The following is a 57,209-nucleotide window of genomic DNA, read 5'->3' as shown; positions in this document are numbered from 1 at the left end:
GCACCGCGCCGGTGCCCTTGGGGGCGATCTTGCGGCCCAGGTCGTACCAGGGTGAGGTGGGCAGCCCCGCATAGTTCACCGACGTCACATCGGGATGCCCGGCGAGGAACTCGGCCACCTGCACGGCGTTGGACACATGCCGTTCAACGCGCAGGCTCAGCGTTTCCAATCCCTGCGCGATGAGGAACGCGTTGAAGGGCGACAGCGCGCTGCCCAGATCGCGCAGCAGCTGTACCCGGGCCTTGAGGGCGTAGGCGGGCGCGCCGAGGTCGGCGAACACGACACCGTGGTAGCTCGGGTCCGGTTCGGTGAAACCGGGATGGCGACCCTGGGTCCAGTCGAACGTGCCTCCGTCGACGATGACGCCGGCGATCGCCGAACCGTGTCCGCCCAGGTACTTGGTGGCCGAGTGCACGACGATGTCGGCGCCGTGCGCGATGGGCTGGATCAGATAGGGGGTGGCGATGGTGTTGTCGACGATCAGGGGCACACCGTTGTCATGCGCCACCGCGGAGACGCCGGGAATGTCGAGCACATCGATCTGGGGGTTGGAGATGGTCTCGGCGAAGAAGGCCTTGGTGTTCGGCCGCACGGCCGCCCGCCAGGACTCCAGATCGTCCGGATCGGCCACGAAGCTGACTTCGATGCCCAGCTTGGGCAGCGTGTAGTGGAAGAGGTTGTACGTGCCGCCGTAGAGCCTGGGGGAGGACACGACGTGATCTCCCGCGCCGGCGAGATTCAGGATGGCGAAGGTCTCGGCTGCCTGCCCGGAGGACAGGAACAGCGCCGCGACGCCGCCTTCCAGCGCTGCCACCCGCTGCTCGATGACGTCGGTGGTCGGGTTGCCGATCCGGGTGTAGATGTTGCCGGGCTCGGCAAGCCCGAACAGCGCGGCGGCGTGGTCGGTGCTGTCGAAGGTGTAGGACGTGGTCTGGTAGATCGGCAGCGCACGTGCGTTGGTGGCGGCATCGGGCGACTGGCCGGCGTGCACCTGCTTGGTCTCGAACGACCAGGTGGCGGTGATGTCTTCGGGGTTGATCTCGAGTTCGGTCATGAGCGGTTCTCCTGTGCGAAAGAGTGGAAGGGGTGTCCGGTGGGTGACGTCATGGAAGACGGCGGTAACCCGCGAGGGGCTTACCGACTGGATTCACGGACAACAGCACATGGTTTACCTCCATCAGGTCTCCCTACCTCAGGGGCCCGATAGAACGGACCCGCGCTTGCCTTGCGGTCGTTCGGAAACATCCCGACGACTGCTCAACCTGGTCTTCACCCGGAGCACCCCACCGCGGTTGGAGGGTTGCCGGCCAGCAAGCCGGGGCTTGATGCTGGCACTCATGACCGATACAAAGCCTAACTCACCACCTCGGGCGTCGGCCACCGGGTTTGTCGACGGGGTGTGGTAAGCGTGTCGCAGGGCCGGCCCGCGCACATGGGGCAAACACCCCACCTTCGGCCCGGCCACAAGCTACTGGCCAGTAGCCAAGGTTGGCCCCTCATGGCTGCCTGGCCCCTTGTAGTGTTGCCGTCGAGACCTGCCAGAACCTGGAAGGTCCCAGAAGAACAGTGACACGCCAAAGGAAAAGGCGCCCAACACCAAGGGGCACGTCGCTTTTGGGGTCCGTGTCGCACGCCGTATATCTGATACAGACAGTGAGGCCGGAAGAACAACCATGAGCGCCCAGCAGCCGACAATCATCTACACGCTGACCGACGAAGCGCCGCTTCTTGCCACCTACGGTTTCCTTCCGGTGATCCGCACCTTCGCCGACGCCGCCGGTATCGACGTGGCGACGAGCGACATCTCCGTGGCGGCGCGCATCCTGGCCGAGTTCGGTGACTACCTCACCGACGAACAGAAGGTGCCCGACAACCTGGCCGCCCTCGGCGAGCTGACCCAGGATCCCAACGCGAACATCATCAAGCTGCCGAACATCAGCGCCTCGGTGCCGCAGCTGATGGCCGCGATCAAGGAATTGCAGGGCAAGGGCTACGCCCTGCCGGATTACCCGGGCGACCCGAAGACCGACGAAGAAAAGGCGCTCAAGGACCGCTACTCCAAGATCCTGGGCAGCGCGGTGAACCCGGTGCTGCGCGAGGGAAACTCCGATCGCCGCGCCCCCAAGGCGGTCAAGGAGTACGCCCGCAAGCACCCCCACAGCATGGGCGCGTGGTCGCAGGCCTCCCGGACCCACGTCGCGACCATGAAGCACGGCGACTTCTACCACGGCGAGAAATCGCTGACGCTGGACAAGGCGCGCAACGTCAAGATGGTCCTCACCACGAAGAGCGGTGCCACCGTCGTGCTCAAGCCCGAGGTCAAGCTCGACGCCGGCGACATCATCGACAGCATGTTCATGAGCAAGAAGGCGCTGTGCGACTTCTACGAGGAGCAGATCGAGGACGCCTACAAGACGGGCGTGATGTTCTCGCTGCACGTCAAGGCCACCATGATGAAGGTCAGCCACCCCATCGTCTTCGGGTACGCGGTGAAGATCTTCTACAAGGACGCCTTCGCCAAGCATCAGGCGCTGTTCGACGAGCTGGGCGTCAACGTCAACAACGGTCTTTCCGACCTCTACAGCAAGATCGAGTCACTGCCGGCGTCGCAGCGTGAGGAGATCATCGAGGATCTGCATCGCTGCCACGAGCACCGGCCGGAGCTCGCGATGGTCGACTCGGCCAAGGGCATCTCGAACTTCCACTCGCCGTCCGACGTGATCGTGGACGCCTCGATGCCCGCGATGATCCGCCTCGGCGGCAAGATGTACGGCGCAGACGGGCGCACCAAGGACACCAAGGCCGTCAACCCGGAGTCGACCTTCTCCCGGATGTACCAGGAGATGATCAACTTCTGTAAGACCAACGGACAGTTCGATCCGACCACCATGGGCACTGTCCCCAACGTGGGCCTGATGGCACAGCAGGCCGAGGAATACGGCAGCCACGACAAGACTTTCGAGATCTCCGAGGACGGCGTCGCCGACATCGTCGATATCGAGACCGGCGAGGTTCTGCTCTCGCAGAACGTCGAAAAGGGTGACATCTGGCGGATGCCGGTCGTCAAGGACGCCGCCATCCGGGACTGGGTCAAGCTGGCCGTCAACCGGGCCCGGCTGTCCGGTATGACCACGGTGTTCTGGCTGGACGACGAACGTCCGCACGAGAACGAACTGCGTAAGAAGGTCAAGGCCTACCTCAAGGACGAGGACACCGAGGGCCTCGACATCACGATCCTGCCGCAGGTCTGGGCCATGCGGTACACCCTGGAGCGGGTCATCCGCGGGCTCGACACCATCGCCGCGACGGGCAACATCCTGCGCGACTACCTGACCGACCTGTTCCCGATCCTGGAGCTGGGCACCAGCGCCAAGATGCTGTCGGTGGTGCCGCTGATGGCCGGCGGCGGACTGTACGAGACCGGTGCCGGTGGTTCGGCGCCCAAGCACGTCAGCCAGCTGGTCGAAGAGAATCACCTGCGCTGGGATTCGCTCGGCGAGTTCCTCGCGATCGGTGCCAGCCTGGAGGATCTGGGCAACAAGACCGGCAACGCCAAGGCCAAGGTGCTGGCCGACACGCTGGACAGTGCCGTCGGAAAGCTGTTGGACGAGAACAAGAATCCGTCCCGCAAGGCCGGCGAGTTGGACAACCGGGGCAGCCAGTTCTACCTTGCGCTGTTCTGGGCGCAGGCGCTGGCTGACCAGACCGAGGACGCCGAACTGGCCGCGCATTTCGCTCCGCTGGCCAAGTCCCTGGCCGACAGCGAGGACGCCATCGTCACCGAGCTCAACGAGGTCCAGGGTGGGCACGCCGACATCGGCGGGTACTACTTCCCGGATCCGGAGAAGACGGCGGCCGTGATGCGTCCGAGCAAGACGTTCAACGCCGCCTTGGAGGCCGTCAAGAGCTGAGGCTGCCGGTCAGCCCGCCGGCGGCGCCGCGCGCTCGGGTTCGGTGTGGGCGTCGACGAAGTCGGCGATCAGCTCGGTGACGTGGCCGGGCGCTTCGAGCATCGGGATGTGGCCGTAGCCCGGCAGTCTGGTCACGCGGGTGTCGCGGGGCAGATTGTCGAGGAAATAGCGGTGCCCACGCGGTGTCGGGAAGACCCGGTCCTTCTCGCACAGCACCAGGTGCGTCGGCACGCCGACATCGGCCAACTCCAGCAGGCCGGGCAGCCGCAGGGTCTTGAGCAGCAGCTGGAAGTACGCCGTGCAGTGCGTGGCGTCCTCGAGGAGCGCGACCATATCGGGACGGCTGGGCCCGTCGGCGGGCCCGCTGACGGGCAGGGTGGCGATCCGCTGGACGAACGGCAGCTCCAGGATGCGAGGGCCGAGTAGGCGCGCGGCGAGCAGGGCCGGCCCGCCGAGGATGAATTTCAGCACCGTCTCGTACTTGCTGGGCGAATGCTGACTCCACCCGCCGGCCGGGGCGATCGCGGTCAGGGTGCGTGACCGGCCCCGGCGCTCCAGTTCGAAGGCCACCCAGCCGCCCAGTGAGTTGCCGACGATATGCGCGGTGCGCCAGCCGATTTCGTCCATGCGCCGCTCGATATCGTCGACCAGGGCGACGGTGTCGAGCAGCCAGCTCTGTGCGCGGCGACCGCCACGGTGGCCGACCATGGTGGGCGCCAGCACCTCGAAACGGCCGGTGTCGGCGAGTCGGGTGGCCACCGTCCGCCAGACGTTCTGGGAGCACAGGAACGGGTGCAGCATCAGAATGGGCTCACCCGATCCGAGGTGGATCGGTGTGCGTTCGGTCATAGCGCCCGACCCTAAGGTGATACCGGCGGTACCGCAAGATTCTGGGGGTGCGGGGGCCGCCCGGCTGCGGGGGAGGGGCACGGCTGTCGGTGGCCTCCACTAGGGTGCTGGCGTGATCGTCACCACCGTCAACGTCAACGGCATCCGCGCGGCCGTCAAGCAACGATCCAGTGCGAACCTCGGTCTGCTGCCCTGGTTGAAGGAATCCCGCGCCGACATCGTCTGTCTGCAGGAGACCCGCGCCGACGACGAGCAGCTGCGCGACGCGCTGGCGTCGGCCCTGGCAGACGGCTGGCATCTGGCCTCGGCGGAGCCGCATGTCAAGGGCCGCAACGGTGTTGCCGTCCTGTCGCGGACCCCGTTCACCGGCGTGCGAGTGCTGCAGTCCGAGGAGTTCGCCGCGCACGGCCGCTATATCGAGGTGGACACCGAGGGCGCCACCGTCGCCAGCGTCTACCTGCCCACCGGGGAGGCCGAGACCGACCGGCAGCTGGAGAAGGAACGGTTCATGGCCACCATCGAGGCCCGGATGGCGGAACTTCTGGGCGGCAACCGCGACACCGTGCTGTGCGGTGACTGGAACATCGCCCACACCGAGAACGACATCAAGGCCTGGAAGGCCAACGTCAAGAAAGCCGGCTTCCTGCCCAGCGAACGGCGGTGGCTGACCGAGCTGATGGCCACCGGGTGGGTCGACGTGGTGCGCAGGCTGCACCCCGACATCGCCGGTCCCTACAGCTGGTGGTCATGGCGCGGTAAGGCTTTCGACAACGACGCCGGCTGGCGCATCGACTATCACCTGGCCGATCCGCGGCTGGCCGAACGGGCGGTGTCCGCCCATGTCGAGCGTGCCGAGCTGTATGCGCTGCGGTGGTCGGATCACGCGCCGGTGACGGTCGAATTCAGCTGACCGGGCAGTGCGGGTCGCCGGGTGCGCTCAGCGCACTGTCGGCGCCGTCGATGGCCGCGCGCACCGCATCCAGAACCCGTGGATCCCAGGTGAGTCCCGTCTGCCAGGGCAGCCCGGCGAGATCGGACACGAAGATGCTGTGGGTGTCGTCGAAGGTGAGGCAGCGCCGGTGCGGCAGTACCCGGTTGCTGATATCGGTGGCCAGCGCACTCGACAGCGCGACGAGGCCGTCGTTGGGCCACACGGTGGGATTCACCGGACCCGCGCCCGCCGGTGCGGCGAAGCGGTTGCCGCCGATCAGCGTCACCGGGATCTTGTCCAGCACCCCGGCCTGGTAGTCGTTCCAGCCGTCGGGGCCCATCAGGTAGGCCTGGTTGACCTCGCGTCCCGAACCGGCCATCAGCCGTTCCACCTCGGCCTTCATATTGTCCATGGCGGTCTCGCAGAAGGTGTCCCCGAGGCAGTCCGACCTCGGGGTGATCCCGTTGGCGTAATCGGACAGATAGGACCCCTGCCACGGGGTCCCGAGGGTCGTCAGCGACCGGATCCGGATGGGTGATCCCAGGCTCTGCAGGACCCGGATGGCCGACCGGGAATACAGCCCGCCCATCGAGTGGCCGACGATGTCGATCTCGTCGACGCCGTAGTGGTCGTGCAGGTGGCCGAAGAATCGGGCCAGATGCTCACCGGCGGTGTCGATGCTGGCGGTCGAGTTGACGGTCATGTTCTCCGGGAGCGTGATCGGGCAGTCCCCGAAGGCGCCGAAACCGCCCTGGTCGACGACGGGGCCGCGACCGGCCATCGCCGGCGAGGTGAACACGGTGTAGCCCTGCCCGAGCAGGTAGTGGCGCAGTTCGGTATCGGTGTTTCCGGCCGCCAGTCCCGACGCACAGGCCTGGTCGGGCGTGGTGAACGGACTCGTGGCGTCGCCGCCGGACACGATGACGACGGCGCGGCCCGCGGATCGCGGTGCGGCGTGGGTGATTCCGATACTGAACGCGGTGGCGACGGCGAAGACCAACAGTCCGACCAAGAAGCGGTACACGACCCTCCCAAGTAATTGACGGTGGCGCAAATAGTAGTCGGTGCGGCCCGAAATCCGCGCATGACAAAATCAACACATCATGAGTGATTACAGCAGCTCCGCTCGCCAGGTCGTCTTCTCCGGCGCGCAGCCCACATCGGACTCCCTGCACCTCGGTAACGCGCTCGGGGCGGTCAACCAGTGGGTGAGCCTGCAGCACGACTACGACGCCTACTTCTGTGTCGTGAACCTGCACGCCCTCACCGTCGCGCAGGATCCCGAGGTGCTGCGCACGCGCACGCTGGCCACCGCGGCGCAGTATCTGGCCCTCGGGGTGGATCCCGCCAAGGCGACGGTGTTCGTGCAGAGTCACGTGCCCGCGCACGCCGAACTCGCGTGGGTGTTGGGGTGTTTCACCGGATTCGGCCAGGCCTCCCGGATGACGCAGTTCAAGGACAAGTCGCAGAAGCAGGGCGCCGACTCGACCACCGTCGGTCTGTTCACCTACCCGGTGTTGATGGCCGCCGACGTGTTGCTCTACGACACGGCCGTGGTGCCGGTGGGGGAGGATCAGCGTCAGCATCTGGAGCTCGCGCGCGATGTCGCCGCGCGGGTCAACGGCCGGTTCCCCGGCACCTTCGTGGTGCCGGAGGCGATGATCCCCAAGGCCACCGCCAAGATCTATGACCTGCAGGACCCGACCGCGAAGATGAGCAAGTCGGCGTCCACCGATGCCGGGTTGATCAGCCTGCTCGACGATCCGAAGAAGACCGCCAAGAAGATCCGCTCGGCGGTCACCGACAGTGAGCGCGAGATCCGGTTCGATCCGGAGAACAAGCCGGGTGTGTCCAACCTGCTGACCATCCAGTCCGCGGTGACCGGTACCGACGTCGACAAGCTCGTCGAGGGCTATGCGGGGCGCGGCTACGGCGACCTGAAGTCCGAAACAGCGGATGCCGTAGTCGAATTCGTCACCCCGATCAAGAACCGGGTCGACGACCTGCTGGCCGATCCGGCCGAGCTCCAGGCGGTGCTCGCCGCCGGCGCCGAGCGCGCCGGCGAGGTCGCTGAAAAGACGCTGCGGCGGGTATATGACAGGGTGGGCTTCCTGCCGCCCACGCGCTGACACCCGGGGAGAAACCGCCATGGCTGAGCCGGACGACAAACCGGGTGTGCTGGACCGACTGCGTACCCGGTTCCCGTGGTTCGACCGCATCATGCGGGCCCAGGAACGCTACGACGACCGCAAGGGCGATTTCTACGCCGCGGGTGTCACCTACTTCACGGTGTTCGCGCTGTTTCCGTTGTTGATGGTGGGCTTCGCGGCCGCCGGCTTCGTGCTGGCCAGCCGGCCACAGTTGATGGCCGATATCGAACTGCGGATCAAGGAGACGGTGTCGGGTGACCTCGGCACCCAACTGGTGCAGCTGATGGACTCGGCGATCTCCTCCCGCGGCACGGTGGGTGTCATCGGCCTGGCCACCGCCGCCTGGGCCGGCTTGGGCTGGATGTCGAACCTGCGCGAGGCGCTCAGTCAGATGTGGGAGCAGCGCACCGAGAAAGACGGATTCCTGCGCACCAAGCTGTCGGATCTGGCGGCTCTGCTTTCGGTGTTCGTCGCCATGGTGCTCACCATCGCGCTGACCGCGCTGGCCAACAAGTCGGTGATGACGCGGGTGCTGGATTGGGTGGGGCTGCACGACATCACGACGCTGGGCCGGCTGCTCGGCGCGGTGTCCTGGTTGCTCTCGGCGCTGGTGTCCTGGCTGCTGTTCACCTGGATGATCGCCCGGCTGCCGCGTGAGCCGGTCGCCTTCGGCGGCTCGGTGCAGGGCGGGCTGCTGGCTGCGGTGGGGTTCGAGATCTTCAAACAGGTCGGGTCGCTCTATCTGGGCTCGGTCATGCACGGCCCGGCCGGCGCCACCTTCGGTCCGGTGCTCGGCCTGATGGTGTTCGCCTACGTGACCGCCCGGCTCATTCTGTTCGCCACCGCGTGGGCGGCGACATCGGCGGAGAGCATGTTGCTGGTGCCCGTAGTGCCGCCCGGTCCGGCGGCGATTGCCCCTCGCGTGCAGGTGCGCGAGGGAGTCGGAGTCCGCGGTGCGGTGGCCGCGTTCGCGGCGGGAGCGATCGGGGCGTTCGGCCTTTCGCGATGGCGCCGCCGCTCGCGATGACACCGGCCCAGGCATGGTGCGAGGCCATGGGGATCGCGGTGCCGATCGTGAACGCCCCGATGGGCGGCGCGGCCGGCGGGCGGTTGGCCGCCGCGGTGTCGAGAGCCGGCGGGTTGGGGATGATCGGCATGGGCAGCGCGGCCACCCCGGGTGCGTTGCGCCGGGAGCTTGCCGAACTGGGCGACCACGGCGGCCCGTTCGGTATCGGGCTGGTGCACTGGGTGATGTCCGAGCAGCCCGAGCTGTTCGAGATCGCGGTGGCGGCGCGGCCCACGCTGCTCGCGGTGAGTTTCGGAGATGACTGGTCCTGGGTGGCCGACGCGCACGCCGCGGGTATCCCGGTGTGCGCCCAAGTGGCGCATCGGGGCGCCGCCGAGCGCGCGGTGGCCGCCGGCGTGGATGTCCTGGTGGCCCGCGGCGCCGAGGGTGGGGGCCACGGCGAACCGGTGTCGGCGACTCGGGTGGTACTCGCCGACGTCCTCGACGCCGTCGATGTCCCGGTGCTGGCCGCCGGGGGTATCGGCTCGGCCGCCGCGGTGTCCGCCGCACTGGCCGCCGGGGCGGCCGGGGTGTGGGTGGGGACGGCTTTCACGGTGTGCCACGAGGCGCTGACGCCGCCGCGGGCCCGTGTCGAACTGCTGGCGGGCGCTGAGACCGAACTCACCCGGGAATTCGATATCGCCGCCGGATATCGTTGGCCGGCAGCCATTCCCGAGCGCGTGCTGCGCGGTTCGGCGGTCAACGCCGGTCAGGGCGTCGGCGAGCTGCGGGAGGAACTCGGGGCGGCGGAGGTGGTGGCCCGGCTGGCGGGTCAGGCCTGAGGCCGGCGGTTCATCGACCGGGCGGCCATGATCAGCGCGAAGACGATGATCGCGCCGACCAGACCGACACCCACCCGCACCGGCACGGCGTCGACGGGCGGTAGCGCGGTGGCCGCCACGGCGGTGGGATCCGGCGTGTCCTGCTTGGCCTTGGCCAGCAGGGAGGGATCGGGCTCGATCAGCTTGCCGACCTTGGTGCCCGGTGCCGTGGCGAAGCCGTAGTCGAGAAGGTGCGCGGCCTGCTCCCAGGGCGCGATGGGTTCGCGGGTGCCGCGCAACAGCACCGCGACCAGGCGGCGGCCGTCCCGGTTGGCGGCTCCGACGAAGGTCTGGCCGGCGTCGTCGGTGTAGCCGGTCTTGCCGCCGAGGGCGCCCGGGTAGTTGTAGAGCAGTTTGACGTCGTTCTCCAGGTCGTAACCGGGATGGTCGTGGTCCTCGCCCGGGCGGGCCGGGTGCCCGGGGAACGGGTACTTCTCGGTGGCCACGACGCGTGCGAAGGTGTCGTTCTGCCAGGCGTAGCGGTAGAACAGGGCGATGTCGTAGGCCGAGGTGCTCATACCCGGTCCGTCCAGGCCCGACGGTGTGGCGGCGCGGGTGTCCCGGCCGCCGAGCTTGTTGGCCAGCGTGTTGATCTTCTGCAGGGCGGTGTCCATGCCGCCGACCTGCACTGCCAGCGCGTGCGCGGCGTCGTTGCCGGAATGCATCAGCAGGCCGTGCAGCAGGTCGTTGACGCTGTATCGCCCGCCCTCGTCGACGCCGACCCGGGTGCCCTCGGCGGCCGCGTCGTCGGAGGTACCGACGACCTGACGGTTCAGTGGGAGCTCGTTGATCGCCTGCATCGCGATCAGCACCTTGATGATGCTGGCGGGCCGGTGCCGGCCGTGCGGGTCCTTGGCGGCGATGACATCGCCGGTATCGAGATCGGCGACCACCCAGGCCTCGGCCGAGATGTCGTTGGGCAGGGGCGGGGTGTCGGGTGCCACGACGACTCCGCAGTTGCCCATGGCGTCCCCGCCCAGCGGGGTGGCGGGCACGGGCAGCGGGGCGGGCGGGTCGCCCGCCTTGGGCACCTCGGATGAGTCCACGGCGGGTGGGGTCGTCACCCGGAATGGGCAGGGATCGGGCGGGCCGGGCTCGGCGTGTGCCAGGGCCGGTCCGACGGCCAGGAAAAGCGCTGCAGCCAGGGCTGCAGCGCGGTGGAGCGGGGTTTTCGTGGTCGCCATCGTGTCAGCAGATTAGGTGACGACGGCGCCGATCTCGAGGAGCCGCGCTGTGACTGGTGGGGTTTAAGTTACAAAGGTGACTACTTCGGCAGGGCGCAATGCGCGAGCGCAGCCGAGCCGATGGTGCTCAACCACAGCCGGCCGTCCCGCTCGATCAATCCGGTGACCTGACCGAAGCGCGGGTGGCGACCGTGGATGCCGGCCACCGGGGTGCCCGAGTCCGGGTCGAAGGCCACCGCCCACACTTCCGAGGGCATCTGGGGCTGAAGGGCCGCGGGCAGTTTCCACACCACCCTGCGCAGCACCGGCGGCCGGGCGGCCAGCCAATCGGCGGGCTTGTTGACCGGGCAGACCAGCGCCACCCAGATCCGGCCGTCGGCGCCGGTGCAGATGTTGTCCGGCATGCCTGGCAGGTGCTGTGCCAGCGGGGTGACGGTGCCCGACTGCGGACCGGTCAGCCAGTACTTCGACAGTCTGCGGGCCTGCGTCTCGGCGAACACCAGCGCCGAACCGTCGGCGGTGACCGTGAGGCCGTTGGCGAAATAGAGTCCGCCGGCCAGGGTGTCGACGGTGCCGTCGTTGTTCAGCCGGTACAGGCCGCCGGTGCCGCGCGCGTCCATGATCGCGGCCCTGAACCACTCGTAGTGGTAGTCGCTGGTGGACTCGGTGAAATAGATTGTGCCGTCGTCTGTTTCGGTGACGTTGGAACAGAACCGCAGAGGTCGGCCGCGCGGCGCGGAGCCTGCGGAGCCGACGCCATCGGCTGGGACCGTCCGGGTGAGCGTGGTCAGCTCGCCGGTGCCGGGGTCCAAGGCCAGCAGCCCGCGGTGGCTGTCGCAGACCAGGATCCGGCCGTCGCGGGCGACGTGCATGCCCAGTGGCCGCCCGCCGGTGTCGGCGACGACGGTGGCGGCCCCGTCGGGATCCAGGCGCACGATGCGGCCGTCGACCAGACCGGTCCACAGCCTGCCCTGAGCATCGGTCACCACATCCTCGGGTCCGGGTCCGGGTACCGGCACGAGGGTGAGCTCGGGGAGCGGGTAGTCGGGCAGCGGGTCCACCGGCGGCGGCTGCCAGCGGACGGGATGGATGGCGGGTTTCTCGACAGCGGCCGACACCTCACCGACGGTAGTCCGCAGACGGCGACGGCCGGGCGGTTTCCCGCCCGGCCGTCCCGACGTCGGTGATCTAGAGCAGGCGACCGGCCTCGCTCAGCACCCCGTGCAGGATGTCGTAGATCGCGTCGAACTCCTTCTGCCCGCTGATCAGCGGGGGAGCCAACTGCACCACCGGGTCGCCACGGTCGTCGGCACGGCAGTACAGGCCCGCCTCCCACAGCGCGGGGGTCAGGAAGCCGCGCAGCAACCGCTCGGACTCTTCGTCGTTGAACGTCTCCTTGGTGGTCTTGTCCTTGACGAGTTCGATGCCGTAGAAGAAACCCTCACCGCGGACATCGCCGACGATGGGCAGGTCGTAGAGCTTCTCCAGGGTGGCCTTGAACGCCGGGGCCTGCTGCTTGACGTGGGCGTTGATGCCCTCGCGCTCGAAGATGTCGAGGTTGGCCAGCGCCACCGCCGATGAGACCGGATGCCCGCCGAAGGTGTAGCCGTGCCCGAACACCGTCTTGCCGTCGTTGAACGGCTCGAACAGCCGGTCGCTGGCGATCATCGCGCCGATCGGTGAGTATCCCGACGTCAAACCCTTTGCGCTGGTAATGATGTCGGGAACGTAACCGAGATCGTCGCAGGCGAACATGGAACCGATGCGGCCGTAGGCGCAGATCACCTCATCGGACACCAGCAGCACGTCGTACTCGTCGCAGATCTCGCGGACCCGTTCGAAGTATCCCGGCGGCGGCGGGAAGCAACCTCCGGCGTTCTGCACCGGCTCCAGGAACACCGCGCACACCGTGTCCGGTCCCTCGAACTCGATGGCCTCGGCGATCCGGTCGGCGCAATACCGCCCGAACGCCTTCTCGTCGTGCGCGTAGGCCTCCGGCGCCCGGTAGAAGTTCGTGTTCGGTGCACGGAAGCCACCCGGGGTGAGCGGTTCGAACGGCTCCTTGAAGGCGGGAATGCCGGTGATCGCCAGCGCGCCCTGCGGGGTGCCGTGGTAGGCGATCGCCCGCGAAACCACCTTGTGCTTACCGGGTTTGCCGGTGAGCTTGAAGTACTGCTTGGCCAGTTTCCAGGCGCTCTCCACCGCTTCGCCACCACCGGTGGTGAAGAAGACCCGGTTCAGGTCACCCGGCGCGTAGTGCGCCAGCCGTTCGGCCAGCTCGATGGCCGTCGGGGTGGCATAGGACCACAGCGGGAAGAAGGCCAGCTGCTCGGCCTGCTTTGCGGCGGCCTCGGCCAGTTCGGTGCGCCCGTGCCCGACCTGGACCACGAACAGGCCCGAGAGCCCGTCGATATAACGGCGGCCCTGGTCGTCGAAGATGTGGACGCCCTCACCGCGGGTGATGATGGGCGGGGTGATATCGGCACCGTGCCGGGCGAAATGCCCCCACAGGTGGCGCTTGGCCTTGGCGGCCAGATCGGTTGAAAGGGATTGTGCTACATCGGTTGTTGTCATCGCGTGCCCCAGTTGTATTGCTGTTTGACAAGTTTGAGATAGACAAGAGTCTCGGTTGATATCACCCCTGGAACGGCACGGATCTTGGTGTTGAGCAGGTCGAGTAGATCGCCGTCGTCCTCGCAGACCACCTCGACGATGGCGTCGAAGGTTCCGGCGGTGAGCACCACGTAGTCCACGGACTCGATGGCTGACAGCTTTTCGGCGACCTTGGTGGTGTCGCCCGTGCAGCGGATGCCGATCATGGCCTGGCGCGCGAAGCCCAGCTGCATGGGGTCGGTCACGGCGACGATCTGCATGACGCCGGCGTCGACCATCCGCTGGACGCGCTGGCGCACCGCGGCCTCCGACAGGCCCACGGCCTTGCCGATGCCCGCGTACGAACGTCGGCCATCCTGCTGCAGCTTCTCGATGATCGACTTGGACAGCTCGTCGAGCTGGAATGCCGCGCCTGGCCGGGAGTGGTTGATTCGCAGGGAGACGGCGGAGGCGCCGGGCTGTGAATCTGGGTTCGACATGCTGACGATTGTGCACGGAATCCGTAGTTTGAGGCAACCATTTCGATTAAATCGCGCGTTTCTGGTGTCCTCGACCGGTGGAATGCGCAGCAGACCTCGGGTAGCGTGATGCTCCGTGGCCCTCACTGAAACCTCTGTTGTCGCTGGTAGCTGGATCAACGGCGAGGCGGTGAAGACCGGCGGTCAGCCCTTCGCGGTGATCAGTCCGGCCACCGGCGAGGTGGTGTCGACGTATGCGCTGGCCACTCCCGCGGATGTGGACGCCGCCGTTGCCGCCGCGCGCGCCGCGCAACCGGGCTGGGCCAAGGCAGCGCCCGTCGAGCGGGCCGGCGTGCTGGCCAAGCTCGCCGAACTGATGGAGGCCAACGCGGCGACGTTCATCGCCGAGGAAGTGGCCCAGTGCGGCAAGCCGGTACGGCTGGCGACCGAGTTCGACGTCCCGGGCAGTGTCGACAACGTGGCGTTCTTCGCCGGTGCGGCGCGGCACCTGGAAGGCAAAGCCAGTGCCGAGTATTCGGCCGACCACACCTCCAGCATTCGCCGCGAGGCCGTCGGCGTGGTGGCCACCATCACGCCGTGGAACTATCCGCTGCAGATGGCGGTGTGGAAGGTCATTCCGGCGCTCGCCGCGGGCTGCGCCGTCGTCATCAAACCCGCCGAGATCACCCCGTTGACCACCCTCACGTTGGCCCGTATCGCCGCAGAGGCCGGCCTGCCCGCCGGCGTGCTCAACGTCGTCACCGGGTCGGGCGCCGATGTGGGCACGGCGTTGGCCGGGCACCGTGACGTCGACGTCGTGACGTTCACCGGGTCGACGGCCGTGGGCCGCAAGGTGATGACCGCCGCGGCCGCGCACGGACACCGCACCCAGTTGGAACTCGGTGGCAAGGCGCCGTTCGTCGTATTCGACGACGCCGATCTCGATGCCGCGATCCAGGGCGCGGTCGCCGGGGCGCTGATCAACACCGGCCAGGACTGCACGGCGGCCACCCGCGCGATCGTGGCCCGCGACCTCTACGACGACTTCGTCGCCGGGGTGGCCGAGGTGATGAGCAAGATCGTGGTCGGCGACCCGCACGATCCCGACACCGATCTGGGCCCGCTGATCACCACCGCACACCGGGACAAGGTGGCCGGTATGGTCTCGCGGGCGCCCGCCCAGGGCGGCCGCGTCGTCACCGGCGGCGTCATCCCCGATCTGCCCGGCTCGTTCTACCGCCCGACGCTGATCGCCGATGTCGCAGAGGATTCCGAGATCTACCGGGATGAGATCTTCGGGCCCGTGCTGACGGTGCGCGCCTTCACCGATGACGACGACGCGCTGCGCCAGGCCAATGACACCGACTACGGACTGGCCGCCTCGGCGTGGACCCGCGACGTCTACCGCGCCCAGCGCGCGTCGCGTGAGATCGACGCCGGCTGCGTGTGGATCAACGACCACATCCCGATCATCTCGGAGATGCCGCACGGCGGCGTCGGGGCGTCCGGGTTCGGTAAGGATATGAGCGACTACTCCTTCGAGGAATACCTCACCATCAAGCACGTGATGAGCGATATCACCGGTGTGGCCGAAAAGGGCTGGCACCGGACCATTTTCACGAAGCGCTGACCCGCGATTTGTGCACGTTTACCGGCGCTCGGCGCCGGTAAACGTGCACAAATCACTCGAGATCAGCCGATGCGAATCAGCTTCTTGTTGACGAACTCATCGATTCCGAAGCGGCCCAGTTCGCGGCCGAAGCCGGACCGCTTGACCCCGCCGAACGGCAGCTCGACGCCTTCGGCGCCAACCGCGTTGACGAACACCATGCCGGCCTCGATCTTGTCGGCGACCCGGGCGGCCTGCGCGTCGTCGGTGGTGTAGACGTACGAGCCGAGGCCGAACGGCGTGTCATTGGCCAGTTCGACCGCCGCGTCCTCGTCGGCGACCTTGTACACCGACGCCACCGGACCGAAGAGTTCCTCGCGGTAGTCGGCGGGCACGTTGGTGAGCACACCCGGTGGGTAGAACGCTCCCTTGCGGCTGCCGTTGGTCGTCAGCTCGGCGCCGGCCTCGACGGCCCGGCTCACCTGCTCTTCCAGTCGCTCGGCCGCGGCCACCGACGAAAGTGGGGCCAGCCCTTCGGATTTCGCCAGAACCTTCGCGGTGAACTTGTCGAGGAAGGCGTCGTACACCGATTCGGCGACGATGATGCGCTTGGCGGCGTTGCAAGCCTGGCCGGTGTTCTCGAAACGGCCGTCGACCGCGGCCTCCACCGTGGCGTCGAGGTCGTCCGAGCTCAGCACGATGAACGGATCCGAGCCGCCGAGTTCGAGCACCACCTTCTTGAGGTTGCGTCCGGCGATCTCGGCCACCGCCGCGCCGGCCCGTTCGGAGCCGGTCAGCGACACCCCTTGGATGCGCGGGTCGGCGATGATCCCGGCGATCTGTTCGTTGGTGGCGTAGATGTTGACGTAGGCGCCTTCGGGATAGCCGGCGTCGGTGAAGATCTGCTGCAACGCCGCGGCGGACTCGGGGCACTGCGGGGCGTGCTTGAGCACGATCGTGTTGCCCAGGGTCAGGTTCGGTCCGGCGAACCGGGCCACCTGGTAGTACGGATAGTTCCAGGGCATGATGCCCAGCAACACGCCCACCGAGCTACGGCGGATCAGCGCCGACCCATCGCCGTCGAGCAGCGTGATCGGCTCGTCGGCGAGAAACTTCTCGGCGTTGTCCGCGTAGTACTCGTAGATCGATGCGCTGAACTCGACCTCGCCCACCGACTGGTCCAGGGGCTTGCCCATCTCGCGCTGAATGATGCGCGCCAGCTCGTCTTTTCGCTCGACGTGCAGTTCGGCCACCCGGCGGATCAGCGCGGCGCGGTCGGCGACGGTGCTGGTGCGTGACCATTCGCGGTGGGCTTTGGCCGCGGCGGCCACGGCCGCCTCGATCTGGGCATCGGTGGCGGTCGGGTATTCCTTCACCAACTCGCCGGTCGAGGGGTCGACGACCGCGTACAGCGTCGTGCTCATTGCTGGTGGACTCCTTCCAACGGGCAGCTCTGCCCGGTTCAGTGGTTCGGTATCAATACTGCACGAGAGGACAAGTGCGGGTTGGGGAACTCATCGCTCCCGGGTGAACTCCTCGCCCGTCTCGGGGTTGATCGCGGTTTCCCCGGGCGGAAGGTTCGACAGGTCGGGTGCGATGACGGTCGGCATGTCGCCGGAGTCCGGCAGGCCGAACCGCGCTTCGACGGCGGCCTGGTCTGCGGCGGTCTCCAGGACGAGGTCGTGGCTGCGCCGGGGCAGGGTGAGCCCCTTGAAGAAACCGGGCGCCATGATGCGCCACACCAGCATGAGGATCAGGCCGAGCACCAAGGCGCCGATCCCGACGACGGCGACCGCGCCGTACCCGAAGATGGTGACGTTGTTGCCGTCGTCGTCGGTCAGCCAGTCCGGCTTGGCGTACTGCACGAGGCCGTAGCCGAACATCACCAGCAGGATGACGCCGCCGAGCAACGGCACCACGCCGCGCATCACGAAGTCGCGAAGGTTGCCGGTGAGCGTCTTGCGGTAGAACCACACGCAGGCGAAGCCGGTCAGTCCGTAGTAGAACGCGATCATCAGGCCCACCGAGCCGATCAGCGCGGTCAGCAGATTGGTGCTGATGACGGTGAACAGCACGTAGAAGACGGCACTGACGATGCCCATCGCGATGGTCGATGTGGTGGGGGTCAGGTAGGTGCGGTGGATCTTGGCGAAGGAATCCGGCAGGGCCTTGTACACGCCCATGGACAGGGTGGTGCGGGCCGTCGGCAGGATGGTGGTCTGGGTGGAGGCCGAGGCCGAGGTCAGAATGGACGCCGACAGCAGCAGCATGCCGATGTGGCCAAGTGTGCTGTCGCCGAACAGGTCCGGGCCGATCGCGGCGAACACGTCGGCGGAGTTCTCCGGATTGCCCAGCCCGATACCGTCGGTGCCGACGCCGGCGAACGCGACCGCCGCGACGCTCACCAGGGCGTAGGTGGCCAGCAGCAGGAAGGTCGAGATCACCGCGGCCCGGCCGGGGGTGCGGCCCGGGTCATCGGACTCCTCGTTGCACGCCACCGCGGTGTCCCAGCCCCAATAGATGAAGATGGTGGTCAGAATCGCCGGCGCGATGACAGTGCCGAAATCCAGTCCGCCGGGCCAGAACCAGGACAGCGACGGTATCAGCGAGTAGTCCTCGGCGGTGTGGGTGTACACCTTGACCAGGGCCACCACCGACAGCACGATCAGCACCACGACCTCGATGCCCAGCAGTCCGTACTGCAGTCGGGCGGACACCTCGATACCGCGGTAACAGATGTAGGTCATCACCGCGATCCAGATGACGCCGGCCACCGTGGACCACAGGGTGCTGCTGGCCAGCGTGGCCGCCGAATGCCAGCCCAGGTCGCCGGCGAAGGTGAACGAGTAGGCCCCGGCGATCTGGGCCAGGTTGGCCATCACGATGACGTCGGCGGCGATGATGCCCCAGCCGCCCAGCCAGCCCACCACCGGGCCGAAGGAGCGCGACGCCCAGGTGAAGGTGGTGCCGCAGTCCGGCTCGGCTTTGTTCAGCTCCTGGTAGGCCACCGCGATCAGGTACATCGGGATGAACGAGATGAGCACGATGGCAGGTGCTTTGGTGCCCGAGAGCAGCCCGGTGCTGCTGGCGACGATGAGCCCCAGGGTCGCCGCGAGGCTGTAGGCGGGCGCCGTGGAGGCCATCCCGACGACGATGCTCGACACCAGGCCCAGGGCGCCGCCCTTGAGTCCTTTGCTCTCGACCCCGGAACCGCTGGGCTCGAGGGTGAGTTCGCCTTTACTCATCGCATCTCCCTGCTGATTACTGACATATCGAGAATGTAGAATACGGTTTCAGTTGTCAGAGCGCGCGTCAACAACGAAATTAGTTTTTCTGGTGTCCTTCGGCGGCGGCCCCGCGCGCTATGGTCGGACTGTGACCACCGCGCAGCGGGCGGACGAATTCGAAGCGCTGCGGCCGCACCTGCTGGCCGTGGCTTACCGGCTGACCGGCACATATGCCGACGCCGAGGACATCGTGCAGGATTGCTGGCTGCGCTGGCACAGTTCGGTCGACGAGATCGCCGATCTGCGGGCCTGGCTGACCACCGTGGTGAGCCGCCTCGGGCTGGACCGCCTGCGCTCGGCCGCGCACCGGCGGGAGACCTATGTCGGCGAATGGCTGCCCGAGCCCGTGGTGACGCGCTTCGACGATGCCGCCGATCCGCTGGCCGCCGTGGTGGCGGCCGAGGACGCGCGGTTTGCGGCCATGGTGGTCCTGGAGCGGCTGACCCCGGATCAGCGGGTCGCCTTCGTCCTGCACGACGGATTCGCCGTACCGTTCGACGAGGTCGCCGACATCCTGGGGATCGGCGCTGCCGCCGCCCGGCAGCTGGCCTCCCGCGCGCGCCGTGCGGTCGCGTCGGCGCCGCCGCCCGACCCGGCGCACTCGGAGATCGTCGGCAATCTGATGGCGGCCATGGCCGCCGGCGATATGGCCGCCGTCGTCGCGCTGCTGCATCCCGACATCACCTTCACCGGCGATGCCAACCGGCGCGCGCCCACCGCGGCCCGGGTCATCGTCGGTCCCGACAAGGTCGCGCGGTTCCTCTTCGGGCTGGCCAAACGCTATGGGCCGAACTGGCTCTCGGTCACCGAGCTGGCTCTGGTCAACGGGGACCTGGGCAGTTACACGCCGGGCCGTCCCGCGTCCGACGGTTACCCGGAGCTGTCACCGCGCATCACGGTGATGACGGTCCGTGACGGATTGGTCTGCGCGGTATGGGATATCGCGAATCCGGACAAGTTCACCGCGTCCCCGCTCGGCGGGTAGGAGCGAAGCGACCGGGGGATCTAAACCCCTCCATCGGCCCACGGAATCCGGCACGCATCGCCGGAGTTGAAGCCCTGCTCGGTGATGCCCAGTGCCGCGTACATCCGTGCCCGCATGTTCTCGACGCCGATCTGGTAGGTCAGCTCGATCACCCCCGCATCGCCGAACCGGGCGCGCAGGTCGGCCACCTGCTCGTCGGTGACCGTGTGCGGGTCGGTGGTCATGGCATCGGCGTAGGCGATGGCGGCGCGTTCGTCGTCGTCGAACGCCGGCGAGGTGGCGTAGTCGTCGATGGATGTGAGGCGGTCCACGTCCAGGTTGTCCAAGCGCATCAGCATGGAGCCGAAGTCCACGCACCAGGAGCAGCCGACGGTGCGCGCGGTCCAGAGCACCGCGAGCTCACGGACACTGGCCGGCAGTTTCTTCGACCCGCTCTGCAGCAGCGTCTCGTGCACGGCGTTGGCGACCAGCAGGCGGGGATGGTGTGCGGTCATGGTGAACGGTTCGGGCACCTCGCCGAACTGTCGCTTGGCGTATCGGTACATCAACCGGGTGAACAGGCCGGCTTGGTTCGGGGGCAAGGGAGCGATTCTCGTCGTCATATCGGGTAGACGAGACAGCGCTGCGATGTGTGACAGCCCTACCCGCGCGCCGGGGAGCCGGTAGGCAGCGGCGGGGCGATCGACCACATGACTTCGCTCTCGCCGGTGTCGGCGTTGTCCCAGGCGTGCGGTGACTGCGCGGAGAAGGTGTAGCAGTCTCCGGTGTCGAGCAGCTGTTCCTGACCGTCGACCACCAGGCGCAGCTTGCCGCGGATGACGACGACGACGATCGTCTTGGAATCCAGCGTGTAGGCGCCGCCGGATCCGCCGCCGGGTTGGAGGATGGTGCGCATCACCTGGACGTTCTGTTCGGTGGCCGGAGTGAGCAGATACTCGCGAATGCCACTGCCGCCCATCTCCAGTGGCGCGCCCCGCCCATTGCGCACCATCGCCGAATCGGGGAAGTCGAACAGCGAGCCCACCGACGCGCCGAGGATGTCGCAGATCCGCAGCAGATTGGGTACCGAGATCGCGGTCTGGCCCCGCTCGACGAGGCTGAGGAAGCCCTTGGTCAGGTCGGCTTCGGTGGCCACCGCGTCGAGGGTCAGTCCCCGCTCGGTGCGCAAGGCCCGCAGCTTCGGCCCGAGCCGGTTCATCATCGAGTCGACGTCGGCGGTGCGTGCCGCGCCCGCAGATCGACTTCGCGGCATCAGCTTCCCTCCCGGCTGTGACAGCTCTTGCCGTTCGGAGTTTAGCGGTATATAACTTCGAAAAAGTTTTGTGTCATTAAACAAGCGAGGAGCTGTCTGTGAGTCAGACTCACCAGCACGGCGCACGGACCGTGCGCGCAGCGGTGTTCACCGAGCCCGGGACGGCGGTGCAGACCGTGGACGTCGAGCTGGCTGCGCCCGGCCCGGGCGAGGTCGAGGTGGCGATCGCCGGTGCCGGCGTGTGCCATTCGGACCTGCACGTCACCAAGGGGGAGTGGGATGTCCCGGCTCCGGTGGTGTTGGGCCACGAAGGTTCCGGCGTCGTGACCGCCGTGGGCGACGGCGTGACCAGCCTGGACGTCGGCGACCATGTCGTGCTGTCCTGGGTCCCGGGCTGCGGCTCGTGCCGGCAGTGCGAGCTTGCGCGGCCGTGGCAGTGCGAGGTCGCGGCCAACGTCGTCGCGGCCGGTGGCGTGCTGTTCGACGGCACCAGTCGGTGGAGCCGGGACGGCGCGACCCTGCACCACTATCTCGGCGTGTCCTCGTTCGCCGAGCGGGTGGTGGTGCCTGCCGCCGGTGCGGTGCGGATCCGCAAGGACGCCCCGCTGGACGTCGTCGCACTCGTCGGCTGCGCGGTGGCCACCGGCGTCGGGGCGGTGCGCAACACCGCCGGGGTCGAAGAGGGCGCCACCGTCGCGGTGATCGGCTGTGGCGGTGTCGGGCTGTGCTGTATCCAGGGCGCGCGGCTGGCCAAGGCCGGACGCATCATCGCCGTCGACATCGACGCCGGCAAGCTGGAACACGCCCGCCGCCTCGGTGCCACCGACACCATCGACTCCGCGGCGACCGATGCCGTTGCCGCGCTCAAAGAACTTGTGCCGGAAGGGCTGGACTACATCTTCGACGCCATCGGCAAGATCGTCACCACCGAACAGGCCATCGCCGCGCTCGGTCTCGGCGGTGCCGCCGTCATCGTCGGTCTGCCACCGACCGGCTCGACGGCGCGCTTCGACCCGCTGGTGCTGGCCGAGGCCAACCAGCGCATCCTCGGCTCCAACTATGGTTCGGTCGACCCGCAGCGCGATATCCCCGGCCTGGTCGACCTCTACATGGACGGCGAACTGGATCTCGATTCCATGGTGTCGGGCCGTCGTCCGCTGGAGGATGCGCAGCACGCCCTGGATGATCTGGCCGGCGGAGGCGCGCTGCGCACCCTGCTGGTGCCGTCGATGGGTGCGCAGGCATGAGCGCCAACGACACGGTTCTCGCCGGAGACGGGCTGGCCCGGCGCAGTGTGAGCACCTTCGAGGTCGGCGCGCAGAGCGTCGCCAATGTCGCACCGAGCGCGGTCATCGCCTTCGCCCCGGCCGCGATGGCCGCCTCCGCCGGCAACGGCGCGTGGCTGTCCTTCGCCATCGCGTTGGTCGGGGTGATGGCCATCGGCTACTGCGTCTGTGTGTTCGCCCGCAGACGGGCCGGTGCCACGTCGCTGTACGCGTTCTCCCGATTGTCGCTGGGTCCGGGCGGGGCGTTCGTCACCGGCTGGGCGCTGCTCATCGGTGCGGTGTGCATTGCCGCCGGCTCGTTGGCCGGCGCCGGCTACTACACCAGCCGGGTACTGGAAACGGTCGGGGTGCACGCCTTTGCCGGGCCCGCCGGCCAGGTTTTCCTCGACATCGTGCTGGTGCTGATCGCCGCGTGGCTGACCATTGTCGGCGTGCGACTGGCGGCCCGGGTGTCCTCCGCCCTGGAGGTGCTCTCGATCGTGCTCATCGTGCTGGTGCTGATCGCCGTGTTGATCACACACGGTGAGGTCTTCGATCTCGACCAGATCACCCTGAAGGGCTTCGACGCCGCCGGCATCGTCTTCGCCGTCGTGCTGGCGGTCCTGGGCTTCGTCGGCTTCGAGGGCGCGGCGTCACTCGGTGCCGAAGCGGCCGAACCGTATCGCGCCATCCCGCGTGCGGTGATGGGCAGCGCGGTGCTGGCCGGGGCGCTCTATATCTTCGCCACCTACGCGCAGGTGGTCGGCGCGGGCGGCCCCGAAGCGCTGGCCGCCAGTGCGGACCCGATGGAGGACCTGGCCCGCGGCAGCGGTCTGGACTTCCTGGGCCCGTTCCTGGACATCGGTTTTGCCGCATCGTTTCTGGCCGTGGTGATGGCCTGTATCACCGTGGCCGCACGTCTGCTGTTCGGCATGGGCAAGGAAGGCGTGCTGCCGGCCTGGCTGGCCCGCACCCACCCCCGGCACCGCACCCCGACGTCGGGCATCGTGACGGTGACACCCGTGGTGGCGGTGGCGACCTGCGCCGTGGTGGGGGCCGGCACCGAGCCGCTGCTGGCAACCACCTACATCGACACCGTCGGCACCTTCGGCTACATGCTCAGCTACATCCTGATCTGCGTGGGCGCACCGCTGTTCATCCGCCGGCTCGGGGCCGCCAAGCTGGCGGTGACCGTGTTGTGCGGCGTGGTCGGCACGGTGGTGATGGCGTATGTGTTCTACCGCAACATCTTTCCGGTCCCGGCCGCCCCGATGAACCTGTTGCCGTATGTCTTCGTGGCCGTGCTGGTACTGGGTATCGCCGGATTCGCGGCCCTGCGATTCCGAGATCCGGAGGCGGCGCAGCGCGCGGGGACGTACGCCGAAGACGCCTGACGATGTACCGAGTGTGAAGCCTCTGCGGGATCGATGCCGATTCCCCGCAGAGGCTTCACATTCGCGTGTTTTTCCGGCTGCAGAGCGAAGAACTACCGCGCGAACATCAGGGCGCGCTTGACCTCTTGGATCGCCTGGGTCACCTGGATGCCACGGGGGCAGGCGTCGGTGCAGTTGAAGGTGGTGCGGCAGCGCCACACCCCGTCGACGTCGTTGAGGATGTCCAGACGCTCGGCGGCACCCTCGTCACGGCTGTCGAAGATGAACCGATGCGCATTGACGATCGCGGCCGGGCCGAAGTACGAGCCTTCGTTCCAGAACACCGGGCAGCTGGTGGTGCAGCAGGCACACAGGATGCACTTGGTGGTGTCGTCATAGCGTGCGCGGTCGGTCTGGCTCTGGATACGCTCGCGCGTCGGCGCATTTCCCGACGTCATCAGGAACGGCTTGACCGCGCGGAACGCGTCGAAGAACGGCTCCATGTCGACGACCAGGTCCTTCTCCACGGGCAGGCCGCGGATGGGCTCGATGGTGATCGTCAGCTGCTTGGACGCCTTCTTGGGCAGCAGGTCACGCATCAACACCTTGCACGCCAGCCGGTTCACGCCGTTGATGCGCATGGCGTCGGACCCGCACACCCCGTGGGCGCAGGACCGGCGGAACGTCAACGTGCCGTCCAGGTACCACTTCACGTAGTGCAGCAGGTTCAGCAGCCGGTCGCTGGGCAGGCACGGCACGCGGAAGCTCTGGAAGCCGGCCGCGTCCGGGTCCTCCGGGTTGAACCGGGCGATCTTCAGCGTGACCATCACCGCGCCGTCAGGCACGGGCGGCAGGTCGGGGCCCTTGGTCTCGGGTTCGGCAACTGTAGTCATGATTCCTCGCGCAAGCGCTCGTCAGCCGTCATCGTCAGTACTTCCGTTCCATCGGCTCGTACCGGGTCTGGACCACGGGCTTGTAATCCAGCCGGATGTCGGAAAGTAGGTCGGTGCCCTCTTTGTAGGCCATGGTGTGGCGCATGTAATTGGTGTCGTCGCGGTTGGGGTAGTCCTCGCGGGCATGCCCGCCGCGGGATTCCTTGCGGTTCAACGCACCGACGACGGTCACCTCGGCCAGCTCCAGCAGGAAGCCCAGCTCGATGGCCTCCAACAGGTCGCTGTTGTAACGCTTGCCCTTGTCCTGCACCGTGATTCGCGAGTAACGCTCCTTCAGGGCGTGGATGTCGGTGAGCGCCTGCTTCAGCGTCTCCTCGGTGCGGAACACCGCGGCGTTGTTGTCCATCGACTGCTGCAGGGCGGTGCGGATATCGGCGACGCGCTCGTTGCCGTGCTCGGAGAGGATGTCACCCACCCAGCCGACCACCATCTCGGCCGGCTTCTCCGGCAGGTCGACATGGTTGTGGTTGTTGGCGTATTCCGCGGCGGCGATACCGGCGCGGCGACCGAACACGTTGATGTCCAGCAGCGAGTTGGTGCCCAGCCGGTTGGAACCGTGCACCGACACGCACGCGCACTCGCCGGCGGCGTACAGGCCCGGCACGACGGTGTTGTTGTCGCGCAGCACCTGGCCGTGCACGTTGGTGGGGATACCGCCCATCACGTAGTGGCAGGTCGGGTACACCGGAACCAGTTCGGTGACCGGATCCACCCCCAGGTAGGTCCGGGCGAACTCGGTGATATCGGGCAGCTTGGCTTCCAGGACGTCCGCGCCGAGGTGGCGCACGTCGATGTAGACGTAGTCCTTGTTCGGCCCGGCGCCGCGGCCTTCGAGTACCTCGAGCACCATCGAGCGGGCCACGATGTCACGCGGGGCCAGGTCGACGATCGTGGGCGCGTAGCGCTCCATGAAGCGCTCGCCCTCGCCGTTGAGCAGACGCCCGCCCTCACCACGCACGGCTTCGGAGATCAGGATGCCCAGCCCGGCCAGGCCGGTCGGGTGGAACTGGTGGAACTCCATGTCCTCCAAGGGAAGTCCCTTGCGGAAGATGATGCCCAGACCGTCGCCGGTCAGGGTGTGCGCATTGGAGGTGGTCTTGTACATCCGGCCCGACCCGCCGGTGGCGAAGACGATCGCCTTGGCGTGGAAGACGTGGATGTCACCGGTGGCCAGCTCGTAGGCGATGACACCGGTGGCGACCGGGCCGCCGGGGGTCTCGGTGAGCGAGATGTCCAGTGCGTAGAACTCGTTGAAGAACTCGACATCGTGCTTGACGCAGTTTTGGTACAGCGTCTGCAGGATCATGTGTCCGGTGCGGTCGGCCGCGTAGCAGGCCCGGCGCACGGGCGCCTTGCCGTGATCGCGGGTGTGCCCGCCGAAGCGGCGCTGGTCGATACGGCCCTCGGGGGTGCGGTTGAACGGCATCCCCATGTTCTCCAGGTCGTAGACCGCGTCGATGGCCTCTTTGCACATGATCTCGACGGCGTCCTGGTCGGCGAGGTAGTCGCCACCCTTGACGGTGTCGAAGGTGTGCCACTCCCAGTTGTCCTCTTCGACGTTGGCCAGCGCGGCGCACATACCGCCCTGGGCGGCGCCGGTGTGGCTGCGGGTCGGGTACAGCTTGGTCAGCACGGCGGTGCGGGCGCGCGGGCCGGCTTCGACGGCGGCGCGCATCCCGGCGCCGCCTGCGCCGACGATGACGACGTCGTAGCGGTGTTCAACAATCATTTTTCGCAGCTCCCGATCAAGAGATGTTCGCGTCGAACGTCAGCAGCACGTAGGTGCCCAGCACCAACGTGAACAGGATCGACAGTGCGAGCAGGGTGTTCAGCCAGAACTTCGTGGAATCCTTGCGGGCGTAGTCGGCGATGATGGTGCGCATCCCGTTGCCGCCGTGCAGCTGAGCCAGCCACAGCAGCAGCAGATCCCAGGTCTGCCAGAACGGCGAGGCCCAGCGCTGTGCGACGTAGTTGAAGTCGATCCGGTACACGCCGTTCTGCCACATCAACATGATGAACAGATGGCCCAGCGCCAGGAACACCAGAACGATGCCGGAAAAGCGCATGAACAGCCAGGCGTACTTCTCGAAGTTGGGCATACCGCCGGGGCGGCGCGGGGAGCGCGGATTGTCCAGACCGGCGGGCCGGTCGTAGCTGCGCTGCATGACCGGGGCCGGCCCGCCGCGCTCGCTCAGGTGGTCGTAAGGATTCTCGCCGCTCATAGAAAACGCTCCGCCATGTGCATGCCGAGGACGCCCAGGGAGGGAATCATCACGGCCAACCAGATTCCGGCAATGACCCACAGCATCAGCCGCTGGTAGCGCGGACCGTGCTGCCAGAAGTCGATGAGGATGACGCGGATGCCGTTGAGGGCGTGGTAGAGCACCGCCGCGACCAGCCCCACCTCCATGAGGCCGACAATCGGGGTCTTGTAGGTCTCGATCACTTCGTTGTAGGCCTGCGGGCTGACCCGCACCAGCGCGGTGTCGAGCACGTGGACGAACAAGAAGAAGAAAATCGTGGCACCCGTGATGCGGTGCAGTACCCAGGACCACATGCCTGGGTCGCCGCGATACAGGGTGCGGCGACGTGCCGGTTTGGAACGCGGTGCCGGTGTTTCGGAATCCGCAGCCGTCTGGGTCATATTCGCGGTCTCATTTCGGACATCTCCAACGCCATCGGTGGACGTTCGGGGACAAGGCTGTAATTCGTCCCCAAACCTCGGGGCGACTCTAAACCCAAATGGAGCCCACTTAGAACTAGCGTGGAGCCCAAAGGGGCCGTTCTACCACAAAGTTAGGGTTACCTACATTGGTTGCCGCCTTCGGGAGTGGAGTCTTCGGAATGCATTCAGATAATGTTCAGCGGAGCGTGTGGTGAGTATCAGAATTGACTGGAAGGTATTGCGGGACAACGCAATCGAGGCCTCCAAGGTTGCGTATGCGCCCTATTCGGGTTTCCCGGTCGGGGCGGCCGCACTGGTCGACGACGGCCGAGTCATCCGCGGATGCAATGTGGAGAATGTCTCATATGGCCTAGGTCTCTGTGCGGAGTGCGCTGTGGTCTGCGTCCTGTTTTCCGGTGGCGGCGGACGGCTGGTCGCGCTCAGCTGCGTGGCCGCAGACGGGGCCCCGCTGATGCCGTGCGGGCGGTGTCGCCAGGTGCTCTTCGAACACGGCGGACCCGACCTGCTGATCGACCACCCCGACGGTCCGCGCCGGCTTGCCGAGCTGTTACCCGACGCTTTCGGGCCTGCCGATTTGGAGCGTCATGCCTGACGCACGCCATCACGGGTCGCATCTCGATGCGCTTCATCACGGGTCGCATCTCGATGCTCCGTCCGTCATCCGGACGAAACGCGATGGCGGAATCCTCACCGACGCGGCCATCGACTGGGTGATCGACGGCTATACCCGCGGTCTGGTCGCCGACGAGCAGATGTCGGCCCTGCTGATGGCGATCTTCCTGCGCGGCATGACACCGGGTGAGATCACCCGGTGGACGGCTGCCATGGTCGCCTCGGGAGAGCGCTTCGACTTCACCGACCTGGGCCTGCCGCTGGTGGACAAGCATTCGACCGGTGGGGTGGGCGACAAGATCACCATTCCACTGGTACCGGTGGTACTGGCTTGTGGCGCAGCGGTTCCGCAGGCCGCCGGCCGCGGCCTCGGTCACACCGGCGGCACACTCGACAAATTGGAGTCCATCGCCGGATTCACCCCCGAGCTGTCCAAAACCCAGATCCGCCAGCAGCTTTCCGATATCGGCGCGGCCATCTTCGCCGCCGGGGATCTCGCCCCGGCCGACCGCAAGATCTACGCCCTGCGCGATATCACCGCCACCACCGAATCGTTGCCGCTGATCGCCAGTTCGGTGATGAGCAAGAAACTGGCCGAAGGTGCGCAATCGCTGGTGCTCGACGTCAAATCCGGCCGCGGCGCGTTCCTCAAGACCGAGGCCGAGTCGCGAGAACTCGCCGCGACGATGGTGGCGCTGGGCAATTCCTACGGGGTGCCGACCCGGGCGCTGCTCACCGATATGAACCGTCCACTGGGCTACACGGTGGGCAATTCGGTGGAGGTCGCCGAGTCGCTGGAGGTACTCGCCGGCGGCGGGCCGGCCGACGTGGTGGAGCTGACGCTCGCCCTGGCCGCCGAGATGCTCGACGCTGCCGGGGTCGATGGCGTGGACCCCGCGCAGACGCTGCGTGACGGCACGGCGATGGATCGGTTCCGCCGCCTGATCGCGGCCCAAGGCGGTGACCTCAGCAGGCCGCTGCCCCTCGGGGCGCACAACGAGACCGTCACCGCTGCCACCGGCGGGGTGATGGGTGACATCGACGCGATGGCGGTGGCGATGGCGGCGTGGCGGCTCGGGGCCGGCCGTGCCGCGCCCGGGCACCCGGTGCAACTGGGCGCCGGGGTGCGTCTTCACCGCCGGCCCGGCGAGCCCGTCGCTGCCGGCGAGACGTTGTTCACGCTCTACACCGACACCCCGGAGCGGTTGCCCGCGGCGCTGAGTGAACTCGAGGGCGGTTGGTCGGTCGGCGCCGCGGCGCCCGACCTGGGCCCGTTGATCATCGATCACCTCGGGTAGCTCGCCACAGCGCCACCGAAGGCCGGGCCAGCCACAGGCACAGCACGAGGTTGTACAGCGCCAGACCCCCGTAGAGCGCGGTGTCGCGCGGATCGAACCCGAGGACCCCGGGGACGTGCCGGGTCACTTCGACCGCGCAGATCACGGTGAGCACCGTCCAGCCTGCGGTCGCTACCACGGTGAAGGCGATCGTGGACCGGCGCCCGAGACAGGCGAGAACGGCGAGCGCCCCTACGGTCAGCAGCAGGCCACCGTGCAAGGGGGTGACCAGCAGCCCGGCCAGCGGGGTGCCCTCCGGGCCCAACCGCAGGCTGTCCTTCGACCAGGCCAGCCCGACACCGCCCAGCACGCCGATGGCCAGCCCCTGGCACACCAGCGCCACATGCGCGACCTTGAAGCGGGTGATCGCATGGTCGGGCGCGGGCACCACCGAGTGGCGGATGGCGTTCCTCTGCTCGAGCACACCGAACAGTCTGCCGCCGGGAGCCCCACCACGGTTGGCGCGCAAGCTGATTGGCAGACGATCCGGTCATGGCTCACAGCGAATTCACTGAAACGGGATGCCGCCGGCGCGGCACTGCACGGCGGTAGTCTCACTGCTGATGAACCGGCGAGTGCGGCACGTGTTCGCGGTGGGCACCGCGACGGTACTGCTGGCGACCGGTTGCGATGCGCCGCCGCCCCCCACCACGCCGATCACGGTGTACGCGGCATCGTCGCTGATCGGGAGCTTCACCGCGATCGGCAAGGAGTTCGAGGCGCAGAACCCCGGGTACTCGGTGGACTTCATCTTCGCGGGCTCGGCGGACCTCGTCGGCGCGATCACCGACGGCGCCACCGCCGATGTCTTCGCCTCCGGCGACCGGGCCGACATCACCGCGCTGGCGGAGGCGGGAACTGCGCCGGTGCCCTTCGCCGCCAACGATCTGGTCATCGCCACCGCGGCGGGCAACCCCAGGAACATCACCACCCTGGCCGATCTCGCCCGGCCCGGCCTGCGGGTGGCGGTGTGCGCCGAACGCAGCGCGTGCGGGACGGCACTCGGCGCCGCGGAAGCTCGGGACAAGGTCCGGCTGCAGCCGCGCAGCGCCGACGACACACCCGGAAATATCCTCAAAGCCGTCGCGAGCGGACAGGTGGACGCGGGCGTCGTCTTGCGGACGAACGCGCTGGGCGCCGGGGACGGCGTGTCGTGGTTCGCGTTGCCCGGCGCCGCCGTCACATCGTGGGTCACCGTGATCAAGGGCACCGACCGCGCACATGAGGCGGTGCAGTTCGTCGCGGCGCTCACGGGTGAGGGCGGCAGGAAGATCCTGGCCGCGAACGGTTTCGTACCGCCGGTCACGCGCGCTGCGGGCTGAGCGGACAGCTTGCCGTCAACCGAACATTTGGGGACGGCACGGGCGATCGGCGCGCCTGGGCCGCCATCGGCGAGCAAAATGGACAGATGAATACGCCGCTGACCCTCGATCTGATCAAGCAGGCTCCCAAGGCGTTGTTGCACGACCACCTCGACGGCGGTCTGCGACCGGGAACGGTGGTGGAGCTCGCCGGCCAGTTCGGCTACGACGACCTGCCCGCCACCGACGTCGACGAGCTCGCCACGTTCTTCCGTACCGCGGCGCACAGCGGCTCGCTCGTCCGCTACCTGGAACCGTTCGCCCACACCGTCGGCGTCATGCAGACCCCGGAGGCGTTGCACAGGGTCGCCTATGAGGCCGTCGAGGATCTCGCCGAGGACAACGTCGTGTACGCCGAGGTCCGCTTCGCCCCCGAACTGCACATCGACCGTGGGCTGTCCCTAGACGCCGTCGTCGAGGCGGTGCTCGACGGGTTCGCCGACGGCGAGAAGGCCGCCGCCAGCGCAGGCCGGACCATCGTGGTGCGCTGCCTGGTGACCGCGATGCGACATGCCGCCCGGTCCCGCGAGATCGCCGAACTCGCCATCCGGTTCCGCGATCGCGGTGTCGTCGGCTTCGACATCGCCGGTGCCGAGGCCGGGTACCCGCCCAGCCGCCACCTCGACGCCTTCGAGTACATGCGAAGCAACAACGCGCGGTTCACCATTCACGCCGGCGAGGCCTTCGGGCTGCCGTCCATCCACGAGGCCCTCGCATTCTGCGGGGCCGACCGGCTGGGCCACGGGGTGCGCATCGTCGACGACATCACGGTGGGGCCGGACGACACCGCGAGGCTGGGTCGGTTGGCGGCGCTCCTGCGGGACAAGCGAATTCCGCTGGAGCTGTGTCCCAGCTCCAATGTGCAGACCGGTGCGGTGGACAGCATCGCCGAGCACCCGTTCGACCTGCTGGCCCGATTGCGCTTCCGGGTCACGGTGAACACCGACAATCGCCTGATGAGCGATACCACCATGAGCCAGGAGATGCTGAGGCTTGTCGAGGCGTTCGGTTACGGCTGGAGCGACCTGGAGCGGTTCACCATCAACGCGATGAAGTCCTCGTTCCTGCCGTTCGACGAGCGGCTGGCGCTGATCGACGGGGTGATCAAACCGCGGTATGCGGTGCTGATCGGCTGAGCGCTGCCCGCAAGGTGGTGGCGAATTCGCCTGGTACGCCGATGAACCCACCGTGATCACCCGGGAACATGACCGGCTGTGTCCCGAGTAGCTCGGCGAGTCTGCGGGTGGTGGCGTTGGTGAGCAGGTGGCCCGACTCCGCGCCGAGTCCGACGACGATCCGCGTCGGCCCGGCGGTCAGGGCCGCGATATCGGGGACATATCGCGTCGTGTGACGCAGCTCGTGGTCGAAGAACCGAGCCGACTCGGCCAGCTGGGTGGCGAGCTCCTCGGGTGTGGGCTCCGGGCCGGGCGGTGGCCCGGCGTTCGGGTCGCTCACGTCGAAACCGGCGTTGGCCATGAAGGCCATCCACGCCGCCTGCACCCCGTCACGATGGAAGGTCGCGACGATCTCGTCGGTGGCGGCGCGCTGCTCGTCGGCGTCGGGCAGCAGTTCCAGCAGCGGCGGCTCGTGCGCGACCAGCGTGCGCACCCGGCCGGGGTGCCGGGTGAGCAGGGCCAGCCCGGTGACGGCGCCGCCGCTGGAACCGAAGACAGCCGCGGACTCGGCGCCCAGCGCGTCGAGGATGGCGGCCACGTCGTCGGCGCGCAGGTCCGGTGTCGCGTCCTGGTCGGGATCGTCCAGCCGGCTCCGGCCGTAGCCGCGCGGGTCATAGGTGACCACGGTGTGGTCGCCGGCCATGGCGTGCGCCAGTGGCAGGAAATCGGCAGCGCCCATCGGGGAACCGAGGACCAGGAGCAGCGGTCCGGTCCCGCGCACCTCGTAGTGCAGGCGGGCGCCGGGGACATCGAGCGAGCGGCAGACTAGTTCCTCAGTGGTCATGCCGGTATGGACCGGATGCCGCCGCGAAACTCATCGTCGTCATTCCTGGCGCAGTCGCGATTCGACGAAGCTCTCCAGCTCTTCCCACTGTTCGACGGCCTTGGCGTACGGTCCCGCGGGCTTGGGCACACTGCCCGGTTCGATCAGGTAGGAGACCAGGGCGCCGAGCGGCTCCTTGCTGTCCAGCCGCTTGCTGACAATGGATTCCTCGGCGTAATCGCCGACGTCTCTGAGGAATTCGACGGCGAGGTCGAGCTGGTCGCGGTCCACCGCGTCGGGGCCGTCGGCGATGTCGTCGGCCAGCCCGGACAGGACGTAGATGTTGTCGTCGGTGACGTCGACGCGCAGCGAGCCGTCGGTGGCCGCGGTCCGGATGATCTCGTAGGAGCTGTAGCTGGACAGGTCGCTCTCGTGCTCGTCGGCCAGGTAACGAGCCAGCGCACGTTCTGAGTTGAAGACACTGATCCGGCCGTTGCGACCGAGGAACTTCGGCTCGTCGCCGACGTAGCAGCGCAGCGTGTACAGGGTGCCGCTGCTGGTCATGATGCGCACCGGATCGATGCCGACCTCGGTCCAGAAGTCCTCGTCGCTGCCGAGCACCTGGCGCTGGGCTTCGGCCTCCAGGGCGTCGCTCTCCTCGTCGGTGTCGACTTCGCCTTCGATGACGAGGTCGTCCTCGTCGTCGACAGCGAGGGCGTCCTCGTCCAGTTCGGGGGCGGGTTCGTCGAGCTCTTTCTGTGCCTTCGCGGCGGCCGCCTCGTCGACGTCCGGTGTGGTGACCAGTTCGTCGATGGTGTCGATGACCGACTGCCAGGACCGTCCGATGGCGGCCTCGATCTCGGTCCAGCGCTTGCGGCCGGCGCGACCGGCGAAGGCGTCCATGCCGCCGCCGATGGTGCCGAGCACGGGGTTGCCGTTGAACATCTTGGTGATGACCGGCAGGTCGCACACCGATCCGATGGCGGACACGATCGCCAAGGCCCGGTGCACGGACTCGACGGAGTCCTCGTTGGGCTTCTCGGCGACCAGTCCGGGCACCTCGATGAGGTCGTAGAGGTGATCCTCATCCGGGCTCAGCCGGTGCGCGTTGGCCTTGGTGAGCTTCTCCCAGGCCGGATGGTCGGTGAGATCGTTGTCCGAGTTGGTGCGCACGAAGGCGACCAGATCTGCCACCGATTCGAACGCGAAGAGGTCCTCGTCCTTGCCGAGGAGCGCCTCCCATTCGTCACCGGCATCGCGCCAGCGCGGTGCCCACAGGGTGTACAGGTCGCCATTGGTCAGTCCGAGCCGGACCGGCACGATGTCAGCCGCCATGGCGCACAGCGTAACGATGCCGGCTGGGGAGCCCGTTGGCACACCCGCTGCTCACCCGGTGGGCCGCCAGAATCCCTGGAATCCCTGCCCGGCGTTGGTGGTCCGGATCGCGGACAACTGGACCGGGTCTCCCGCCTCGATCATCTGGTCACCGGACACGATCATCGCGACGTGACCATCCCATACCGCGAGGTCACCAGGCCGAAGCGAGCCGGCGTCGACGGGCCGGCCGATGTCTTGTTCCTGCGCAAGCCGAGGGATGTCCAGGCCCGCTTCGCGGTAGGCCCACTGGGTCAGCCCACTGCAGTCCAGTCCGGCGCCGGGAGTGGTACCGCCCCACTGATACGGCACGCCCAGCTGTGTCAGCGCATGGCGTACGGCACTGGCCGCGACCGGATTCGGCGCGGCCGCGGTGCTGCCGTCGGGGAGCCGGACCGCCACGCCGGAACCGAAATCGGCCGGATTGCCGACAGCTGCGGCGCGGTGCCGGGCCACCGGTCGGGCTGCGGACAGCGCGCCGGTCAGTGCCGTCCCCAGTCCGGCGCCCACCGGTGCCACCCCGGCGCCGGTCGGGATCGGTGCAGGGAAGCCCGAGCCTGCCGGTATCGGCCCGGCGACCCCCGCCGGCGGTGATGTCACCGCGGGCCGCGGAATGCCGTTGATCGTCGAGGTGTGCGTGTCCAGCTCCGCACGCAGGGCGTCGACCACTGCGGTGGCCTCCTGCACTGCTTGCCCCGCCTCGGCGCTCAGTTCGCCCGCGACCCCGGGAGCATCGAGGTGCGGCTCCAGTGCGGACGCACGAGCCTCGAACTCGGCGATGATGTCCCGCAGTCGGGCGCGGGCCCGCGCGATGGCGTCGGCGACCGTGCCGATGTCGTCGGACAGCGCGCCGACCCGGTCGGCCAGGGCGCGCACGGTGCCGGCGGCCTCCGCGGTGTACCGCGCCGCGGCCGCGCCGCCGTCGCCCGCCCAGATGTCACCGTCCCACGCCCGCGTGGTGGCGCCGGCCAAGGCGATCAACTGATCGCGCATCTCGGCGAGCATCGTCGACGGATGCGCCGCCGCGGACCAGCCCGGCCCGACCTGTGCCGCCAGCTCGTGCAGCGGCGCGGCCAGCGCGGTGACGAGTGCACTCGGCATCGTCAACCGCCGAAAGAGGACAGCGATTGCCCGACATGATGTTCGGAGTCGCGATAGGCCACCGCGGCGTGACCGGCCGTGGCGCCGGCGACCGCGAGATGATCGCCGAGCTGAGCAACCGCGTGCGTGGTATCGGCCACCGCTTCGCGCAGCGCGGTGACCAGAGCGTCGGCGATGGGTCCGAACAAGGCGGGCGCCGAGTCGGCCACGGCAGGGAGCGCGGCGGCCAGCCCGGTGAGTTCGACGGCAGTGCCGGCCAGCGTCCGGCCGGCGTGTGCGATCGCTGCGGTGTCGGCGTGCATGTGGGTTATGACGCAGGCCGGAGCGGTTCGGTTCCACTAATGTTCGCCGCATGGATGTCCGCGTCGTTGACCACCCCTTGGCCGCCAGCCGGTTGACCACGCTGCGCGACGAGCGCACCGAGAATGCCGGCTTCCGGTCCGCATTGCGGGATCTCACCTTGATGCTGGTCTACGAGGCGACCAGGGATGCGAGCGCCGAACAGATCCGGGTTCGTACTCCGATGGCCGAAACCACCGGGTCCCGCCTGGCCAACCCGCCGCTGCTGGTGCCGGTGCTGCGGGCCGGGCTGGGCATGGTGGATCAGGCGCACGCACTGATCCCGGAGGCCCAGGTCGGCTTCGTCGGGGTGGCGCGGGACGAAGAGACGCATCAGCCCACGCCCTACCTGGCGTCGCTGCCCGAGGATCTGAGCACCCGTTCGGTGTTCGTTCTCGACCCGATGCTGGCCACCGGTGGCTCGATGGTGCACACGCTGGCCCTGCTGCAGGATCGCGGTGCCACCGACATCACCGCGATCTGTGTGGTGTGCGCCCCCGAAGGAATCGCCGCTCTGGAGAAGGCCACCCCGGGTATCCGGCTGGTGACCGCCGCCATCGACGACGGACTCAACGAGATCGCCTATATCGTGCCCGGGCTCGGCGATGCCGGTGATCGGCAGTTCGGGCCGCGCTGACCCGTCCGGGTCACCACTGCTGCGCGGCGGTGACCAGTTCGCCGACCAGGGCCCGAGCGTGACTTCTCGACGCGCTCAGGTCGTCGGTCGGGGCGCGGTGAACCTCGATGTAGGACTTGAGTTTCGGCTCGGTACCCGACGGACGCACCACCACCCGGATGTCCGCTCCGGTCAACACCAGGGCGTCGGTGCGCTGCTGGCCCCGGCGGTCCGACAGGTCCTCGACGGTCACCGGGATACCGGCAAGGGTGGCCGGCGGATTCGCCCGTAGGGCGGCCATCGCCGCACCCGAGTCGTCGACACGGCGGGTCACCGCTGTGGTCATGTGCACACCGTGGCGGCGGGCCAGATCGTCGAGGGCGTCGTGCACCGTGCGGCCCTGCGCACGCAGGGCGGCGACCAGATCGCACACCAGCACCGCCGCGCTGATACCGTCCTTGTCCCGCACCGCCTCCGGGTCGACACAATGCCCGATGGCCTCCTCGTACGCGTATATCAGTGCTGCGCCGGGCGCCGAAGCGCGGGCCAGCCATTTGAAACCGGTGAGCGTCTCGGCGTGCCGGGCGCCGCGGGACGCCGCGATGGCCGCCAGCATGCGTGAGGACACCACGGTGCTGGCGACCAGGGCGCGTGCGGGGTGGGCGTGCCCGGACAAGAGGTAATCGCCCAGCAGCCAACCTGTTTCGTCGCCGGTGAGCATGCGCCAGCCGGCTTCATCCGGTATGCCGACCGCACACCGGTCGGCGTCGGGGTCCAGGGCGATGGCCACCTCGGCGCCGATATCGGCGGCCAGGGTCAACAGCAGGTCGGTGGCGCCCGGTTCCTCCGGGTTGGGAAACGCCACGGTGGGGAAGTCGGGATCAGGAGCGAATTGCGCATCGACCACGTGTACGTCGTCGAACCCGGCCAAAGCCAAGGCATCCAGGGCGAATTCACCACCCACGCCGTGCATGGGCGTCAGTGCCACCCGCGCCGTGCCCGATGCGTGCCGCACCGACGCGGCCCGTTCCAGGTAGGCGCGGAACAGCTCCCGGCCGGACGGTTCGACCGGCAGGCGAGGGATCTCGGCGGCGTCCGGGGCGCGGGCGATCGCCGCCTCGATCTCCCGGTCGGTCGGCGAGATGATCTGCAGGCCGCCGTCGAGGTACACCTTGTAGCCGTTGTCGCCGGCTGGATTGTGCGATGCGGTGATCTGCACCCCGGCCGCGGCACCCAGGTGCCGCACCGCGAACGCCACCACCGGGGTGGGGGCGGGCACCGTCAGGGCGACCACCGTGAACCCCTGGGCGGCAAGCACTTCCGCTGTTGCCGTGGCGAATTCGTCGGAGTGGTGCCGGGCGTCGCGGCCGACCACCACGGTGGATCCGCCCAGGCAACGATCCTTGAGGACCTGCGCCAGCGCCCATGTCGCGCGGGTGACGGTGCCGACATTCATCGCATCGGCGCCGTCGCGCATCGGGCCGCGCAGCCCGGCCGTGCCGAAGGCCAGTGTCTTTTCGGCTGGGCGCTTCTCCGTCATGCGCTGATTGTGCCCGTCGCGCGAGCGTCGGCGTCGGCGAGCTTGCGCAGTACGGGGGCCACCAGCATGAGCAGATCGAACTCGAGCTCGCTGAGGGTGTCGCGCATGGTGGCCTGCAGCCAGGCGTCGCGTTCGGCTCGGTCGGCGTCCAGCAGCGCCGAGCCGGCCGGCGTGAGCTCGATCAGCTGGCGCCGTCGGTCGTGGTCGTCGGCACGACGGGACGCCAGTCCGCGGCTCACCAGGTCGTTGATGCCGTCGGTCAGCGATTGCACCCGCACGTGCAGCCGGGCGCCCAATTCGGCGGGGGTGGTGGAACCGGCGCGGCTGACCTCGCCGAGCAGTTCCAGCTGGCTGCGGGTGAGGCCGTGATCGGGCCGGTGTCGGCGCATCTGCCGGGTGACCGCCATCATCGATTCCCGCAGCTCGGTCGCGGCGGACGTGTCATTCGGACCCATTTGACAAGTCTAACCTTGGTATTTGAACGCTGTCACTCAAGTTGAATGTCAGGAAAGGCAAGTTCATACTTGATATAGAGATGAAGAGATTCGGTAGGTGGGTGTTGTTGCTGGCGGCCAGTGCGGCCGTCACGGTCCCACTCACCCTGGCCGGAGTACCGTCGGCGGCCCTGTTCGCCGCACTGGTGGTCGGCATCGCCTTGGCCCTGTGTTCGTTCGCGCCGGCAGGCGTACCGCGCCGCGCCGGTATGGCGGCCCAAGGTGTGCTCGGCGTCTACATCGGCACCATGGTGTCCGAGGATGCCGTCGGCACGCTCGGGCCGCACTGGTTGCCGGTGCTGGGTGTCGCGGTGGCCACGCTGATGCTCTCGGTGCTCGCCGGTGCCTTGCTCGGTGTGCACCGTGACGTCACCCCGTTGACCGGATCGCTGGCGTTGGTCGCCGGCGGCGCGTCCGGTCTGGTGGCCATCGCCCGCGAACTCGGCGGTGACGATCGAGTGGTGTCGGTGGTGCAGTACCTGCGGGTGGCGCTGGTGACGGCGTCGATGCCGGTGGTGGTCACGCTGGTCTACCACGCCGACAAGTCCCACGCCCGTTCCGGTGTGGTCGGCGAATCACCATCGGCACCTTGGTATCTCAGCGTCGGCCTGCTCATCGTGCTGATCGTCGTCGGTGCCACCGTGGGCAAGCTGGTGCGCTTGCCCGGCGCGGGATTGCTCGGGCCGCTGGCACTCACGGTGGCATGGCAGCTCAGCGGTCTGTCGTTCGGCCTCGCCGTGCCCGATCTGCTGGTCCAGGTCGCGTATCTGGTGATCGGCTGGCAGGCGGGTCTGGCGTTCACGCGGGAATCCCTGCGCGCGGTCGCCCGCATCCTGCCGTGGGCGCTGGCGCTGATCGTGGCGCTCGGCGTCGCCACCGCCGGTCTCGGTGTCGCGCTGGCTCATTTCTCCGGGCTGACCCCGCTGGAGGGCTACCTGGCCACCAGCCCGGGCGGGGTGTACGCCGTCCTGGCCACGGCCGTCGAGACCGGCTCCAACGTCACGTTCATCATCGCCGCGCAAGTGGTGCGCATCCTGCTGATGCTGTTCGCCGCACCCCTGCTGGCCCGGCTACTGGCCCGGCTCACCACCAGGCGGCCGGAGCCGCTGGAAGCCGCAACAGCCGGCTAGAGACGCGCGATCACCGCGGCCAGCAGCGCGCCCATCCGCGTCGCCGACTGACGGCCGGCTTCGAGCACCTCCGCGTGGGACAACGGCTGGCCCGTCATCCCCGCGGCCAGGTTCGTCACCAGCGATACGCCCAGCACCTGCGCGCCCGCCGCGCGCGCCGCGATCGTCTCGTGCACCGTGGACATCCCGACCAGGTCGGCACCGAGGGTGCGCAGCATCCGGATCTCCGCCGGAGTCTCGTAATGCGGGCCGGGCAGCCCGGCGTAGACGCCCTCGGTCAGGGTCGGGTCGATCTCCCGGGCGATGGCCCGCAGCCGCGGCGCATAGGCATCCACCAGATCGACGAACTGCGCCCCGATCAGCGGTGACCGTGCCGTCAGGTTCAGATGATCGCTGATCAGCACCGGTTCCCCGACGTGGTGGTCGGCACGCAGCCCGCCCGCGGCATTGGTGAGCACGACGGTGCGCACCCCGGCCGCGCATGCGGTGCGCACCGGGTGCACGACGTGCTGCAGGTCGTGGCCCTCGTACGCGTGGATGCGGCCCACCAGCACCAGGACGTGGTGCGTGCCGACGCGCAGCGACAACACCTGGCCGCCGTGTCCGGCCGCGGTCGGCGGGGTGAAGCCGGGCAGGTCGGCCATCGCGATGGTGGCGTCGGGCGTCCCGAGTTGCCCGACGGCCGGCGCCCAGCCGGACCCCAGCACCACGGCGACGTCGTACGCGTCGACACCGGTGCGGTCCCGGATCACTTCGGCGGCGGCATCGGCTGAGCGCTGCGGATCGGTCACGAATGAGATACTGCCAGGATGCCCACGGTCGCCGCGTTGTCGAGTGTCGAGGATGTCGTCAACCGGCGTCGCGGGGATCTGATCGAGCTTTCCCACGCGATCCACTCCGAGCCCGAGCTGGCGTTCGAGGAACATCGCAGCTGCGCCAAGACCCAGGCGCTGGCCGCGGAACGCGGGTTCACGGTGACGGCGGCGCCCGCCGGATTGCCGACCGCGTTTCGCGCCGAGTACGGCAGCGGGCCGCTGGTCATCGGGATCTGCGCCGAATACGACGCGCTGCCGGGGATCGGGCACGCGTGCGGGCACAACATCATCGCCGCCTCCGCCGTCGGCACCGCACTGGCGCTGGCCGAGGTGGCCGACGAGCTCGGGCTGACCGTCGTCCTGCTGGGCACCCCCGCCGAGGAGACAGGTGGTGGAAAAGCCCTGTTGCTCAAGGCCGGAACCTTCGACGACATCGCGGCGACGGTGATGTTGCATCCAGGTCCGGTCGATATCGCCGCCGCCCGCTCCCTGGCCCTGTCGGAGGTGGCCGTCGAGTACACCGGCCGCGAATCGCACGCCGCGGTCGCGCCGTACCTGGGGATCAACGCCGCCGACGCGCTCACCGTCGCGCAGGTGGCGATCGGGCTGTTGCGCCAGCAGTTGGCCCCCGGTCAGATGGTGCACGGACTGGTCACCGAGGGCGGCCAGGCCAGCAACATCATTCCCGCGCACACCGAACTGCGGTACACCATGCGCGCGACCACCATGCAATCGCTGCACGAACTGGAGGAACGGATGGCCGGGTGTTTCGCCGCCGGCGCGGTGGCCACCGGCTGTGGGCACACCGTCGCCGAGACCGCCCCGCCCTACGACGCGCTGGCGCCGGATGCGTTCCTGTCCGAGGTGTTCCGCGCCGAGATGCTGCGGTTCGGGCGCACCCCGGTGACCAAGGAGCTGGAGGTGGCGTTGCCGCTGGGCAGTACCGATATGGGCAACGTCACGCAGGTGATGCCGGGCATCCATCCGGTGGTGGGGGTGGACGCCGGCGGTGCGTCGATCCACCAACCCGAGTTCACGGTGGCCGCGGCGGGCCCGTCTGCCGACAAGGCTGTCACCGAAGGCGCAATCATGTTGGCCCGCACCGTGGTTGCGCTGGCGCAGGATGCCGGCGAACGTGACCGGGTGCTGGCCGCCCAGGCCCGGCGGAGGGCGTCATGACGCTGCGCGAGCACACCGAAGCGTGGCTGACCGCCCACCACGAGGACCTGGTGGCCTGGCGCCGCCACATCCATACCCACCCCGAACTCGGCCGGCAGGAATTCGCCACCACCGAGTTCGTCGCCAACCTGTTGGCCGATGCCGGGCTCAACCCCAAGGTGCTGCCCGGCGGCACCGGACTGACGTGTGACTTCGGTCCCGACGACGGACCCCGGGTGGCGTTGCGCGCGGATATGGACGCGCTGCCGATGGCCGAACGCACGGGTCTGCCGTTCTCGTCGGCGGTCCCCGGGGTGGCGCACGCGTGTGGGCACGACGCGCACACCGCGGTACTGCTCGGCGCGGCGCTGGCGCTGGCGTCGGCGCCCGAGCTTCCGACCGGCGTGCGGTTGATCTTCCAGCCGGCCGAGGAGCTGATGCCCGGCGGCGCGATCGATGCCGTGGCCGCCGGTGCGGTGTCCGGGGTTTCGCGGATCTTCGCGCTGCACTGCGATCCGCGACTGGAGGTCGGCAAGGTGGCCACCCGCCCCGGACCGATCACCTCAGCCGCCGATTCGATCGAGATCACCCTGCACTCGCCGGGTGGACACACCTCGCGACCGCACCTGACCGGTGATCTGGTGTACGCGCTGGGCATGCTGATCACCGGGGTACCGGGTGTGCTGTCGCGACGCATCGATCCGCGGCTGAGCACCGTCATGGTGTGGGGCGCGGTCAACGCGGGGGTGGCGGCCAACGCCATCCCGCAGACCGGGACATTGGCGGGCACCATCCGCACCGCCAGCCGGGAGACCTGGCTGACACTGGAATCTCTTGTCCAAGAAGCGGTTTCGTCGATCTTGGGACCGCTGAAGGTCGAGCATGCGGTGAACTACCGGCGCGGCGTGCCGCCGGTGGTCAACGAGGAGACCTCCACCCGCATCCTCACCCATGCCATCGAGGCGCTGGGCCCGGACGCGCTGGCCGACACGCACCAGTCCGGCGGCGGCGAGGACTTCTCCTGGTATCTGGAAGAGGTGCCCGGTGCGATGGCCCGCCTCGGGGTCTGGTCGGGCCGCGGGCCGCAGCTGGATCTGCACCAGCCCACGTTCGACCTCGACGAGCGGGCGCTGGCGGTCGGGGTGCGGGTGATGGTGAACCTGGTGCAGTACTCGGCCTAGCTCTCCTGCTGCGCGAGCGTGCGTGTCTGCACACCGACGCGCCGCAACTCCTGGCAGTCAGCGCACGCTCGCCGGCGGTGAAGGTGCGCGGTCGCACGGTTATCCACAGAGTGCGATCTGGGTCTGGCCGAGGGGTGCGTCCGGCGTCGACGATCGTGGGCATGAATCCGGAGTTGATCAGCCTGCTGGAGCGCCAAGGTGGGGTCGCCACCAGCGCGCAGCTGCTCGCCCATATGCCGAGGCGCGCCTTCGAAGCAGCCGTCCGCAACGGTGAATTCGACCGGCTGTGGCAGGGCATCTACGGAAAGGGCCAAGCCACCGAGGAGGTGCGCTTGCGTGGGCTGGACCTGGCGACCGGTGCTTCGGTGCCGGTGTGTCTGGGTACGGCGGCCGCGCGCTACGGCTTCGACACGGAGGGCACAGCGGACCTGCACGTCCTCAATCCACCACGGGGCCAACTCAGATCGACCGACGGCTTGGTGGTGCACCGGCGCGACGGCGCACCGCTGGCCTACGCCGCCGGTCGGCTCGCCACCGCTGCGCACTGGACGGCGGTGGAGGTGGCCCGGTCGCTGCGCCGTCCGCGTGCGCTGGCGACGCTGGACGCCGCACTGCGCAGCGGGGCGTGCAGCCGCACCGATATGTGGCGGGCGGCGCAGGCACAGGCAGGGCGGCGCGGCATCGTCGCGGTCCGGCATCTGCTCCCGCTGGCTGACGGGCGCGCGGAATCACCCATGGAGAGCGAGGCGCGGCTGGTGATGATCGACGGTGGCCTGCCGATACCGCAGTTGCAGTACGAGATCATCGACGGGAACGGCGAACTGCGTCGGTTCGACTTCGGCTGGCCGCAGATGCGGGTGGCCGCCGAGTACGAAGGTGTCGACTGGCACAGCGGGCCCGAGGAGATGCGACGCGACCGCCGGAGGTTGGCTGCCGTCCAGGACGCCGGCTGGACCGTGGTGCCGATCCTCTTCGCCGACGTGCGGTATCGACAAGTGGAGTTGGTGGCGCGGATCGATCGGCAGTTGCGTCGCGCTCAGGCGGCGTGAGCGTGCGCTGACTGCCAGGAATTGCGGCGTGTCGGTGTGCAGACACGCACACTCGCGGGCCCGGGGGCTAGGTGCCGGGGCCGACGTTCGCGGCCGGCCGGGTGCGCAGATCGTGCACATAGGAGGCGGGTGCGCCGGCGATCTCGGCGGCGTCGGCCATCACGCCGAGGTAGCGCGCCGACGGCAGGCCGCCTTCCCAGGCGTCGACCACGTACAGCCAGGCCAACACCGGATCGGTGGTGGTGTCCGAGGACAGCCGGTCCACCCGGCACCGGATCTTCTTGTGGAAGCCGAGCTCGGAGCCCTCCCAGCGATCCAGGTTGCCCTCGTCCTCTTTGGTCATGTCGTAGAGCACCACGAAGACCTTTTCGTCGGGATCCTCGACCAGGGTGGCCAGGGCGCCCTCCCAGCCGAAGTCCTCGCCACCGAACGTCAGGCGCCATCCGTGCAACCAACCGGTGCCGGCCACCGGAGAATGCGGGGCGCGCTGGAGCATCTGCTCCGGATGCATGTTCGATCCGTAAGCGGCGTAGAGCGGCACGGGCCAACTTTAGGCGCTCCGGCGGGCAGGAGCGAAGCGACCCGGGGGATCGGCCGTGTGGGCGGGAGCGAAGCGACCCACTACGTTTATCACCGTGCCCACCCGCATCGTGATCATCGGCGGCGGTCCCGCCGGCTACGAGGCCGCATTGGTCGCCGCGTCCCGCGGCCCGGACGCCGTTCAGGTCACCGTCGTCGACAGCGACGGTATCGGTGGCGCCTGCGTGCTGTTCGACTGCGTGCCGTCCAAGACCTTCATCGCTTCGACGGGGGTGCGCACCGAGCTGCGTCGCGCCAACGGTCTGGGCTTCGACATCGCCATCGACGACGCCAAGATCTCCCTCGAGCAGATCCACAACCGGGTCAAGACGCTGGCCAGATCGCAGTCCGCCGATATCGGTGCCACCCTGCTCAACGCGGGGGTCAACGTGGTCAAGGGCCGCGGTGAGCTGGTCGACAGCGTGCCGGGGATGGCCCATCACCGAGTCAAGGTCTCCACCCCGGACGGCAAGGTCGGGGTGCTCAAGGCCGATGTGGTGCTGATCGCCACCGGCGCCACTCCACGGGTGCTGCCCAACGCGGTCCCGGACGGCGAACGCGTGCTGAACTGGCGCCAGCTCTACGACCTCACCGAGCTGCCCGAGCATCTGGTGATCGTCGGCTCGGGTGTGACCGGTGCGGAGTTCTGCAGCGCGTACACCGAGCTCGGTGTGAAGGTCACCGTGGTGGCCAGCCGCGACCAGATCCTGCCGCACGAGGACTCCGACGCCGCCGCCGTGCTGGAGGAGGCCTTCTCCGAGCGCGGCGTGTCGCTGGTGAAGAACGCCAGGGCCGACTCGGTGGTCCGTACCGACAACGGGATCAAGGTCACACTGGCCGACGGTCGCGTGGTCGAGGGCAGTCACGCCCTGATGACCGTCGGTTCGGTGCCCAACACCAGCGGCCTCGGTCTGGACCGGGCCGGGATCGAACTCGGCCCGGGTAACTACCTGACCGTGGACCGGGTATCGCGCACGAAAGCGCCCGGCATCTACGCGGCGGGGGACTGCACCGGACTGTTGCCGCTGGCCTCGGTCGCCGCCATGCAGGGCCGCATCGCGATGTATCACGCGCTGGGTGAAGGGGTGAATCCCATCCGCTTGCGCACCGTCGCGTCGGCCACGTTCACCCGGCCCGAGATCGCCGCGGTCGGCGTCCCGCAGACCAAGATCGATGACGGCACCGTGCCCGCCCGGACCCTGATGCTTCCGCTGACGACGAACGCCAGGGCCAAGATGTCGCTGCTGCGGTTCGGCTTCGTCAAGATCTTCTGCCGGCCGGCCACCGGTGTGGTGATCGGCGGTGTGGTGGTCGCGCCGATCGCCTCCGAGCTGATCCTGCCCATCGCCCTGGCGGTGCAGAACCGGATCTCGGTGGGTGACCTGGCCCAGACGCTGTCGGTGTACCCGTCGCTGTCCGGCTCGATCGTCGAGGCGGCGCGACGTCTGATGGCACATGATGACCTGGACTAAAGGTCAGTTCGACGCGCTGGACCCACAAAGGGTCGCCTGCGCGACGTAGGCTCGGAACGGCAACGCCTACCCACGAGTAACCACGAGGAGCCTCCGGCGTGACTGACCCGATCTCAGGCAAGGGACAAGCTCAGCTCGGACCCGAGCACCGTGCGGCGGCCTGGCAGCGCCTCGGCAGCGAACAGTTCGATGTCGTGGTCATCGGCGGCGGGGTGGTCGGCGCGGGTGCGGCCCTGGACGCGGCGACCCGCGGGCTGAGGGTCGCGCTGGTCGAAGCCCGGGACTTCGCGTCCGGCACGTCGAGTCGGAGCAGCAAGATGTTCCACGGTGGCCTGCGCTACCTCGAACAACTGGAGTTCGGCCTGGTCCGCGAGGCGCTGCACGAACGCGAGCTGTCGCTGACGACACTGGCCCCGCATCTGGTGAAACCGCTGCCGTTCCTGTTCCCGCTGACCAAACGGTGGTGGGAACGGCCCTATGTGGCCGCGGGCATCTTCCTCTACGACCAGCTGGGCGGCGCGAAATCCGTTCCGGCGCAGAAGCATCTACTCAAGGCCGGGGCGCTGCGGCTGGCGCCGGGGCTCAAGCGCAGCTCGCTCATCGGCGGTATCCGCTACTACGACACCGTCGTCGACGATGCCCGCCACACCATGACGGTGGCCCGCACCGCCGCACACTACGGCGCCGTGGTGCGGACCTCCACGCAGGTGGTGGCGCTGCTGCGCGAGGGCGACCGGGTCACCGGGGTGAAGGTGCGCGACTCGGAGAACGGCGCCGTCACCGAGGTGCGCGGGCACGTGGTCGTCAACGCGACGGGCGTGTGGACCGACGAGATCCAGGCGCTGTCGAAGGAGCGCGGCCGGTTCCGGGTGCGGGCCTCCAAGGGCGTGCACATCGTGGTGCCCCGCGACCGCGTCGTCAGTGAGGTCGCGATCATTCTGCGCACCGAGAAGTCGGTGCTCTTCGTCATTCCTTGGGGCACGCACTGGATCATCGGCACCACCGACACCGACTGGAACCTCGACCTGGCGCACCCGGCCGCCACCAAGGCCGATATCGACTACATCCTCGGCCACGTCAACACGGTGCTGGCCACCCCGCTGACCCATGACGATATCGACGGTGTCTATGCCGGGCTGCGGCCGCTGCTGGCGGGGGAGAGCGAGTCCACGTCGAAGCTGTCCCGCGAACATGCCGTGGCGGTGCCGTCGCCGGGGTTGGTGGCCATCGCCGGCGGCAAGTACACCACCTATCGGGTGATGGGTCAGGACGCGATCGACGCCGCGGCCGAATTCGTGCCGACCCGGGTGGCGCCGTCGATCACCGAGAAGGTGCCGCTGATGGGGGCCGACGGTTACTTCGCCCTGGTCAACCAGACCGAGCATGTCGGTGCCCATTACGGCCTGCATCCGTACCGGGTACGCCACCTGCTGGACCGTTACGGCTCGCTGATCGGTGAGGTACTGGCCATGGCTGACGGCAATCCGCAACTGCTGGAACCGATCACCGATGCCCCGGTGTACCTCAAGGTCGAGGCGGTGTACGCGGTGGCCGCCGAGGGCGCACTGCATCTGGAGGACATCCTCGCCCGGCGGATGCGGATCTCCATCGAGTACCCGCACCGCGGTGTGAACTGCGCGCGTGAGGTTGCCGAAGTCGTTGCGCCCGTTCTTGGTTGGAGTCCCGCGGATGTCGACCGCGAGGTGTCGACATACCTGGCGCGGGTGGAGGCCGAGGTGCAATCGCAGACGCAGCCGGATGACGAAAGCGCTGATGCGCTGCGGGCCGCGGCGCCGGAGGCACGCGCCGAGATCCTGGAACCGGTGCCGCTGAATTGATACGCCGGTGAAACGGCCCCTGCCGGATCGCGACGGTGTCGGGCCGGCACGTGTCAGGTTGCGCGGCGGCTCGGTGTTGGTGGAGCTCGCCGACCGGTTCGGCGAGCCCGCAGCTACGAAAGTCCTTGCCGGAGAGGTGTATCTACCCAACGGCGGCGTGGTGGCCGCCGATACGGTGCTGCCGCCGAACTCCTATGTCTACCTGTACCGCGATCTGCCCGACGAGATTCCGGTGCCCTTCGAGATGCCGATCCTGTACCGCGACCGCGACATCCTCGTCGTGGACAAGCCGCATTTCCTGGCCACCACGCCGCGCGGCGGTCACGTCGTGCAGACGGCCTTGGTGCGGCTGCGGCGCGAACTGGAACTGCCCGAACTCAGCCCCGCGCACCGGCTGGACCGGCTCACCGCCGGTGTGCTGCTGTTCACGGTGCGCCGCGAGGTCCGGGGTGCCTACCAGACGATGTTCGCCGAAGGGCGGGCACGCAAGACGTATCTGGCCCGGGCCGCCGGGACCCCCACCGTCGCACTGCCGGCACTGCTGACCAGCCGGATCATCAAGCAGCGCAGCCGGTTACAGGCCTTCGAGGAACCCGGTGAGCCGAACGCGCAGACCCACGTCGACCTTCTCGACGACGGGCTCTACCGTCTGACCCCGCACACCGGACGCACCCATCAACTGCGGGTGCACATGGCGTCCCTCGGTGTGCCGATCGACAACGACCCGCTCTACCCGGACGTCATCGACGTGGCGCCCGGTGACTTTTCGGCTCCGCTGCAGCTGCTGGCCCAGCGGCTCGCGTTCGACGACCCACTCAGTGGTATGCCCCGCGATTTCGTCAGCGGTCGGGTTCTCTAGACCGCTCTGCGGGTGAACTGGGCGATCGGACCGTAGTCCTGGTAATCGTGCGTCTCGGCCAGTGGATTCCGGTCGAAGGTGTACTCGACGTAGAGCTTCTTGATCTTTCGCGCCAGCTCGACCGGAATGTTCTCGATGACGGCCGCTTCCAGCCCTTCGATATCGATCTTGAGGATGTCGATCTTGCCGTGCTTTTCGATCGCCTCTTCGAGCACGCTGCGGGAGTTCACCAACGGGACGGTCAGGGTGTTGCCGTGCCCGGCCCCGACGCCGCCGTACCGGCCGGACTCCTCCCATGCGAACTCCACCTCGCCGTCGCTGGTGCCGACAGCGGCCTGGTGCACTTCGAAGCGACCTTCGAACTGGCGCAGGTTGTCCTTGAGCTTCGCGACGTTGGAGGGCAGTGGTTCGAACAGATACGTGTATGCGGCCGCGTTGCGGGTCAGGAAGTAAGCGGCGGAGATGCCGATATTGGAGCCGAAATCGACGATCACCGTATCCGAGGTGTCGGCCAGGTAGTCATTGCGGCAGAAGATCTCGTTGACGGTGAGGACGTCATGGCCGGAGTGCAGGCGCAGGTCGAGCCATGATTGCGGAGTGCGGACGCGCACCGTGTACGGGTAGGTCCCCTTGCCGATCAGATAGCGCTTGAACATCTCCGCCGGGTGTTCGTAGAGCCGGACCATGTTGGCGGCCGCGACGTAGTGCCTGCGGTCCAGCGCAGATTTCGCAATCAAGCCGAGATTGCGGCCCGCGACCTGCATATCTACCTCCGTCGTAGGGGACGCTCATGCCGGACACCAAGTCGGCACACAGCAACGCCCGCCCACACTACCGGCACGTAGCTAATTGATGACGCAAGTGACCAGACTGCCTGACCAGGTCTGATCTACTGACCGGCATGGATCGTGCCGCGTTTGACCAGTTGTTCGACATGTCCGACCGCACCGTCATCGTCACCGGCGGTACCCGTGGCATCGGGTTGGCGTTGAGTGAGGGGTTCGTCCTCAGCGGAGCCCGGGTGGTGATGGCCAGCCGCAAGCCCGATGCGTGCGCCGCAGCCGCCGGGCATCTGCGGAGCCTGGGCGGCGAGGCGATCGGCGTGCCGGCCCATCTCGGTGAGGTCGATGATCTGGCGGCGCTGGTGGACCGCACCGTGTCGGAATTCGGTGGCATCGACGTGGTGGTCAACAACGCGGCCAATGCGCTGGCGCAGCCGTTCGGTTCGATGACGGTCGATGCCTGGAACAAGTCCTACTCCGTGAATCTGCAGGGCCCGGTGTTCCTGGTTCAGCATGCGTTGCCGTATCTGACGCAGAGTCCGGCGGCAGCGGTGCTGAACATGGTCTCGGTGGGCGCCTTCAACTTCGCGCCCTCGTTGTCCATCTATGCCTCGGGTAAGGCCGCGCTGATGTCGGTGACCCGCTCGATGGCGGCCGAGTTCGCCCCGCTGGGCATCCGGGTCAACGCCCTCGCACCCGGGCCCGTGGACACCGACATGATGCGCAACAACCCGCAGGAGGCCGTCGACGCGATGGCGGCGAACACCCTGATGCGCCGGCTCGCATCGCCGGACGAAATGATCGGTCCCGCGCTGCTGCTGTGTTCGCGGGCCGGCAGCTACATCACCGGTCAGGTGGTCATCGTCGACGGTGGAGGGACCCCGCGCTAGTCAGTCCCGCTCGGCGCTGCGCCAGCCCCTGACGCCGACCGCGATCATCCGCATCTGCTTGACGGCGGTGCGCTTGATCTCCTCCAGCGCCGACGGTTCTGAGGCGTCCTCGGCGGTCTCGGCGATCGAGATCATGGCGTTGACGAACAGGTTGGCCAGAATGTTGAGGTCCTCGCTGCTCCAGTCCTTCATCCCGGGGAAGCGGGCCAGGTCGATGGCGAGCTCCGAGGTGATCAACCGGATCTCGGTGCGAATGGCGTAGCGCAGCATGGCCACGCCACTGGCACGCTCCCGGGTGATGAAGCGCCAGTGCTCGCGGCGGTCGCTGATACTGGCGATGAGGATCTCCGCCGACGAGTCGATGACGTGGTTGGGATCGAGTTTCCCGGCGCGGGCGCCGCGCAGCATGTCACGCAGTGACCGGAACGATTCGTCGATCAGCACAAGGCCGAGAGCTTCCATCGAATCGAAGTGGCGGTAGAAGGCCGCGGGCACGATGCCCGCTTCACGGGTGACCTCCCGCAGGCTCAGGCCGGTGAAGCTGCCCTCCTCGAGCAGGTGCAGTGCGGCGGCCACGATCGCGCGTCGGGTGACCTCTTTGCGCTCTTCGCGCGACAAGGTGTCACGCGAGCGAGGCCGTCCTGAGCGACTGGGCCGCCCGGAGCGCGACTTCGGTACGTCACTATCCACAACCAACGAGCGTACAACCGGATGCCCCTCCGATTCGCTCGGCGCCGCGTTGTCAATCGTTTGTGAATTCAGAGTACGAATGTTCACTGTGTTATGCCCGTCACAACCTGCGGATTTTCCTTGACCATGCGAGTTTATCGCGCCCACAGTGTACATATGTTCACCGAAACATTGACGCACAAGCTGAGGGATCGGGTGCTCCGGTCACCGCTGCTGGATCTGCTCACCGGACCGCACGGCGTCGACCGGTACACCGAGATCGTCGATCCGGTGTGGATCAAGGGCAATGCGCGCGCAAAGGTGGTGGCCGTCCGTCGCCAGACGTCCCGCAGCGTCACCTTGACGCTGGAACCCAACCGGGCCTTCACCGGCTTCATGGCCGGTCAGCACATCAACCTGTCGGTGGAGATCAACGGACGCCGCCGCACCCGCCCGTACTCCCCGGCCAGCGCGGAGGGTGGCCGCCTCATCGAACTGACCGTCGGGCTGCACGACGGTGGCCTGGTGTCGACCTACCTCTACGAGAACGCCGAGCCCGGGATGACCGTCGGCCTCGACTCCGTCGGCGGCGATTTCTTCATGCCCGCACAGCGCCCCAAGCGCATCCTGTTCGTCTCCGGCGGCAGCGGTATCACCCCGGTGCTGTCGATGCTGCGCACGCTCAAAGCCGAGGGCTTCACCGGCGACGCCGCGTTCATCCACTATGCGCGCTCCGCCGATGAGGCCTGTTATCGCGACGAACTCGACACCATGCCCGGCGTTCGGGTGCTGCACGGCTATACCCGCGACGACGCCGGGGCCGATCTGGACGGATATTTCGCCCCGCATCACCTGGCCGCGGCGATGACCGAACCGGACGCGATCTTCGTGTGCGGTCCGCCCGCACTCGTCGACGCAGTGCGGGAGCTGCGTCCGGACGCACTATCCGAGAGCTTCGTCCCGCCGGTATTCACCGTGCCCGCCGAAGCCACCGGTGGCACCGTCACCTTCGCCGGCAGTGCTGTGCAGGTGGCCGACAACGGTCAGACGCTGCTCCAACAGGCCGAAGCCGCCGGGCTGAACCCGGAAAGCGGATGCCGGATGGGCATCTGCTTCAGCTGCACCCGAACCAAAACCCGCGGCGCCGTGCGCAATGTGCTCAACGGCACGGTGTCCACCGACGACTGCGAAGACATCCGAATCTGCGTCACCGCCCCCGTCGGCGATGTCGAGATCGACCTGTAGAGAACCCTGAACACCCTGTGACGCGAAAGGACAAGCAATGACCACACTCGAATTGCCCCGTAGCTCCACCGTTTCCGCCACTACTCATGCCCCGAAGGCGAAGTACGCGCTCACCCCCGAGCAGGCCGACGCGTTCGGCAAGGAACTCGACGCCATCCGTGAACGTGCACTGGCCGAGCTGGGGGAGCGTGACGCCGCCTACATCCGCAAGATCATCAAGATGCAGCGCAGCCTCGAGGTCGGTGGCCGCGCCCTGCTGTTCCTGCCGCCGGCCTGGCCGATCGGCACCGTGATGCTCGGGCTGTCGAAGATCCTCGACAACATGGAGATCGGCCACAACGTCATGCACGGCCAGTACGACTGGATGGGCGATCCGGCGCTGCGCGGCCAGAACTTCGAATGGGATTCGGCCTGCCCGTCCAACCAGTGGCGGCACTCGCACAACTACATGCACCACACCTACACCAACATCGTCGACCTGGATCGCGACATCGGCTACGGCGTGCTGCGGATGAGTGAGGACCAGAAGTGGCATCCGTACTACCTGGGCAACCCGGTCTACGCATTCCTGCTGATGGTGTTCTTCCAGTACGGCGTGGCCCTGCACGAGCTGGAGACCGAGCGCATCCGCTCCGGTGAGATCAAGCTGCGGGACAAGAAGGACATGCTCACCGAGATGTGGGCGAAGGTCAGCAAGCAGACCGTCAAGGACTACGTGGCCTTCCCGCTGCTGGCCGGACCGTTCGCGCCGTTCGTCTTCACGGGCAACATGACCGCCAACCTGATGCGCAATGTGTGGTCGTACATGATCATCTTCTGCGGGCATTTCCCGGAGGGCACGCACGAGTTCACCGTCGAAGAGACCAAGGCCGAGACGCGCGGGCAGTGGTACTACCGGCAGCTGCTGGGTTCGGCGAACCTCACCGGTGGGAAGTGGTTCCACATCTTCAGCGGCAACCTGTCCTTCCAGATCGAGCACCACCTGTTCCCCGACATTCCGGCGCACCGTTATGCCGAGATCTCGGGTGAGGTGAAGGAGATCTGCCGGCGGTACGGTCTGCCCTACAACAGTGGGCCGCTGCCCAAGCAGTTCTTCTCGGTCGTCAAGAAGATCTGCCGGCTGGCGCTGCCGAACCCCAAGTGACCTACGGTGCCTGACAATTCGGGCACCAGAAGCTGATCCGGTCGCCGCTGCGGTCCATCTCGATGGTGGTCCCGCAGCGGCGACACGGCTCTGCGGACCGTCCGTACACCCACACCTGCTGCCCGCGCCGGGTATCGCCGGTGGTGCACCTGTTCGTTCGTGATCTGTTGAGCCACAACATATCCCGGGCACGCTGTACCAGCCGTAGCGGATCGGAGACGGTCCCGACCCGGGCCGTGGGCCTGCGCCCGAAGACGAAGCACAGCTCGTTGGCGTACACATTGCCCACCCCGGCCATCACCCGCTGATCCAGTAGGGTCTCGGCCAGAGCGCGATCGGGATCGGCGCTCAGGTTGGCCGCCGCGCGTCGCGGATCCCAATCCTGGCCGAGCAGATCCGGGCCCAGGTGGGCGACCACGTCCTGGTCGTGGGCCCGCTCCAGGACTTCCAGTACGCCCAGATCGATACCGGTGGCCACGCCGTCCTGCGTGCCGAGCACGATGCGGATCCGGTGCGGCTCCACCCGGCCCGGACCGATCCGCCAGCTGCCGTCCATCTTGAGGTGGGAATGGATGCTGGCTCCACCATCCTCGGAGCCCACCCGGATGAACAGGTGCTTACCCCGGCTGAGCACTTCGTCGACCACGTGGCCGGTCAGATCCACCGTCGCGTAGCGCGGCACCCGGATGTCGCAGCGGGTCAACGTCTTTCCGACGAGTGCCTGCCTCAGTTTGGCGGCGGTGTGGAAGACGGTGTCACCTTCGGGCATACCATCATTGAACACCGACCCCGGTGAGAGCCTTCTGGTGCCGGTGTTGACGGTCCAGGGTGGCGAAGTAGAACGCGTAGGCGAATGCGCAACTGGTGAACAGGCTCGACACGAAGTACAGCCACGGCCGCTTGATCCCGCGCCGGTAGCCGTCGACGATGGTGAACAGGGGCAGCAGGATGACGTTGATGATGGTGTAGTCCTGGCTGGCCGAGCTCGCCGCCGGGTTGGTGTACCCGAGCGTGATGAATTCCTGCCAACTGCCCGGGCCCCAGATCGGATTGCTCGACGGGGTCGCGTATTCGGCGACATAGCGGTAGTTGAAGTAGTAGCCGATGACGGTGCCGGCGATGCCGACGAGGTAGAACGTCGCCTCCAGGGCGGAGATGTTCGGACCGGTCGCCGGGCGGGTGAAGATGTCGCGGTTGGCGTTGACGATCCAGGCGATGACGACGAGTCCGAGAATCAGGTGAACGGCGAGCGAGACCATGTCGCCAGTATGGTCCGCGCCGGGGCAAGTTTCGTCAATTTTGTCATTCCTGTGTGCCGAGTCAGCGCAGCCGCAGCCCGCGCGGCGTCCGTGCGAAACCGGCCTCGGTGAGGGCGGACTGCGCGGCCGCGCGCGCCTCGCGTCCCTCGTCGGAGGCCGGGTCCAGCACGGACACTCCGTTGACCCGTTCGACCAGCAGTGACGACAACCGCTGGTCTCGTACCAGATCGGCCAGCGCGGTGGCGGCGGCCTGCTGGGCCCCGGATTCGGCACCGAAGTTGAGCAGTGAGCGGCCGCCCCGTTCCAGGAACCACACCAGCCGGCCGTCGACCAGCACCACCAGTGCGCCGGCCTTGCGACCCGGCCGGAAGTCACCTTCGCCGGGCCAGGGCAGTGCGGCTCCGTACGGGTTGGCCGGGTCGGTCGCCGCGAGCACCACCGCATGCCAGTCGGGGCGCTCCGGGTCGACCCCGTCCAGATAACTGCGCAGCCGGTCCACCGTCGACGCCGCGGCGAACTGGGCGCCGCCCAGTGATTCGATGAAATAGCCGCGTTGACAACGCCCCGCGTCCTCGAAGGCGGTGAGCACCTTGTAGAGCATCGCGAACCCGCCGGGCAGCCCCTCGGTGGCACCGCGAGTCAGGACTCCATGCCGATTCAGCAGCAGTTCGGCCTGGAAGTGGGCGCGCACGGTCGAGTCCGGTTCCGGTGCGGGCAGTGCCGACCAGCGCCCGGAGACCTTCGGGTCGGTGCGTGGCGCGGGATGTGCGATCCGGTATCGGCTCAGCTTCGGCGGGCGCTGGCGCTGCCGGTGTGCGGGTGCCCGGCGAGACCCGTGCAGTACCGCCCGCACCGGGGCGAACGTGTCGCCGGTGACCATGCCGGCCCAGATCAACTCCCACAGCGCAGCGCTGAACGTGCTTTCCTTACCGTCTTCGGTGAGTTGCCGGAAGAAGAACGCGCCGCCGGCGGACAAGGTGTCCAGCAGGGCACGGTGGGTGTCGGTCAATTCGATCGCGGCGGGCGCGGGCAGGGTCAGCGGTGCCGAGTCGGCCAGATGGAAGACCACCCAGCCGTCGGCGGCCCCGATCTGTCCGGCACCGGACCAGGTCACCTCGCCGGAGGCCAGCAGTTCGTCGAGCATGGCGGGCTGATAGTCGGCGACCCGTTGCGGCAGCACCAGAGATTCGACCGCCGAGGCCGGCAGAGCCACCCCGGCCAGCTGATCGATCACCGCGGCCAGCCCGTCGACGCCGCGGTTGTTCGTGGATCCGACGTGCTGCCAGGCCGGCAGGAACCGGCCATAGGCGGCGGGGCTGACCGGTTCCACCGCGGCGCGCAACGCCGCCAAGGACCGTCGCCGCAGGATCTTCAGAACCGTTGCGTCACACCACTGTTCGCCACGCGGGCCCGATGCCGCCGCCGGGCCGGCTGCGGCATCGCTGAACTCACCGCGCACGAGTTTGCCGTCCGCGGCCATCCGGCCCAGCACATCGGCGGTCACCCGCAGCCCCAGCCCGAACCGCGCGGCCGCATCGGCGGTGCTGAACGGGCCGTGGGTGCGGGCGTAACGACCCAGCAGTTCGCCCAGCGGATCGCTGACGGACTCCAGGAACGTCAGCGGAACTCCGACCGGTACGGCTACCCCGACACCGTCGCGCAACAACCCGATGTCTTCGATCGACACCCACCAGGTCGACCCGGCGAATGTCACCGTCAGCGCCCGGCGTGCGGTGCGCAGGCCTTCCAGCCAGCCACCGATCTCCGTCGTGGTGCAGCGGTCGGCCAGTTCCTCCGCCGTGAGCGGGCCGAGCAACCGCAGCAGGTCGGCGATACCCTCCGCGTCGCGGGCGGCCCGGTCGGGATCGAGATGCTGTAACTGACGGGCGGTCGCGGCGAGCACCTCGGGGTCGAGCAGGTCCCGCAGCTCGACCCGGCCGAGCAGTTCGGCGAGCAGCACGCTGTCCAAGGACAGCGCGGCCGCCCGGCGTTCGGCCAGCGGGCTGTCGCCCTCGTACATGAACGCGCCGACGTAGCCGAACAGCACGGACGCCGCGAAAGGTGAGGGCGTGGTGGTCTCGACGTCGATCAATCGCACCCGGCGCTGTGCGATCCGGCTCATCAGGTCGGTCAGCGCCGGCACGTCATAGACGTCCTGCAGGCATTCGCGGACGGTCTCCAGCACAATCGGGAAGTCGGGGTACTTACGGGCCACGTCGAGCAGCTGTGAGGCCCGCTGGCGTTGATGCCACAGCGGTGACCGTTTGCCCGGATTCCTGCGCGGCAGCAGCAGCGCACGGGCCGCGCATTCGCGGAACCGGGAGGCGAACAGTGCCGACCCGCCCACCTCGGTGGTGACGAGTGGCTCGATCTCGTCGGCCTCGAACACGAAAATATCTGCCCCGGGCGGCTTTTCATCCGTATCGGGCAGCCGGACGATGATGCCGTCATCGGAGGCCGTCGGCTTCTCGTCGATGCCGTAGCGCTCGTGTAGCCGCCGCGACACGGCCAGTGCCAGCGGGCCGTGCACCCGCAGCCCGTACGGGGAGTGCAAGATCAGCCGCCAGTCACCCAGCTCGTCGTGGAACCGTTCCACCACCAGCGTGGTATCGGTGGGCACCACGCCGGTGGACTGGCGTTGTTCGTCGAGCAGTTGCCACAGATTGTCGGTGGCGAAATCATCGAAACCGGTTTCTGCGCAGCGCACCTCGAAGTCCGCGCGGCCCAGCGCAGCCAGCTCGCCGGTGAACCGACCGACCGCGGCGCCCAACTCGGCGGGCCGGCCCACGCTGTCACCGCGCCAGAACGGCAGCCGTGCCGGCTGACCGGGTGCGGGCAGCACCATCACGCGGTCGTGGGTGATCTCGGTGATCCGCCAGCTGGTGGCGCCGAGCGAGATGACATCGCCCGGACGCGACTCGTAGACCATCTCCTCGTCGAGTTCCCCGACCCGGGAGGGTTTTTCGGTGGCGAGGTAGACGGTGAACATGCCGCGGTCGGGAATCGCGCCGCCGGAGGTGACCGCCAGCCGCTG

Annotated in this window: 51 protein-coding genes, 2 pseudogenes and 1 riboswitch (2 of these 54 cut by a window edge); of the genes and pseudogenes, 24 read left to right on the top strand and 29 right to left on the bottom strand. The window is 68.1% G+C overall.

Annotation, left to right across the window (positions count from 1 at the left end; genetic code table 11):
- Positions 1-1,054, bottom strand: the 5' portion of a protein-coding gene (locus QN239_RS25675; protein WP_499014662.1) for a bifunctional o-acetylhomoserine/o-acetylserine sulfhydrylase. 299 nt of this gene lie to the left of the window's left edge; the window shows 1,054 of its 1,353 coding nt (coding positions 1-1,054); the start codon lies at positions 1,052-1,054; its stop codon lies off the left edge, out of view.
- Positions 1,055-1,211: 157 nt separating this feature from the next.
- Positions 1,212-1,343, bottom strand: a riboswitch (SAM riboswitch).
- A 330-nt stretch (positions 1,344-1,673) separates the two neighbouring features.
- Between QN239_RS25675 and QN239_RS25670 the strand changes: the two genes are divergently transcribed.
- Positions 1,674-3,911, top strand: a complete 2,238-nt coding sequence (locus QN239_RS25670; RefSeq protein WP_499014660.1) for an NADP-dependent isocitrate dehydrogenase — start codon at positions 1,674-1,676, stop codon at positions 3,909-3,911.
- 9 nt (positions 3,912-3,920) lie between these two features.
- Here the strand turns inward: QN239_RS25670 and ephH are convergent, their stop codons facing one another.
- Complete coding sequence (gene ephH, locus QN239_RS25665; RefSeq protein ID WP_187098512.1) at positions 3,921-4,760, bottom strand: epoxide hydrolase EphH; 840 nt, start codon at positions 4,758-4,760, stop codon at positions 3,921-3,923.
- Between the two features lie 112 nt (positions 4,761-4,872).
- On the opposite strand from ephH, the gene QN239_RS25660 reads away from it, so the two are divergent.
- Positions 4,873-5,670 carry an exodeoxyribonuclease III gene (locus QN239_RS25660; protein ID WP_499014658.1) on the top strand — a complete coding sequence of 266 codons (798 nt, stop codon included), beginning with the start codon at positions 4,873-4,875 and terminating at the stop codon, positions 5,668-5,670.
- Here QN239_RS25660 and QN239_RS25655 read toward each other — a convergent pair.
- Positions 5,663-6,715, bottom strand: coding sequence for a lipase family alpha/beta hydrolase (locus QN239_RS25655; protein ID WP_499014656.1), 1,053 nt, complete (start codon positions 6,713-6,715; stop codon positions 5,663-5,665). The two genes, QN239_RS25660 and QN239_RS25655, sit on opposite strands and share 8 nt — an antisense overlap.
- Positions 6,716-6,794: 79 nt before the next feature.
- Between QN239_RS25655 and trpS the strand changes: the two genes are divergently transcribed.
- The 3 genes from trpS to QN239_RS25640 are packed head-to-tail and all read left to right on the top strand — an operon-like array spanning position 6,795 to position 9,689.
- Positions 6,795-7,820, top strand: a complete 1,026-nt coding sequence (trpS, locus tag QN239_RS25650; protein ID WP_499014654.1) for a tryptophan--tRNA ligase — start codon at positions 6,795-6,797, stop codon at positions 7,818-7,820.
- A gap of 19 nt (positions 7,821-7,839) precedes the next feature.
- Positions 7,840-8,868 (top strand): inner membrane protein YhjD, encoded by a 1,029-nt coding sequence (yhjD, locus tag QN239_RS25645; protein WP_499014653.1) that lies wholly within the window; start codon positions 7,840-7,842, stop codon positions 8,866-8,868.
- Positions 8,865-9,689 carry a nitronate monooxygenase gene (locus QN239_RS25640; protein ID WP_499016968.1) on the top strand — a complete coding sequence of 275 codons (825 nt, stop codon included), beginning with the start codon at positions 8,865-8,867 and terminating at the stop codon, positions 9,687-9,689. The genes yhjD and QN239_RS25640 overlap by 4 nt, the downstream gene beginning before the upstream one ends.
- Here the strand turns inward: QN239_RS25640 and QN239_RS25635 are convergent.
- From QN239_RS25635 to QN239_RS25620, 4 genes are all read right to left on the bottom strand, one after another.
- Entirely contained in the window at positions 9,680-10,912 is a 1,233-nt protein-coding gene (locus tag QN239_RS25635; RefSeq protein WP_499014651.1) for a D-alanyl-D-alanine carboxypeptidase family protein, read from the bottom strand. The genes QN239_RS25640 and QN239_RS25635 overlap by 10 nt on opposite strands.
- Before the next feature lie 80 nt (positions 10,913-10,992).
- Complete coding sequence (locus QN239_RS25630) at positions 10,993-12,030, bottom strand: SMP-30/gluconolactonase/LRE family protein (protein ID WP_499014649.1); 1,038 nt, start codon at positions 12,028-12,030, stop codon at positions 10,993-10,995.
- Between the two features lie 70 nt (positions 12,031-12,100).
- Entirely contained in the window at positions 12,101-13,486 is a 1,386-nt protein-coding gene (locus tag QN239_RS25625; RefSeq protein ID WP_499014647.1) for an aspartate aminotransferase family protein, read from the bottom strand.
- The gene (locus QN239_RS25620) at positions 13,483-14,004 is read right to left on the bottom strand and encodes an Lrp/AsnC family transcriptional regulator (RefSeq protein ID WP_170847184.1); all 522 of its coding nucleotides are present in this window, start codon (positions 14,002-14,004) and stop codon (positions 13,483-13,485) included. Before QN239_RS25620 ends, QN239_RS25625 begins: the two co-directional genes overlap by 4 nt.
- A 115-nt stretch (positions 14,005-14,119) precedes the next feature.
- Between QN239_RS25620 and QN239_RS25615 the strand changes: the two genes are divergently transcribed.
- Positions 14,120-15,613: a gamma-aminobutyraldehyde dehydrogenase gene (locus tag QN239_RS25615; RefSeq protein WP_407939049.1), complete on the top strand. Its 1,494-nt coding sequence runs from the start codon at positions 14,120-14,122 to the stop codon at positions 15,611-15,613.
- Positions 15,614-15,675: 62 nt separating this feature from the next.
- Here the strand turns inward: QN239_RS25615 and QN239_RS25610 are convergent, their stop codons facing one another.
- Together QN239_RS25610 and QN239_RS25605 are read right to left on the bottom strand one after the other, a co-directional pair.
- Complete coding sequence (locus QN239_RS25610; RefSeq protein WP_499014645.1) at positions 15,676-17,016, bottom strand: NAD-dependent succinate-semialdehyde dehydrogenase; 1,341 nt, start codon at positions 17,014-17,016, stop codon at positions 15,676-15,678.
- A gap of 90 nt (positions 17,017-17,106) precedes the next feature.
- The gene (locus QN239_RS25605; RefSeq protein WP_499014644.1) at positions 17,107-18,837 is read right to left on the bottom strand and encodes an APC family permease; all 1,731 of its coding nucleotides are present in this window, start codon (positions 18,835-18,837) and stop codon (positions 17,107-17,109) included.
- A gap of 130 nt (positions 18,838-18,967) precedes the next feature.
- On the opposite strand from QN239_RS25605, the gene QN239_RS25600 reads away from it, so the two are divergent.
- Positions 18,968-19,864, top strand: a complete 897-nt coding sequence (locus QN239_RS25600; RefSeq protein WP_499014642.1) for a sigma-70 family RNA polymerase sigma factor — start codon at positions 18,968-18,970, stop codon at positions 19,862-19,864.
- Between the two features lie 20 nt (positions 19,865-19,884).
- On the opposite strand, the pseudogene QN239_RS25595 reads toward QN239_RS25600, so the two are convergent.
- A pseudogene (locus QN239_RS25595) lies at positions 19,885-20,478 on the bottom strand (carboxymuconolactone decarboxylase family protein); the annotation flags it as partial.
- A 26-nt stretch (positions 20,479-20,504) separates the two neighbouring features.
- Positions 20,505-21,116 (bottom strand): helix-turn-helix domain-containing protein, encoded by a 612-nt coding sequence (locus QN239_RS25590; protein ID WP_499014641.1) that lies wholly within the window; start codon positions 21,114-21,116, stop codon positions 20,505-20,507.
- A gap of 98 nt (positions 21,117-21,214) precedes the next feature.
- On the opposite strand from QN239_RS25590, the gene QN239_RS25585 reads away from it, so the two are divergent.
- Together QN239_RS25585 and QN239_RS25580 are read left to right on the top strand one after the other, a co-directional pair.
- Positions 21,215-22,363 (top strand): Zn-dependent alcohol dehydrogenase, encoded by a 1,149-nt coding sequence (locus tag QN239_RS25585; protein WP_499014640.1) that lies wholly within the window; start codon positions 21,215-21,217, stop codon positions 22,361-22,363.
- Positions 22,360-23,775 carry an APC family permease gene (locus QN239_RS25580; protein ID WP_499014638.1) on the top strand — a complete coding sequence of 472 codons (1,416 nt, stop codon included), beginning with the start codon at positions 22,360-22,362 and terminating at the stop codon, positions 23,773-23,775. Before QN239_RS25585 ends, QN239_RS25580 begins: the two co-directional genes overlap by 4 nt.
- A gap of 92 nt (positions 23,776-23,867) precedes the next feature.
- Here the strand turns inward: QN239_RS25580 and QN239_RS25575 are convergent, their stop codons facing one another.
- From QN239_RS25575 to sdhC, 4 genes are read right to left on the bottom strand one after another with little or no spacing between them, the layout of a single operon-like run.
- Positions 23,868-24,647, bottom strand: coding sequence for a succinate dehydrogenase iron-sulfur subunit (locus tag QN239_RS25575; RefSeq protein WP_090356098.1), 780 nt, complete (start codon positions 24,645-24,647; stop codon positions 23,868-23,870).
- Between the two features lie 34 nt (positions 24,648-24,681).
- The gene (gene sdhA, locus QN239_RS25570; protein WP_187098525.1) at positions 24,682-26,436 is read right to left on the bottom strand and encodes a succinate dehydrogenase flavoprotein subunit; all 1,755 of its coding nucleotides are present in this window, start codon (positions 26,434-26,436) and stop codon (positions 24,682-24,684) included.
- Between the two features lie 16 nt (positions 26,437-26,452).
- Positions 26,453-26,929: a succinate dehydrogenase hydrophobic membrane anchor subunit gene (locus tag QN239_RS25565; protein WP_090356093.1), complete on the bottom strand. Its 477-nt coding sequence runs from the start codon at positions 26,927-26,929 to the stop codon at positions 26,453-26,455.
- Positions 26,926-27,351 (bottom strand): succinate dehydrogenase, cytochrome b556 subunit, encoded by a 426-nt coding sequence (gene sdhC / locus QN239_RS25560; RefSeq protein ID WP_090356090.1) that lies wholly within the window; start codon positions 27,349-27,351, stop codon positions 26,926-26,928. Before sdhC ends, QN239_RS25565 begins: the two co-directional genes overlap by 4 nt.
- 232 nt (positions 27,352-27,583) lie before the next feature.
- On the opposite strand from sdhC, the gene QN239_RS25555 reads away from it, so the two are divergent.
- Entirely contained in the window at positions 27,584-27,985 is a 402-nt protein-coding gene (locus QN239_RS25555) for a cytidine deaminase (RefSeq protein WP_499014635.1), read from the top strand.
- Positions 27,978-29,303, top strand: coding sequence for a thymidine phosphorylase (locus QN239_RS25550; protein WP_499014634.1), 1,326 nt, complete (start codon positions 27,978-27,980; stop codon positions 29,301-29,303). The genes QN239_RS25555 and QN239_RS25550 overlap by 8 nt, the downstream gene beginning before the upstream one ends.
- On the opposite strand, the gene QN239_RS25545 is transcribed toward QN239_RS25550, so the two are convergent.
- Positions 29,284-29,766 carry a hypothetical protein gene (locus QN239_RS25545; RefSeq protein ID WP_499014632.1) on the bottom strand — a complete coding sequence of 161 codons (483 nt, stop codon included), beginning with the start codon at positions 29,764-29,766 and terminating at the stop codon, positions 29,284-29,286. The genes QN239_RS25550 and QN239_RS25545 overlap by 20 nt on opposite strands.
- Before the next feature lie 139 nt (positions 29,767-29,905).
- Here QN239_RS25545 and modA point away from each other — a divergent pair, with 139 nt between their 5' ends.
- Positions 29,906-30,664: a molybdate ABC transporter substrate-binding protein gene (gene modA / locus QN239_RS25540; RefSeq protein WP_499014630.1), complete on the top strand. Its 759-nt coding sequence runs from the start codon at positions 29,906-29,908 to the stop codon at positions 30,662-30,664.
- An 86-nt stretch (positions 30,665-30,750) separates the two neighbouring features.
- Positions 30,751-31,839 (top strand): adenosine deaminase, encoded by a 1,089-nt coding sequence (locus QN239_RS25535; RefSeq protein ID WP_090356082.1) that lies wholly within the window; start codon positions 30,751-30,753, stop codon positions 31,837-31,839.
- Here QN239_RS25535 and QN239_RS25530 read toward each other — a convergent pair.
- The 4 genes from QN239_RS25530 to QN239_RS25515 are packed head-to-tail and all read right to left on the bottom strand — an operon-like array spanning position 31,808 to position 35,418.
- Positions 31,808-32,662, bottom strand: coding sequence for an alpha/beta fold hydrolase (locus QN239_RS25530; RefSeq protein WP_499014628.1), 855 nt, complete (start codon positions 32,660-32,662; stop codon positions 31,808-31,810). The genes QN239_RS25535 and QN239_RS25530 overlap by 32 nt on opposite strands.
- Before the next feature lie 39 nt (positions 32,663-32,701).
- Positions 32,702-33,976 carry a protein export chaperone SatS gene (satS, locus tag QN239_RS25525; protein WP_499014627.1) on the bottom strand — a complete coding sequence of 425 codons (1,275 nt, stop codon included), beginning with the start codon at positions 33,974-33,976 and terminating at the stop codon, positions 32,702-32,704.
- Positions 33,977-34,027: 51 nt separating this feature from the next.
- The gene (locus QN239_RS25520) at positions 34,028-35,116 is read right to left on the bottom strand and encodes a C40 family peptidase (RefSeq protein ID WP_499014625.1); all 1,089 of its coding nucleotides are present in this window, start codon (positions 35,114-35,116) and stop codon (positions 34,028-34,030) included.
- A 2-nt stretch (positions 35,117-35,118) separates the two neighbouring features.
- On the bottom strand, positions 35,119-35,418 hold the full coding sequence (locus QN239_RS25515; protein WP_187098534.1) for a hypothetical protein: 300 nt from the start codon (positions 35,416-35,418) through the stop codon (positions 35,119-35,121).
- 50 nt (positions 35,419-35,468) lie between these two features.
- On the opposite strand from QN239_RS25515, the gene upp reads away from it, so the two are divergent.
- Positions 35,469-36,092, top strand: coding sequence for a uracil phosphoribosyltransferase (gene upp / locus QN239_RS25510; protein WP_187098535.1), 624 nt, complete (start codon positions 35,469-35,471; stop codon positions 36,090-36,092).
- 10 nt (positions 36,093-36,102) lie between these two features.
- Here the strand turns inward: upp and QN239_RS25505 are convergent, their stop codons facing one another.
- On the bottom strand, positions 36,103-37,734 hold the full coding sequence (locus QN239_RS25505; RefSeq protein WP_499016967.1) for a phospho-sugar mutase: 1,632 nt from the start codon (positions 37,732-37,734) through the stop codon (positions 36,103-36,105).
- A 50-nt stretch (positions 37,735-37,784) separates the two neighbouring features.
- A pseudogene (locus QN239_RS25500) lies at positions 37,785-38,000 on the bottom strand (MarR family transcriptional regulator); the annotation flags it as partial.
- Positions 38,001-38,146: 146 nt separating this feature from the next.
- Between QN239_RS25500 and QN239_RS25495 the strand changes: the two are divergent.
- The gene (locus QN239_RS25495) at positions 38,147-39,235 is read left to right on the top strand and encodes an AbrB family protein (protein WP_499014623.1); all 1,089 of its coding nucleotides are present in this window, start codon (positions 38,147-38,149) and stop codon (positions 39,233-39,235) included.
- Here the strand turns inward: QN239_RS25495 and QN239_RS25490 are convergent.
- A complete protein-coding gene (locus tag QN239_RS25490; RefSeq protein ID WP_090356059.1) occupies positions 39,232-40,026 on the bottom strand; it encodes a purine-nucleoside phosphorylase in 795 nt (264 codons plus the stop codon). The genes QN239_RS25495 and QN239_RS25490 overlap by 4 nt on opposite strands.
- A gap of 18 nt (positions 40,027-40,044) precedes the next feature.
- Between QN239_RS25490 and QN239_RS25485 the strand changes: the two genes are divergently transcribed.
- The 3 genes from QN239_RS25485 (at position 40,045) to QN239_RS25475 (ending at position 43,438) form a co-directional block, all read left to right on the top strand.
- Positions 40,045-41,229, top strand: coding sequence for a M20 family metallopeptidase (locus tag QN239_RS25485; protein WP_267290378.1), 1,185 nt, complete (start codon positions 40,045-40,047; stop codon positions 41,227-41,229).
- Positions 41,226-42,389: an amidohydrolase gene (locus QN239_RS25480; RefSeq protein ID WP_499014620.1), complete on the top strand. Its 1,164-nt coding sequence runs from the start codon at positions 41,226-41,228 to the stop codon at positions 42,387-42,389. The genes QN239_RS25485 and QN239_RS25480 overlap by 4 nt, the downstream gene beginning before the upstream one ends.
- A 161-nt stretch (positions 42,390-42,550) precedes the next feature.
- The gene (locus QN239_RS25475; protein ID WP_499014619.1) at positions 42,551-43,438 is read left to right on the top strand and encodes a type IV toxin-antitoxin system AbiEi family antitoxin; all 888 of its coding nucleotides are present in this window, start codon (positions 42,551-42,553) and stop codon (positions 43,436-43,438) included.
- A gap of 67 nt (positions 43,439-43,505) precedes the next feature.
- Here QN239_RS25475 and QN239_RS25470 read toward each other — a convergent pair whose 3' ends face one another.
- Positions 43,506-43,979 (bottom strand): gamma-glutamylcyclotransferase family protein, encoded by a 474-nt coding sequence (locus QN239_RS25470; RefSeq protein WP_090356048.1) that lies wholly within the window; start codon positions 43,977-43,979, stop codon positions 43,506-43,508.
- Between the two features lie 94 nt (positions 43,980-44,073).
- Between QN239_RS25470 and QN239_RS25465 the strand changes: the two genes are divergently transcribed.
- The 3 genes from QN239_RS25465 (at position 44,074) to QN239_RS25455 (ending at position 48,186) form a co-directional block, all read left to right on the top strand.
- The gene (locus QN239_RS25465; protein ID WP_187098543.1) at positions 44,074-45,489 is read left to right on the top strand and encodes an NAD(P)H-quinone dehydrogenase; all 1,416 of its coding nucleotides are present in this window, start codon (positions 44,074-44,076) and stop codon (positions 45,487-45,489) included.
- 98 nt (positions 45,490-45,587) lie between these two features.
- On the top strand, positions 45,588-47,327 hold the full coding sequence (locus tag QN239_RS25460; protein WP_499014617.1) for a glycerol-3-phosphate dehydrogenase/oxidase: 1,740 nt from the start codon (positions 45,588-45,590) through the stop codon (positions 47,325-47,327).
- A 7-nt stretch (positions 47,328-47,334) separates the two neighbouring features.
- The gene (locus QN239_RS25455; RefSeq protein WP_499014615.1) at positions 47,335-48,186 is read left to right on the top strand and encodes a pseudouridine synthase; all 852 of its coding nucleotides are present in this window, start codon (positions 47,335-47,337) and stop codon (positions 48,184-48,186) included.
- Here QN239_RS25455 and QN239_RS25450 read toward each other — a convergent pair.
- Positions 48,183-48,950: an FkbM family methyltransferase gene (locus tag QN239_RS25450; RefSeq protein WP_499014614.1), complete on the bottom strand. Its 768-nt coding sequence runs from the start codon at positions 48,948-48,950 to the stop codon at positions 48,183-48,185. The two genes, QN239_RS25455 and QN239_RS25450, sit on opposite strands and share 4 nt — an antisense overlap.
- Before the next feature lie 137 nt (positions 48,951-49,087).
- Between QN239_RS25450 and QN239_RS25445 the strand changes: the two genes are divergently transcribed.
- Positions 49,088-49,858 (top strand): SDR family NAD(P)-dependent oxidoreductase, encoded by a 771-nt coding sequence (locus tag QN239_RS25445; protein ID WP_499014612.1) that lies wholly within the window; start codon positions 49,088-49,090, stop codon positions 49,856-49,858.
- Here the strand turns inward: QN239_RS25445 and QN239_RS25440 are convergent, their stop codons facing one another.
- Positions 49,859-50,548: a TetR family transcriptional regulator gene (locus QN239_RS25440; protein ID WP_499014610.1), complete on the bottom strand. Its 690-nt coding sequence runs from the start codon at positions 50,546-50,548 to the stop codon at positions 49,859-49,861. It abuts the gene before it with no gap.
- Between the two features lie 156 nt (positions 50,549-50,704).
- On the opposite strand from QN239_RS25440, the gene QN239_RS25435 reads away from it, so the two are divergent.
- Both QN239_RS25435 and QN239_RS25430 read left to right on the top strand, forming a co-directional pair.
- Positions 50,705-51,772 (top strand): ferredoxin reductase, encoded by a 1,068-nt coding sequence (locus tag QN239_RS25435; protein WP_499014608.1) that lies wholly within the window; start codon positions 50,705-50,707, stop codon positions 51,770-51,772.
- Positions 51,773-51,809: 37 nt separating this feature from the next.
- Positions 51,810-52,916 carry a fatty acid desaturase family protein gene (locus QN239_RS25430; protein WP_499014606.1) on the top strand — a complete coding sequence of 369 codons (1,107 nt, stop codon included), beginning with the start codon at positions 51,810-51,812 and terminating at the stop codon, positions 52,914-52,916.
- 1 nt (position 52,917) lies between these two features.
- Here the strand turns inward: QN239_RS25430 and nei2 are convergent, their stop codons facing one another.
- The 3 genes from nei2 to QN239_RS25415 form a co-directional block, all read right to left on the bottom strand.
- Positions 52,918-53,685: an endonuclease VIII Nei2 gene (gene nei2 / locus QN239_RS25425; RefSeq protein WP_090356028.1), complete on the bottom strand. Its 768-nt coding sequence runs from the start codon at positions 53,683-53,685 to the stop codon at positions 52,918-52,920.
- Positions 53,686-53,689: 4 nt separating this feature from the next.
- On the bottom strand, positions 53,690-54,175 hold the full coding sequence (locus tag QN239_RS25420) for a DUF2834 domain-containing protein (RefSeq protein ID WP_499014604.1): 486 nt from the start codon (positions 54,173-54,175) through the stop codon (positions 53,690-53,692).
- A 61-nt stretch (positions 54,176-54,236) separates the two neighbouring features.
- On the bottom strand, positions 54,237-57,209 hold the 3' portion of the coding sequence (locus QN239_RS25415; protein WP_499014602.1) for an ATP-dependent helicase. The gene runs 1,548 nt beyond the window's last position; only the last 2,973 of its 4,521 coding nucleotides appear in the window; the start codon falls outside the window, past its right edge; the stop codon is at positions 54,237-54,239.

Origin of the sequence: Mycolicibacterium sp. Y3, assembly GCF_051188035.1 — a bacterium.
Classification (GTDB): Bacteria; Actinomycetota; Actinomycetes; order Mycobacteriales; family Mycobacteriaceae; genus Mycobacterium; species Mycobacterium fluoranthenivorans.
This window is presented reverse-complemented; position numbering and strand designations above follow the sequence as displayed.

Coding starts and splice junctions, on each gene's coding strand:
- QN239_RS25670 (WP_499014660.1), top strand. CDS start 1,674: ATGAGCGCCCAGCAGCCGACAATCATCTACACGCTGACCGACGAAGCG.
- ephH (WP_187098512.1), bottom strand. CDS start 4,760: ATGACCGAACGCACACCGATCCACCTCGGATCGGGTGAGCCCATTCTG.
- trpS (WP_499014654.1), top strand. CDS start 6,795: ATGAGTGATTACAGCAGCTCCGCTCGCCAGGTCGTCTTCTCCGGCGCG.
- yhjD (WP_499014653.1), top strand. CDS start 7,840: ATGGCTGAGCCGGACGACAAACCGGGTGTGCTGGACCGACTGCGTACC.
- QN239_RS25640 (WP_499016968.1), top strand. CDS start 8,865: ATGACACCGGCCCAGGCATGGTGCGAGGCCATGGGGATCGCGGTGCCG.
- QN239_RS25635 (WP_499014651.1), bottom strand. CDS start 10,912: ATGGCGACCACGAAAACCCCGCTCCACCGCGCTGCAGCCCTGGCTGCA.
- QN239_RS25625 (WP_499014647.1), bottom strand. CDS start 13,486: ATGACAACAACCGATGTAGCACAATCCCTTTCAACCGATCTGGCCGCC.
- QN239_RS25620 (WP_170847184.1), bottom strand. CDS start 14,004: ATGTCGAACCCAGATTCACAGCCCGGCGCCTCCGCCGTCTCCCTGCGA.
- QN239_RS25610 (WP_499014645.1), bottom strand. CDS start 17,016: ATGAGCACGACGCTGTACGCGGTCGTCGACCCCTCGACCGGCGAGTTG.
- QN239_RS25605 (WP_499014644.1), bottom strand. CDS start 18,837: ATGAGTAAAGGCGAACTCACCCTCGAGCCCAGCGGTTCCGGGGTCGAG.
- QN239_RS25590 (WP_499014641.1), bottom strand. CDS start 21,116: ATGCCGCGAAGTCGATCTGCGGGCGCGGCACGCACCGCCGACGTCGAC.
- QN239_RS25580 (WP_499014638.1), top strand. CDS start 22,360: ATGAGCGCCAACGACACGGTTCTCGCCGGAGACGGGCTGGCCCGGCGC.
- QN239_RS25575 (WP_090356098.1), bottom strand. CDS start 24,647: ATGACTACAGTTGCCGAACCCGAGACCAAGGGCCCCGACCTGCCGCCC.
- sdhA (WP_187098525.1), bottom strand. CDS start 26,436: ATGATTGTTGAACACCGCTACGACGTCGTCATCGTCGGCGCAGGCGGC.
- QN239_RS25565 (WP_090356093.1), bottom strand. CDS start 26,929: ATGAGCGGCGAGAATCCTTACGACCACCTGAGCGAGCGCGGCGGGCCG.
- sdhC (WP_090356090.1), bottom strand. CDS start 27,351: ATGACCCAGACGGCTGCGGATTCCGAAACACCGGCACCGCGTTCCAAA.
- QN239_RS25550 (WP_499014634.1), top strand. CDS start 27,978: ATGCCTGACGCACGCCATCACGGGTCGCATCTCGATGCGCTTCATCAC.
- modA (WP_499014630.1), top strand. CDS start 29,906: ATGAACCGGCGAGTGCGGCACGTGTTCGCGGTGGGCACCGCGACGGTA.
- QN239_RS25535 (WP_090356082.1), top strand. CDS start 30,751: ATGAATACGCCGCTGACCCTCGATCTGATCAAGCAGGCTCCCAAGGCG.
- QN239_RS25530 (WP_499014628.1), bottom strand. CDS start 32,662: ATGACCACTGAGGAACTAGTCTGCCGCTCGCTCGATGTCCCCGGCGCC.
- satS (WP_499014627.1), bottom strand. CDS start 33,976: ATGGCGGCTGACATCGTGCCGGTCCGGCTCGGACTGACCAATGGCGAC.
- QN239_RS25520 (WP_499014625.1), bottom strand. CDS start 35,116: ATGCCGAGTGCACTCGTCACCGCGCTGGCCGCGCCGCTGCACGAGCTG.
- QN239_RS25515 (WP_187098534.1), bottom strand. CDS start 35,418: ATGCACGCCGACACCGCAGCGATCGCACACGCCGGCCGGACGCTGGCC.
- upp (WP_187098535.1), top strand. CDS start 35,469: ATGGATGTCCGCGTCGTTGACCACCCCTTGGCCGCCAGCCGGTTGACC.
- QN239_RS25495 (WP_499014623.1), top strand. CDS start 38,147: ATGAAGAGATTCGGTAGGTGGGTGTTGTTGCTGGCGGCCAGTGCGGCC.
- QN239_RS25485 (WP_267290378.1), top strand. CDS start 40,045: ATGCCCACGGTCGCCGCGTTGTCGAGTGTCGAGGATGTCGTCAACCGG.
- QN239_RS25480 (WP_499014620.1), top strand. CDS start 41,226: ATGACGCTGCGCGAGCACACCGAAGCGTGGCTGACCGCCCACCACGAG.
- QN239_RS25475 (WP_499014619.1), top strand. CDS start 42,551: ATGAATCCGGAGTTGATCAGCCTGCTGGAGCGCCAAGGTGGGGTCGCC.
- QN239_RS25450 (WP_499014614.1), bottom strand. CDS start 48,950: ATGCAGGTCGCGGGCCGCAATCTCGGCTTGATTGCGAAATCTGCGCTG.
- QN239_RS25445 (WP_499014612.1), top strand. CDS start 49,088: ATGGATCGTGCCGCGTTTGACCAGTTGTTCGACATGTCCGACCGCACC.
- QN239_RS25435 (WP_499014608.1), top strand. CDS start 50,705: ATGTTCACCGAAACATTGACGCACAAGCTGAGGGATCGGGTGCTCCGG.
- QN239_RS25430 (WP_499014606.1), top strand. CDS start 51,810: ATGACCACACTCGAATTGCCCCGTAGCTCCACCGTTTCCGCCACTACT.
- nei2 (WP_090356028.1), bottom strand. CDS start 53,685: ATGCCCGAAGGTGACACCGTCTTCCACACCGCCGCCAAACTGAGGCAG.
- QN239_RS25420 (WP_499014604.1), bottom strand. CDS start 54,175: ATGGTCTCGCTCGCCGTTCACCTGATTCTCGGACTCGTCGTCATCGCC.